This is a genomic window from Companilactobacillus versmoldensis DSM 14857 = KCTC 3814, assembly GCF_001434295.1.
Classification (GTDB): Bacteria; Bacillota; Bacilli; order Lactobacillales; family Lactobacillaceae; genus Companilactobacillus; species Companilactobacillus versmoldensis.
The window spans coordinates 1-57,671 of sequence record NZ_AZFA01000008.1 but is presented as its reverse complement, the minus strand read 5'-3'; the positions used below and the strand labels follow the sequence as shown (position 1 = coordinate 57,671).

52 protein-coding genes (1 of these 52 running past the window's edge) are annotated in these 57,671 nt (G+C 40.4%); 39 read left to right on the top strand and 13 right to left on the bottom strand.

The genetic code is table 11. The annotated features are described in order from the left end of the window. Positions 1–17: the 3' portion of a Fur family transcriptional regulator gene (locus tag FC27_RS05645; protein WP_010625164.1), read on the top strand. 430 nt of this gene lie to the left of the window's left edge; the window shows 17 of its 447 coding nt (coding positions 431–447); its start codon lies off the left edge, out of view; its stop codon occupies positions 15–17. Positions 18–50: 33 nt separating this feature from the next. On the opposite strand, the gene FC27_RS05640 is transcribed toward FC27_RS05645, so the two are convergent. Both FC27_RS05640 and FC27_RS11865 read right to left on the bottom strand, forming a co-directional pair. Continuing rightward, the gene (locus FC27_RS05640) at positions 51–923 is read right to left on the bottom strand and encodes a metal ABC transporter solute-binding protein, Zn/Mn family (protein WP_010625163.1); all 873 of its coding nucleotides are present in this window, start codon (positions 921–923) and stop codon (positions 51–53) included. A 23-nt stretch (positions 924–946) separates the two neighbouring features. Further along, on the bottom strand, positions 947–1,075 hold the full coding sequence (locus FC27_RS11865; RefSeq protein WP_010625162.1) for a putative metal homeostasis protein: 129 nt from the start codon (positions 1,073–1,075) through the stop codon (positions 947–949). A gap of 715 nt (positions 1,076–1,790) precedes the next feature. Here FC27_RS11865 and FC27_RS12155 point away from each other — a divergent pair. The 3 genes from FC27_RS12155 to FC27_RS05635 all read left to right on the top strand — a co-directional run bounded on the left by FC27_RS12155 (position 1,791) and on the right by FC27_RS05635 (position 2,914). Next, positions 1,791–1,913, top strand: a complete 123-nt coding sequence (locus tag FC27_RS12155; protein ID WP_268869701.1) for a hypothetical protein — start codon at positions 1,791–1,793, stop codon at positions 1,911–1,913. A 59-nt stretch (positions 1,914–1,972) separates the two neighbouring features. After that, the gene (locus FC27_RS12150; protein ID WP_268869700.1) at positions 1,973–2,095 is read left to right on the top strand and encodes a hypothetical protein; all 123 of its coding nucleotides are present in this window, start codon (positions 1,973–1,975) and stop codon (positions 2,093–2,095) included. Between the two features lie 603 nt (positions 2,096–2,698). Then, positions 2,699–2,914 carry a hypothetical protein gene (locus FC27_RS05635; protein ID WP_010625161.1) on the top strand — a complete coding sequence of 72 codons (216 nt, stop codon included), beginning with the start codon at positions 2,699–2,701 and terminating at the stop codon, positions 2,912–2,914. A 95-nt stretch (positions 2,915–3,009) separates the two neighbouring features. On the opposite strand, the gene FC27_RS05630 is transcribed toward FC27_RS05635, so the two are convergent. The 3 genes from FC27_RS05630 to FC27_RS05620 are packed head-to-tail and all read right to left on the bottom strand — an operon-like array spanning position 3,010 to position 5,702. Then, positions 3,010–4,257, bottom strand: a complete 1,248-nt coding sequence (locus FC27_RS05630) for a glutamate-5-semialdehyde dehydrogenase (RefSeq protein ID WP_010625160.1) — start codon at positions 4,255–4,257, stop codon at positions 3,010–3,012. 12 nt (positions 4,258–4,269) lie between these two features. Next, positions 4,270–5,073 (bottom strand): glutamate 5-kinase, encoded by an 804-nt coding sequence (gene proB, locus FC27_RS05625; RefSeq protein WP_010625159.1) that lies wholly within the window; start codon positions 5,071–5,073, stop codon positions 4,270–4,272. Between the two features lie 11 nt (positions 5,074–5,084). Beyond that, the gene (locus FC27_RS05620) at positions 5,085–5,702 is read right to left on the bottom strand and encodes a histidine phosphatase family protein (protein WP_010625158.1); all 618 of its coding nucleotides are present in this window, start codon (positions 5,700–5,702) and stop codon (positions 5,085–5,087) included. A 312-nt stretch (positions 5,703–6,014) separates the two neighbouring features. Between FC27_RS05620 and serC the strand changes: the two genes are divergently transcribed. Then, entirely contained in the window at positions 6,015–7,100 is a 1,086-nt protein-coding gene (serC, locus tag FC27_RS05615; RefSeq protein WP_010625157.1) for a 3-phosphoserine/phosphohydroxythreonine transaminase, read from the top strand. After that, on the top strand, positions 7,100–8,269 hold the full coding sequence (locus FC27_RS05610) for a 3-phosphoglycerate dehydrogenase family protein (RefSeq protein ID WP_010625156.1): 1,170 nt from the start codon (positions 7,100–7,102) through the stop codon (positions 8,267–8,269). Before serC ends, FC27_RS05610 begins: the two co-directional genes overlap by 1 nt. Before the next feature lie 45 nt (positions 8,270–8,314). Here the strand turns inward: FC27_RS05610 and FC27_RS05605 are convergent, their stop codons facing one another. Then, a complete protein-coding gene (locus FC27_RS05605) occupies positions 8,315–9,247 on the bottom strand; it encodes an ABC transporter substrate-binding protein (protein WP_010625155.1) in 933 nt (310 codons plus the stop codon). 151 nt (positions 9,248–9,398) lie between these two features. Here FC27_RS05605 and FC27_RS05600 point away from each other — a divergent pair, with 151 nt between their 5' ends. From FC27_RS05600 to FC27_RS05570, 7 genes are all read left to right on the top strand, one after another. Continuing rightward, the gene (locus FC27_RS05600; protein WP_010625154.1) at positions 9,399–10,193 is read left to right on the top strand and encodes an ABC transporter ATP-binding protein; all 795 of its coding nucleotides are present in this window, start codon (positions 9,399–9,401) and stop codon (positions 10,191–10,193) included. Further along, positions 10,190–11,188 (top strand): FecCD family ABC transporter permease, encoded by a 999-nt coding sequence (locus FC27_RS05595; protein WP_056938080.1) that lies wholly within the window; start codon positions 10,190–10,192, stop codon positions 11,186–11,188. The genes FC27_RS05600 and FC27_RS05595 overlap by 4 nt, the downstream gene beginning before the upstream one ends. A 59-nt stretch (positions 11,189–11,247) precedes the next feature. Continuing rightward, positions 11,248–12,183, top strand: a complete 936-nt coding sequence (locus FC27_RS05590) for a FecCD family ABC transporter permease (protein WP_235699658.1) — start codon at positions 11,248–11,250, stop codon at positions 12,181–12,183. A 69-nt stretch (positions 12,184–12,252) separates the two neighbouring features. Further along, positions 12,253–12,540, top strand: coding sequence for a hypothetical protein (locus FC27_RS05585; protein ID WP_010625152.1), 288 nt, complete (start codon positions 12,253–12,255; stop codon positions 12,538–12,540). Between the two features lie 423 nt (positions 12,541–12,963). Beyond that, positions 12,964–14,061, top strand: a complete 1,098-nt coding sequence (locus FC27_RS05580; protein ID WP_010625151.1) for a carbamoyl phosphate synthase small subunit — start codon at positions 12,964–12,966, stop codon at positions 14,059–14,061. Next, positions 14,045–17,212 (top strand): carbamoyl-phosphate synthase large subunit, encoded by a 3,168-nt coding sequence (carB, locus tag FC27_RS05575; RefSeq protein ID WP_010625150.1) that lies wholly within the window; start codon positions 14,045–14,047, stop codon positions 17,210–17,212. The genes FC27_RS05580 and carB overlap by 17 nt, the downstream gene beginning before the upstream one ends. 674 nt (positions 17,213–17,886) lie before the next feature. Beyond that, positions 17,887–18,678 (top strand): hypothetical protein, encoded by a 792-nt coding sequence (locus tag FC27_RS05570; protein WP_010625149.1) that lies wholly within the window; start codon positions 17,887–17,889, stop codon positions 18,676–18,678. 63 nt (positions 18,679–18,741) lie between these two features. Here the strand turns inward: FC27_RS05570 and FC27_RS05565 are convergent, their stop codons facing one another. Both FC27_RS05565 and FC27_RS05560 read right to left on the bottom strand, forming a co-directional pair. After that, positions 18,742–18,933, bottom strand: coding sequence for a hypothetical protein (locus tag FC27_RS05565; RefSeq protein WP_010625148.1), 192 nt, complete (start codon positions 18,931–18,933; stop codon positions 18,742–18,744). Positions 18,934–19,162: 229 nt separating this feature from the next. Next, complete coding sequence (locus FC27_RS05560; protein WP_010625147.1) at positions 19,163–19,387, bottom strand: hypothetical protein; 225 nt, start codon at positions 19,385–19,387, stop codon at positions 19,163–19,165. Positions 19,388–20,457: 1,070 nt separating this feature from the next. On the opposite strand from FC27_RS05560, the gene FC27_RS05555 reads away from it, so the two are divergent. The 3 genes from FC27_RS05555 to FC27_RS05545 all read left to right on the top strand — a co-directional run bounded on the left by FC27_RS05555 (position 20,458) and on the right by FC27_RS05545 (position 24,282). Beyond that, positions 20,458–22,857: a M13 family metallopeptidase gene (locus FC27_RS05555; RefSeq protein ID WP_010625146.1), complete on the top strand. Its 2,400-nt coding sequence runs from the start codon at positions 20,458–20,460 to the stop codon at positions 22,855–22,857. A gap of 324 nt (positions 22,858–23,181) precedes the next feature. Beyond that, positions 23,182–23,448, top strand: coding sequence for a hypothetical protein (locus tag FC27_RS05550; RefSeq protein WP_010625145.1), 267 nt, complete (start codon positions 23,182–23,184; stop codon positions 23,446–23,448). 81 nt (positions 23,449–23,529) lie between these two features. Then, a complete protein-coding gene (locus FC27_RS05545; RefSeq protein WP_010625144.1) occupies positions 23,530–24,282 on the top strand; it encodes an alpha/beta fold hydrolase in 753 nt (250 codons plus the stop codon). A gap of 327 nt (positions 24,283–24,609) precedes the next feature. Here the strand turns inward: FC27_RS05545 and FC27_RS05540 are convergent, their stop codons facing one another. Then, positions 24,610–26,067 (bottom strand): o-succinylbenzoate--CoA ligase, encoded by a 1,458-nt coding sequence (locus tag FC27_RS05540; protein ID WP_010625143.1) that lies wholly within the window; start codon positions 26,065–26,067, stop codon positions 24,610–24,612. Between the two features lie 17 nt (positions 26,068–26,084). Continuing rightward, the gene (menB, locus tag FC27_RS05535) at positions 26,085–26,900 is read right to left on the bottom strand and encodes a 1,4-dihydroxy-2-naphthoyl-CoA synthase (protein WP_010625142.1); all 816 of its coding nucleotides are present in this window, start codon (positions 26,898–26,900) and stop codon (positions 26,085–26,087) included. 24 nt (positions 26,901–26,924) lie between these two features. On the opposite strand from menB, the gene FC27_RS05530 reads away from it, so the two are divergent. Further along, a complete protein-coding gene (locus FC27_RS05530; RefSeq protein WP_010625141.1) occupies positions 26,925–27,305 on the top strand; it encodes a PaaI family thioesterase in 381 nt (126 codons plus the stop codon). Between the two features lies 1 nt (position 27,306). On the opposite strand, the gene FC27_RS05525 is transcribed toward FC27_RS05530, so the two are convergent. Further along, a complete protein-coding gene (locus FC27_RS05525) occupies positions 27,307–27,834 on the bottom strand; it encodes a DUF308 domain-containing protein (RefSeq protein ID WP_010625140.1) in 528 nt (175 codons plus the stop codon). 197 nt (positions 27,835–28,031) lie between these two features. Between FC27_RS05525 and FC27_RS05520 the strand changes: the two genes are divergently transcribed. The 6 genes from FC27_RS05520 to FC27_RS05495 all read left to right on the top strand — a co-directional run bounded on the left by FC27_RS05520 (position 28,032) and on the right by FC27_RS05495 (position 36,352). Then, positions 28,032–29,756, top strand: a complete 1,725-nt coding sequence (locus tag FC27_RS05520; protein ID WP_010625139.1) for a pyruvate oxidase — start codon at positions 28,032–28,034, stop codon at positions 29,754–29,756. 174 nt (positions 29,757–29,930) lie between these two features. Beyond that, a complete protein-coding gene (locus FC27_RS05515) occupies positions 29,931–31,301 on the top strand; it encodes an aspartate aminotransferase family protein (protein WP_010625138.1) in 1,371 nt (456 codons plus the stop codon). A gap of 21 nt (positions 31,302–31,322) precedes the next feature. Then, the gene (locus FC27_RS05510; RefSeq protein ID WP_010625137.1) at positions 31,323–32,822 is read left to right on the top strand and encodes an APC family permease; all 1,500 of its coding nucleotides are present in this window, start codon (positions 31,323–31,325) and stop codon (positions 32,820–32,822) included. Between the two features lie 435 nt (positions 32,823–33,257). Next, entirely contained in the window at positions 33,258–34,724 is a 1,467-nt protein-coding gene (locus FC27_RS05505; protein WP_010625136.1) for an amidase, read from the top strand. Positions 34,725–34,817: 93 nt separating this feature from the next. After that, positions 34,818–35,666: a transporter substrate-binding domain-containing protein gene (locus FC27_RS05500; protein WP_010625135.1), complete on the top strand. Its 849-nt coding sequence runs from the start codon at positions 34,818–34,820 to the stop codon at positions 35,664–35,666. 14 nt (positions 35,667–35,680) lie between these two features. Then, positions 35,681–36,352 (top strand): amino acid ABC transporter permease, encoded by a 672-nt coding sequence (locus tag FC27_RS05495; RefSeq protein ID WP_010625134.1) that lies wholly within the window; start codon positions 35,681–35,683, stop codon positions 36,350–36,352. A 323-nt stretch (positions 36,353–36,675) separates the two neighbouring features. On the opposite strand, the gene FC27_RS05490 is transcribed toward FC27_RS05495, so the two are convergent. Beyond that, on the bottom strand, positions 36,676–37,575 hold the full coding sequence (locus FC27_RS05490; protein WP_010625133.1) for an outer membrane protein assembly factor BamD: 900 nt from the start codon (positions 37,573–37,575) through the stop codon (positions 36,676–36,678). 303 nt (positions 37,576–37,878) lie between these two features. On the opposite strand from FC27_RS05490, the gene FC27_RS05485 reads away from it, so the two are divergent. The 8 genes from FC27_RS05485 (at position 37,879) to FC27_RS05450 (ending at position 48,258) form a co-directional block, all read left to right on the top strand. Next, a complete protein-coding gene (locus FC27_RS05485; RefSeq protein ID WP_010625132.1) occupies positions 37,879–38,088 on the top strand; it encodes a hypothetical protein in 210 nt (69 codons plus the stop codon). A 27-nt stretch (positions 38,089–38,115) separates the two neighbouring features. Continuing rightward, positions 38,116–38,328, top strand: a complete 213-nt coding sequence (locus FC27_RS05480) for a DUF2922 domain-containing protein (protein WP_010625131.1) — start codon at positions 38,116–38,118, stop codon at positions 38,326–38,328. Between the two features lie 374 nt (positions 38,329–38,702). Then, positions 38,703–40,133: a hypothetical protein gene (locus FC27_RS05475; protein WP_010625130.1), complete on the top strand. Its 1,431-nt coding sequence runs from the start codon at positions 38,703–38,705 to the stop codon at positions 40,131–40,133. Positions 40,134–40,929: 796 nt separating this feature from the next. After that, complete coding sequence (locus tag FC27_RS05470; RefSeq protein ID WP_010625129.1) at positions 40,930–42,537, top strand: hypothetical protein; 1,608 nt, start codon at positions 40,930–40,932, stop codon at positions 42,535–42,537. Positions 42,538–43,150: 613 nt separating this feature from the next. Beyond that, on the top strand, positions 43,151–44,770 hold the full coding sequence (locus tag FC27_RS05465; RefSeq protein WP_056938079.1) for a hypothetical protein: 1,620 nt from the start codon (positions 43,151–43,153) through the stop codon (positions 44,768–44,770). 172 nt (positions 44,771–44,942) lie between these two features. Continuing rightward, positions 44,943–45,179, top strand: a complete 237-nt coding sequence (locus tag FC27_RS05460; RefSeq protein WP_010625126.1) for a DUF3923 family protein — start codon at positions 44,943–44,945, stop codon at positions 45,177–45,179. 174 nt (positions 45,180–45,353) lie between these two features. Next, a complete protein-coding gene (locus FC27_RS05455; protein ID WP_010625125.1) occupies positions 45,354–46,961 on the top strand; it encodes a hypothetical protein in 1,608 nt (535 codons plus the stop codon). 121 nt (positions 46,962–47,082) lie between these two features. Continuing rightward, on the top strand, positions 47,083–48,258 hold the full coding sequence (locus FC27_RS05450; RefSeq protein ID WP_010625124.1) for a M20 metallopeptidase family protein: 1,176 nt from the start codon (positions 47,083–47,085) through the stop codon (positions 48,256–48,258). A 19-nt stretch (positions 48,259–48,277) separates the two neighbouring features. On the opposite strand, the gene FC27_RS05445 is transcribed toward FC27_RS05450, so the two are convergent. Further along, positions 48,278–48,496, bottom strand: coding sequence for a hypothetical protein (locus FC27_RS05445; protein WP_010625123.1), 219 nt, complete (start codon positions 48,494–48,496; stop codon positions 48,278–48,280). A 182-nt stretch (positions 48,497–48,678) separates the two neighbouring features. Between FC27_RS05445 and FC27_RS05440 the strand changes: the two genes are divergently transcribed. From FC27_RS05440 to FC27_RS05410, 8 genes are all read left to right on the top strand, one after another. Beyond that, entirely contained in the window at positions 48,679–48,915 is a 237-nt protein-coding gene (locus FC27_RS05440) for a hypothetical protein (protein ID WP_010625122.1), read from the top strand. A 779-nt stretch (positions 48,916–49,694) separates the two neighbouring features. Beyond that, positions 49,695–52,007 carry a glycoside hydrolase family 73 protein gene (locus FC27_RS05435; RefSeq protein WP_010625121.1) on the top strand — a complete coding sequence of 771 codons (2,313 nt, stop codon included), beginning with the start codon at positions 49,695–49,697 and terminating at the stop codon, positions 52,005–52,007. 70 nt (positions 52,008–52,077) lie between these two features. Further along, the gene (locus tag FC27_RS05430; protein ID WP_010625120.1) at positions 52,078–52,869 is read left to right on the top strand and encodes a hypothetical protein; all 792 of its coding nucleotides are present in this window, start codon (positions 52,078–52,080) and stop codon (positions 52,867–52,869) included. A 170-nt stretch (positions 52,870–53,039) separates the two neighbouring features. Then, positions 53,040–53,528: a sigma-70 RNA polymerase sigma factor region 4 domain-containing protein gene (locus FC27_RS05425; RefSeq protein WP_010625119.1), complete on the top strand. Its 489-nt coding sequence runs from the start codon at positions 53,040–53,042 to the stop codon at positions 53,526–53,528. 114 nt (positions 53,529–53,642) lie between these two features. Further along, complete coding sequence (locus FC27_RS12010; RefSeq protein ID WP_010625118.1) at positions 53,643–53,957, top strand: hypothetical protein; 315 nt, start codon at positions 53,643–53,645, stop codon at positions 53,955–53,957. Further along, complete coding sequence (locus tag FC27_RS05420) at positions 53,954–54,628, top strand: peptidoglycan recognition protein family protein (protein ID WP_010625117.1); 675 nt, start codon at positions 53,954–53,956, stop codon at positions 54,626–54,628. Before FC27_RS12010 ends, FC27_RS05420 begins: the two co-directional genes overlap by 4 nt. A 209-nt stretch (positions 54,629–54,837) precedes the next feature. Continuing rightward, a complete protein-coding gene (locus FC27_RS05415; RefSeq protein WP_029508223.1) occupies positions 54,838–56,346 on the top strand; it encodes a DUF6056 family protein in 1,509 nt (502 codons plus the stop codon). A gap of 308 nt (positions 56,347–56,654) precedes the next feature. Continuing rightward, entirely contained in the window at positions 56,655–57,617 is a 963-nt protein-coding gene (locus FC27_RS05410; protein ID WP_010625116.1) for a peptidoglycan recognition protein family protein, read from the top strand. Positions 57,618–57,671 lie beyond the last annotated feature (54 nt).

The following is a 57,671-nucleotide window of genomic DNA, read 5'->3' as shown; positions in this document are numbered from 1 at the left end:
AACAACAAAATAAATAGCAAAAAAGCCAACTCAGATGAGTTGGCTTTTTGCTATTCTAGAGCTTTTTGAATTTGATCAAGATTTTGGTCCATCCACTCGTAGTAACCAAGGTCTTTGGGCAGTGTTTCCGTTAAATAAACGATGGGAACATCGTTTTCTTTAGCAGTCTTTTTGATCTTATTAACGATGCCGCTGCTAACTTGTTTATTAACAACTAAAACATCGACCTTGTGCGACTTCAAGCCATTTTGGATCTCTTGGATATCTTTAACTGAAGGGTCAGTTTCATCTTCGATTGCCTTGGCAAAATGATTGTCAGCTACCGAAATACCTAGATCTTTCAATAAATAATCTGGTAAAGGTTCAGTCACATAGGCTTTTTTGCCTTGAGCCGACTGCTTGATTGCTTTTTCTCTAGCGATTAATTTGTCGAGCTTTTGATCATACTTTTGATAATTTTTGTGGTAAGTTTTTTTATTCAAGTTATCCATATCGGATACCCGCTGATAAACGATTTTTGACAATTTTTTCATGCCGTCGACATCGAACCAGAGATGTTCGTTGCTACCATTTTTGAGGTGCAAAACATCAGCTCCGTAGTTCAAAACGTCGTCTTGCTTATTGTTAGCCTCTGCAAGCTTGTTTACCCAGTCGTCATAACCAAGTCCATCGGAAACAACTAAAGCGGCCTTAGAGACCTTTTTAGAGATATCTGTCGTGGGTTTGTAACTATGAGGGTCAACGTTGACCGATTTGACGATTGGTTCGACTTTGTATTTGTCCCCGACAATACTTTTGACTGGTTCATAGTAGCTATTGGTTGAAGTCAAGATCGTCTTCTCGTTCGTAGATTTGCTACATCCCGTTAAAAATAAAAACAAGATCATCGCTGATCCAAATAAATATATCCACTTCCGTCTCATGAAACCATCCTCTTGAAAAATTTTTACTGAGCTTTCTTAGTAATAGTAACTCGCTTGGCTTGCTTGATAATCTTCAAAGCACGCCGGCGGGTTTTAATATTTTTACTGCGTAGACGTCTGCTAGCACTTGCAAAATCAATTTTCTCTGACATAGTAGGCTCCTTTTTTTAATAGTAATAATTACGATTAAGAGTATACAGATAAAATCAAAAAAAGACAAATATTATTTTCCGTAGCTATTTTGTAATATTACAAAATCTCAAATCGTTTTTATTTTAAGAGTTTTTTAAGGTCATCAAGCGATGATATAACTCGTAAAGGAGGTAGCTAATATGATTATTCTTAACTCAATCAGATCAGCAATCAGCACAGGTATCGGTACATTAGGTAACGATGTAAATGCTGTTGGCCAATTCTTTGACCAAGTAACAAGCTTTAGATAAAGCTTTTGGAAAATTTCAATATAAAGCATTCTAAAAATGATCTTTTCAGAATATTTATATTTAAATTTTCTTTGAATGAATACCAAGTCAAGGAGGTGCCAAGAATATGATTATTCTTAACTCATTACGTGCAGGTGTAAGTACAGGTATCCACACTGCAGCAAACGACGTTAACGCTGTTGGTCAATTTTTCGACCAAGTAACACGCTTCTAATTTTAAAACTAAAACTAATTAATTAACAATTTTTGGAGGATCTCACTATGATTATTTTGAACTCACTTAAAGCAGGAATTTCTACAGGAATCCATACATTTGGTAACGACGTAAGTGCCGTTGGCCAATTGTTCGACAACGTTACAAACTTTTAGTCAGTACAAACTAACGATAAGAATCGATAAATATTTTTGAAAGAAGATAAAAATTATGAATAATTTCCCAAATGATTTTCATGATGCAGTCCAAAAGGCCGCAGAACCAAAACCCGTTCCAGCTCCAGAACCATTGAAGCCATTTATTGACAAAGCATTGAAACCAATGCCTCGTTAATTCTCCCTAAAACAAACAATCCCAAATATATAACCCAGATAAGAAAGAAGAAATTTATTATGAATAATTTTCCAAATGATTTTCACGACGCAGTCCAAAAAGCAGCAGAACCAAAGCCAATCCCAGCTCCAGAACCATTGAAGCCATTTCTCGACAAGGCATTAAAGCCAATGCCTCGTTAGAGTTTAGTTAGGGTGGACTTGTGTAGTTCTACTCAAAAAACCACTGATCAGAACAGATCAGTGGTTTTTTTGTGCTCAGATATGATTGATACTTCTGATTGTCTAACTCTAAATTTACGGTATATTTTATTTATTAATTGACATTTGTTCATCCGTTATATAACGTATGACATGTGTTATACCAACCAACCTAATGTTCTTTAATCAATTGATAAATAAAATTTGATTTATATTTTTAATTAAATATTAAATTGCAAAGGCGAGTAAGGATTGCATAAAGTACCTAACGATTTATTTTTTCTTTTGGAATAATTATAATAGTACTTGAAACGATTTTGAAGAACCCAAACATCAAAGTTAGGTAGATTTTGCGGGCAGATATTGGATCAGTTTCTTGTTTAAAAACAATCTTTTTCACAACCCCACAAACTGAAAAAACGAATTGTTTTTCTTGAATAGGTCATATATACGGCTGTTACATCTTATCTGATGTATTTATCGTTGAACTATTGAGCTAGGGCAATCGGGATAATACAATTTAAAAGTAAGTTTATAATTGGGAAATAATGTTCGCAAAAAATTAATAAAAGCGGAGTGATAAGATTGCTGACGAATTCAGGATTGGTTTCATACCTTGTTGTTCATAAGATCAGACAAAAAACCATTGCGGATGCTTTAGACGTTTCAATCTCTACTGTCTACCGCAAGATTAAAGGCTTAGGATTTACTCAACAAGAGGTTTACATGTTGAACCAAAAATTAGATATTCCTATCCATACTTTCTACGACGAGATTATCGAATTGACCGAAGAACAATGAACTTATTGAACTGGGAAATTTGAGTTTCGGCTGATATTTCCTGTGCACTAAAAAAACCACAAATCTGCATCTGCAGGTTTGTGGTTTTTTTACGTTTAATTTCTTATTTGACCATCACCGTTAACTAAGTACTTGGTGGTCGTTAATTCGTTAGCTCCCATTGGACCACGAGCATGCAATTTTTGTGTGCTGATGCCGATTTCGGCTCCGAATCCAAATTTGCCACCATCGGTGAATCGAGTCGAAGCGTTGACATACAAGACTGCCGCATCGATCTGTTTCTGGAATTGACGGGCATTTTGATAATTTTCTGTCAAGATTGCTTCACTATGTTGAGTGTTGTAATGGTTGATATGTTCGATGGCGCTGTTCAAGTCTGGAACGACCTTGATAGCAATAATGTAGTCGTTATATTCGGTGTACCAATCATCTTCTGTTGCTGGGATGACGTCAGGCAAGATCTTTTGAACACCGGCATCGCCTCGAATCTCAACTTGTTCTTGCTTGAGCTTTTCAGCCAATTTAGGTAAGAACTCATCGGCAATATTTTGGTTGACAAGGATCTTCTCAACCGCATTGCAAACTGAAGGGCGCTGAACCTTAGCATTTTCGATGATTTTGATAGCCTGAGCTTGGTCAGCTGATTCGTCAACGTATATATGACAGTTGCCGGCACCTGTTTCGATGATCGGTACCTTAGCTTTATTGACGACCATTTTGATGAAACGGCCACTACCACGAGGTATCAAGACGTCCAAATAGTCACTCAACTCCATCATTTCTTGAGCAACTTCATGACTAGTATCGTGAATCAATTGAACGGAGTTATCGTCCAAACCAAAGTCTTTCAAGGCTGTCCGTAAAGTGTCTGAAAGAGCGATGTTTGAATTGATAGCTTCTTTTCCGCCACGCAAGAAGGCTGCGTTACCGGATTTGAAACAGAGCCCCGCAGCATCAACAGTCACGTTAGGACGGGCTTCAAAAATTATGCCGATAACGCCTAATGGGACGCGCTCTTGAATGATATCAAGTCCGTCTTCAGTCGTCCAGCCGCGGTCGACTTTACCGATTGGATCAGATTGTTCGGCGATTTGCCGCAAACCATCGGCCATCTTCTTGATCCGGTCGTCATCAAGCAACAAGCGGTCTTGCATTGCCTCTGACATTGAGTTATTTTTGGCATTTTCTAAATCTTTTTGGTTGGCAGCCAATATTTTTGCGGAATTTGTTTCTAGAGCCACAGCCATCTGTTCGAGAGCTTTGTTTTTCTGAACGGTGCCTAATTGGCTCAATTGAAATTCAGCCGTTTTTGCCTTTTTTCCCATTTCACTTAAATCAGTCATCAGAATTACCTCCTAATTTTCCGTAAATAGTGTGCCAATATTTTCGCCAGCAAGCAGATTAAAGACGATTTCAGGGTCTTTTCCGTTAGCTAGGATCATTTGTTGATGATGCTTCAAAATCATCTTAGCAGCCTTTAATTTGGTTGCCATGCCACCGGTACCAAAGATGCTGCCTTGGCCGCCAGCTGCTGAAATAATCTTCTCATCGATTGCTGTGACCGTGTCATATTTGTGAGTCGAATCCAGTTGAGGATTGCCATTATAGAAACCATCAATATCCGACAACATGATCAAGATGTCCGCATCGATCAAATTTGCCACGATGGCAGACAACTGGTCATTGTCACCAAATTTAGTGTGATGATCCATTTCAGAAACTGTCATCGAATCATTTTCGTTAATGATGGGAATAGCTGTTGGCACGTTCAATAATTCTTGAAAAGTATTCATAACATTAGTATGGCTCTCAGGAAAATGGATTACATCACGGGTCAGCAACATTTGAGCTGCGACCATAGCATTTTTTTGTAAGGCTTGATTGTATAGTTGAATCAATTCAGTTTGTCCTACAGAAGCAACTGCTTGCTGTTGGGAAACCTTATAGGGACGTTCGTTTAAACCTAAGATTCCCATACCAACACCAATGGCTCCGGATGATACTAGAACTACTTCTTTACCGGATTTCTTTAAATTACTCAAGACATAAGCTAAACCATTGATAACTTTGAAGTTAGGCTTGCTGTTGTCTTTGATCAAAGTACTAGTTCCAATTTTTAATACTATTCGATTTGCGTGGATTTCTCTTTTGTTCTGCATATTTAATGTCCTTATGAAAATATTTGATTGTAGTATTCCAAATAAGTCTCATCAGTGGATAAAGCGATGAGCTTAGTAACACTAGTGTTTCTAGGTTCGGGAAGGCTCATCAGATCACTGGGTCGAAGGACATCAAGTGCGAATGCTTTAACGGTAAAACCATGCGTCACGACGATGATTTTCTCGTCAGGATATTTTTCAACGGTTTCTTTGAGAAACCCGTCGACACGATCGACAACGGTCTCAAATTTTTCACCTTTGCTGGCGTATTTGACGTAGTCTGGCAAGACGTCGTTCCAATATGTGTTGAAGACGTCAGGATACTTTTCACGTAATTCAGTATTCTTTTTGCCGTCCCATTGACCGTAAGAGATTTCTAATAATCGTTGGTCGTAAGTGATCGGGAGGTCATGACCAGCGTTTAAGATTTTAGCTGTGTGGGCGGTACGTTCTAACGGGCTACAGATGATCCGGTCAGCAAAGCTGATATCAAAATTATCGGCTAGCTTCTGGGCTTGCTGTTGTCCGACTTCATTTAGATGGGTGATGTCAGTGTTGATGACACCTTGTTTAAGACCCATGGCGTTGGCAGAAGTCTGTCCATGTCTAATAAGATATAGTTCAGTCATATTTACTCCTTTACACTCATTAATTAACTTAATTATGCACCGTTTAACAGATGTATGCTAGTTGACAATCGATTAATTGATTGTTACAGTATTTTTAAGTTAATTGGAGGTATTTTAATTATGTTCAATAAAGTTAATCTTAGCCTAACAGTCTCCTCCTTGTCTACACGTTTTAACATGTAGGCTTATTTAACTCATCAATAAACCTCATGTGAGTATAGACAACTATATCTGTGAGGCTTCAATATTAAATTCGCTTATCCTCACAGAATGTCTTCTGTGAGGATTTTTTAATATAAGGAGTGTTTTCGTATGACGATTTACAATTTTTCAGCTGGTCCCGCAACTATGCCAGATCCAGTTATAGCTCAGATCAAACAAGATCTGCCATCATATAATGATTCAGGAATGAGCGTAATGGAGATCTCCCATCGTTCCGAGCTGTTCGAAGATATCATCGATCAAGCCGAAAAAGATCTCAGAGAATTGCTGGCGATCCCCGATAACTATCACGTTTTGTTCTTTCAAGGGGGAGGCACCTTGCAGTTCACCACTATCCCGTTGAACCTTGCCAATAAATATCATCGGATCGGTTTGCTGGACAGTGGTCATTGGGCGGAACGAGCAGGAGACGAAGCCAAACGTGTCAACGTCAAAGTTGATGTCTTGAATTCAACCAAAGCAGACCATTACACGAAATTGCCGATTTTAAAAGACTTGACTCAAGATACATACGACTACGTCCATATCACTACTAATAACACTATTGAAGGGACAGCTTACTCGACCGTTCCTGACACTGGTGCAACTGAACTAGTCGGCGATATGTCGTCGAATTTTCTCGGTCAACAATATAATATCAAAGATTTCGGATTGATCATGGCTGGAGCTCAGAAAAACCTTGGTATCGCCGGTTTGACTCTAGTAATCGTCCGAGATGATTTGATTGGCAAAGTCAAAAACCTACCAAGTATGCTCGATTACCAATTGTTCGCCCAGAAAAATTCCATGTTCAACACCCCACCAGTCTTCGCCATTTATGCCGCTGGCTTAGTCTTGAAATGGCTCAAACAACAAGGTGGAGTCCCCGAAATGGAAAGACGCAATCGGAAAAAATCTTCTTTGCTATATGATTTTTTGGATGCGTCAAAATTATTTACTGCACCAGTCCAAAAGCCTGATCGCTCATTGACGAATGTTCCTTTTGTTACCAAGGATGCTGATCTGGACGCTAAATTGATTGCTGAGGCTGCTGATGTTGGCTTGCTTAATATCAAGGGTCATCGTTCAGTCGGAGGGATGCGCGCTAGTTTATACAATGCGATGCCATATGAAGGCGTTGAAAAATTGGTCAACTTTTTGGATAAATTTGAAAAGAATTATTGGAGGACTAAATAATGTATCAAGTAAAAACGTTTAATGCGATAGCTAAAAGTGGTTTAGAAACATTCAGTGATGATTTTAAGATCAATCAAAGTGATGATCCTGATGCTTATTTGATCCGGTCGGTCAACTTGTTGCAAGAAAAATTCCCAGAAAGCTTGAAGACTATCGTTCGGTGTGGAGTAGGCTACAACAATGTGCCACTCGACAAAGCAACCGAGCAGGGGATTGCTGTTTTCAACACCCCTGGCAGCAATGCCAATGCGGTCAAGGAATTAGTAATTTCGTTGATGATTGCTACGGCCAGAAATTTATTTGCTGCTAATCAATATTCAAATATCCATTCGGAAGCCGATATTTCGCAACGGACTGAAAAGGATAAGACTAAATTTAATGGAACTGAACTAGCTGGCAAAAGACTCGCAGTCATCGGACTCGGAAACGTTGGTTCACGGGTCGCTAATGCTGCACTGGCTCTAGGGATGAAGGTCATTGGTTACGATCCATTTTTGTCGTCAAATGCTGCTTGGCGGATCGACAATCAAGTCAAGCGTGCCAATTCGATTCGTCGAGCTGTCAAAAATGCCGATTTTGTAACAGTCCACGTTCCTAAAAATCAAGACACGATTGGATTGATCAGTACGACGGAATTGACTGCTATGAAGGATCAGGCAGTCTTGTTCAACTATTCGCGGATCGGCATCGTTGACAACAAGGCAGTTTTGAAGGCCATTCAGGAGGGGAAGATCAGTCATTACTGCACAGACTTTGGTGAACCGATCATCGCCGATCAAAAGAACATCACTATTACTCCTCATATTGGCGGTTCGACTCTTGAAGCTGAATCAAATGGTGCGGTCCAGGGTGCCGATACTGTGATGAATTATTTGGAATCGGGTGATACCACCAATTCAGTTAACTTACCAAATATGAAAGTTCCCTTTGAAGCACCATATCGAGTGACTGTCATTCACAAAAATGTCCCTAATATGGTTGGTCAGATTGCCACTAAGATGGCTGACCGAGAGATCAATATCGAGAATATGAGTAATGCTGCCAAAGGAAGCACCGCTTATACAGTCGTTGACGTTAATTCGATCGATGGTGAAAATGGCCAAAACTTGATCCGTTCCCTCAATAAGATACCTGAGGTCCATCGAGTACGGATCATTGAGCATCAATAAAAAAATCGGCAGATCCGAAGACCTGCCGATTTTTGTTCTCAATTATTATTTAGTCATATCTTTTAAAACTTGGTCGATCATTTGGGTATAAGCGATTGGTCCTTTATACTGCCAACTAGAATCGTTGCCGTATTGGAACAAATTACCATCCTTAACAGCCTTGATATTCGTCCAAACAGGATCTTTGAACATGTCAGCATCCTTGTCACTGTTAACTAAGAAAATGTAATCAGCATCCAGTTTAGCAAGCTTTTCTAAGGAAACGGACGACCAATCAGCCGTAGCTTTCTTAGAAACCTCTTTGACCAGACTAGGTTCTTTCAACTTGAGGTCACCGTAGAGCAGTGAGCCACTAGAAGACTTGTCGCTAACGATAAAGGCTGAGTTGTTAGTTACCCATAAAACAGCCACTGACTTGCCATTAGCCTGTTTGTTCAATTTAGTTTTCGCTGAGTCGACCTTCTTGTCGTACTTGTTTAGAACTTGCTTAGCTTTATCAGTCTTGTTGACTGCCTTAGCTACATCGAGAAATTGGTCCCGCCAAGAAACGTCAGTACCATTTTTGACAACGTAGGTTGGAGCAATTTTCTTATATTGGTTATATTTCCCATTTTGAACTTGACTGTCTGTTCCCATGAGGATCAGGTCTGGTTTAGCCTTGGTAACTGCCTCATAGGGTAGCGAGTAGTCGATCGTTGGCACGTTTTTCAGATCTTTTTTCAAATATTCCTGAGTTCCTGAAGCATTTTTAACTGACCATTGAACGACTGGCTTGACGCCAACGGCAACTAAGTAATCCTCTAAGTAACTACCGACAACACGTTTGGGCTGTGTAGGCACTTCGACTTGATGGCCCATGGAATCTTTTAGATCACGCGTACTTGAATCTGAGGCTTGGGAACTGCTACAAGCTGACAGAAACATTGTGAAAAATAAGGCAATAAAAAGTCCAACTCCCCATAGTTTTTTACGATTCATAATTTTCCCCCTCAAATAATTTTTTAAATTATGTAAATTATTAATGAAAGCGTTACAAAAAGTCAAGAGAATACGTTAAAATATATTACAAAAATATATATCAGAATATTCAGTCTGTATGTAAAAATTATAAATTAAGGTCGAATGTGCGATGAATATTATTGAAACTAAGAAAGTTTGCGTGAACTATGATAAAAAATTAACGATCCACGATCTGTCGATCCAGATTCCTAAAGGTCAGATCACAACTTTGATTGGGCCGAATGGATGTGGCAAGTCAACTTTGATCCGAACGATTGCCCGGTTATTGAAACCGTGCGATGGGTCGGTCTTTTTAGACAGCGAAAATATCGAACAGAAGAAAACTAGTGAGATGGCTAAAGAAATGGCTGTCTTGCCACAGTCTAATGAAGTTGCCAATGATCTGACAGTTCAGGAATTAGTGACCTTTGGGCGGATCCCATATCGGCATCGTTTTTCCACGCTATCAAAAGTCGATCATGAAAAAATCGATTGGGCCATGGAAAAAGCTTCAGTCCAAGACTTGGCTAAACGTCGGTTAAGTACGCTATCTGGTGGTCAAAGACAACGTGCCTGGATTGCGATGGCGGTGGCCCAAGATACTGATACGATCATTTTGGATGAGCCGACGACTTATTTAGATCTGACGCATCAATTGGACGTCATGCTATTGATCAAGGAACTAAACGAAAAAGAGCATCGGACGATCGTGATGGCTTTGCATGATTTGAACCACGCTGCCAGATTCTCAGATCAATTGATTGCTATCAAAAATGGGTACCTGCAGACTTGTGGTCCAGTCAACCAAGTCATCACCCGCGATAATCTTCGCAATATTTTCAATATCGATGCTAAGATCATTCAAGACCATAACAGACCAATGATCCTGACTTATAACCGCTGGAGATCGGGGGAGTCAGCTTGAAAGCTAGTGTAAAGTATTCTCTTCAAATGGTTATTGCACTGGTGGTCTTAGGTTTATTATTGATGCTCAGCGTACGCTACGGTTCCAATAGCAATACTGGTTCAACAGTCTTTAACTCACTTTTTCATTTCGATGCGAGCAGTATCGATCAACGGATCATTCGCCATATCAGGATCCCGCGGATCATTGGCGCAATGTTGATCGGTGCTGCTTTAGCAGTCAGCGGTGCTTTGATGCAAAGCGTGACTAAGAATCCTATGGCTGATTCGGGACTTTTAGGTATCAACGCTGGGGCGGCTTTTATGCTGACGCTTTGTTTTACTTTTTTTCCTAAAATGTCTACTTTGAATACCACAGCTTTTTCAGTAGTCGGTGCTGCCATTTCCGCAGGGCTAGTTTTTGCTATCAGTTCCCTGAAGAAATCGCAAATGAGCCCGACTATTTTAGTTTTATCAGGGTTAGCGATCAGTGCTTTTTTCACCGCTATCAGTGAAGGTATCGCTTTGATTGCTAACCTCAAACAAGACTTAGCCTTTTGGCATTTTGGTGGCATTTCAGCTGTCTCTTGGGCTCAACTAGAACGACTTGGACCATGGATAATTGTTGGCTTAGTTGTAGTCTACTTAATGTCTGGTAATTTGAATCTCTTAAGTTTGACCGATGATTCAATTAAAAGTTTAGGTAAAAATATTACGGCCATCAGACTTATTTCCTTGATCTGTGTCGTTATTTTGTCTGGTGTGTCAGTTTCTTTAGTTGGCAATGTTGCCTTCGTTGGTTTGATCATTCCGCATATAGCCAAGTTTTTAGTCGGAACCAATAATCGCAAGGTGATCCCGATGACAATCTTATTAGGAGCTGATCTGACCGTGTTAGCAGATCTGATTGCTCGCACGATCAATCCTCCACAAGAGACTCCTTTTGGAATCATCATTTCGATTGTCGGCGTGCCATTCTTTATTTATCTTGCTAGAAGGGATGGTAATCAACTATGACAAAAAGATTCAAACTTACTCGATGGTTGTTCGTCCTAATTGTTTTTATGGTGATTTTAATGGTCATTAATTTAAATACAGGTCAGATGCGGATCTCGCCGTCGGCCATTTGGAATTTACTAGCTGGTAAAGGGACTTACACTCAGTCGCTGGTTATTTTTGATTTTCGGATGCCTCGGATCGTTGTTACGTTATTAGTCGGCTTTGCTTTAGCGATTGCGGGTAATGTTATCCAGTCGACAACTCAAAATCCGATGGCTGATACTAGTTTTTTGGGGATCAATTCTGGAGCAGGTATTGCCGTCATGCTGTTCATTGCCTTGGTCAAAAACCAAGATGCTAATTTGTTTTTACTACCAACGATGGCATTAGTTGGTGCTTTGATCAGTACGGTGATCGTCTTTGGATTTTCATACAAAAAAGAAACAGGCATTACTTCTAACCGAATGCTGTTGACTGGTGTCGCTTTGTCAGGACTGTATTCATCGATCATGGTCTTACTGACCTTGAAACTATCACCAGAGAATTATCAATTCGTGATGAATTGGCTAGCAGGTAGTATTTGGGGGACAAGCTGGGAATTCATTTTGATGTTTTTACCGTGGTTCATTATCTGTACCATTTTCATCTTTTCCAAAATGCGAGTCCTCGATACTTTCAACTTAGGTGATGATGTTGCTTATTCACTGGGGATAAATTTGAAAAAGGAACGTATCATTTTGATTGCAGCTGCAGTCATCTTAGCAGGTGTCAGCGTTTCAATCAGTGGTGGGATCGGATTTATCGGTCTGATTACGCCTAACCTGTCGCGACGTGTAATCGGATTCAAACACAGCCATCAGCTGGTCTTATCTGGTGTTTTAGGCAGCTTTTTACTATTGGCTGCCGATACAGTCGGCAAAGTTATTAGTTCGACTACCGAGATACCAGTCGGCATCTTAGTTGCCGTTATCGGAGCACCATATTTCGTTTACATTTTAATGAAAACCAAATAGTCCGAGGAAAAAAACTTGCCAACCTTTATGAAAAGTCTCAAACTTAAATCAAAGAAGGTGGACCAGAAAATGTACAAAGTATTAATAGTTTTACACGATGGCGACGAATACATCCGCATGAACAAAGTTTATTTGGAAAGTATGCCAGTTGCAGGGGAATACATCGTTCATTCCGATGGATTGCCATATTTAGTAGAAGAGGTCACTACCTTTGTTGGTTATGTGAGCAGCAAGGGAGCCACAACGATCCTAGTTGTCCATACCGCTGATAAGGACTCTGCCGTCAATGATTTGTATGGGATCGATATCGAACGAGATATGGATGATCCCGAATATAACGAACATGACGATAAATAAGTAAAAAATTTAGTTAAAAATTAGAAAACAAAACAAATATTTTTGTGAGAGCCGATATAATAATAATCTGCTCTCTTTTTTTATTAATAAATATTAAAATATTTTTTAATCTAATTTCAGAAAACTGTTTCATTGTCGCCCCAGTAGTTGTACAATTTAATACAATCACGAAACAAAAATGGGATTGTTATGCCGATTGTTCGTATATCAATCCAAATTGTGTGGTTCGCGACAAATGATATTGCAGATGTTTCCACTACTAAGATTAGATAGGCGCTACCTATGTATCTATTACTTGGGACCTTATTTTTTCCAGAATTGGTCATCAAATATCAGATTTTATCTAAGACAGTTGAAGAGGTATATTTTTTTTGCCTTCTTTAGCTTCTTACAGGTCAGTTTATAGACGAAAGGGGCGGAATAATGAAGCGTTACTTGGTATTAGAAGATGGCAATATTTATCCAGGACAAGCCTTTGGTGCCGAAACTGCCGCAGTGGGCGAGCTAGTTTTCAGTACCGGGATGTCCGGCTATCAAGAATCAATCACAGATCAGTCATATAATGGCGAGATCTTAATGTTTACTTTCCCACTAATAGGTAATTACGGAATCAACCGTGATGACTATGAATCAATTACTCCAACTTGCAAAGGTGTAGTAGTACATGAACTGGCCCGACGAGCTAACAACTGGAGAATGGACTTATCTCTCGATGACTATTTGAAGGAAACTGGCGTACCAGGTATCACTGGTGTTGACACACGTACTGTCACTCGCCACATTCGAGCAAAAGGTGCTTTAAAAGCTACTATTGTAGATGAAGTCACTGAAAATACAGTCAAGGATCTCCAGAACACTAAATTAGCAACAGATCAAATTGCACAAAGCACTACTGCTAGTGCTTATCCAGTGCCAACTCACGGCAGAAAAGTAGTTCTAGTCGACTATGGATTGAAACACTCTATTTTAAGAGAGTTGTCTGATAGACATTGTAATTTGATGGTATTGCCTGCTGATGCGACAGCAGAACAAGTTTTAGCTCAAGATCCTGACGGAGTAATGTTAACTAATGGTCCAGGTAACCCGAAGAGTGTTCCTGAAACATTGAAAATGATCCGTGAGGTGGAAAAACATGTTCCACTTTTTGGAATTTGTATGGGTCATCAACTTTTCGCTCTCGCTAACGGCGCCGATACTTTCAAGATGAAATTCGGGCATCGTGGCTTTAATCATCCAGTAAGAGATCTAACTACCGGTCGAATTGATTTTACATCTCAAAATCACGGTTATGCTGTTGATCGCAATTCACTTGCGGACACTGAATTAGAAATAACTCATGAGGAAATCAACGATAAAACTGTCGAGGGATTGAGACATAAGATCTATCCGGCCTTTTCTGTGCAATATCACCCGGATGCTGCTCCTGGTCCACATGACGCAGCCTATTTATTTGATAGATTCATGAAGTTGATTGATGAAAATAAAGCGAAGGGGACAATCACATATGGCCAAAAGAACTGATATTTCAAAAATTATGGTGATTGGCTCTGGTCCAATCATCATTGGTCAAGCTGCTGAATTTGATTACTCCGGAACACAGGCATGTTTAGCTTTAAAAGAGTTAGGCTATCAAGTTGTTTTAGTTAATTCCAATCCAGCAACTATTATGACCGATAAAGAAATAGCCGATAAGGTTTATATCGAACCGATCACTTATCAATTTGTTTCGCAGATCTTGCGTCAAGAAAGACCTGACGCTATCTTGCCAACACTAGGTGGTCAACAAGGACTCAATATGGCCAAGGAATTGGACGATTCTGGTATCTTGAAAGAACTAGATATCGAATTGTTAGGTACGAAGATGAGTGCCATCGACCAAGCCGAAGATCGGGAGAAATTCCGGGCTTTAATGAGAGAACTTGGCGAACCAGTTCCTGAATCAGCTATTGTTCATGAAGAAGAAGAAGGCGTGACAGCCGCCAATCAGATCGGTTATCCGATCATCGTTAGACCAGCATTCACCATGGGTGGTACCGGAGGCGGTATCGCTGATAATGAACGTGAATTACGCGAGATCTTGCAAAATGGTCTCAGCCTGTCACCTGTGACACAATGTATGCTTGAACAAAGCATCGCCGGCTTTAAAGAGATCGAATTTGAAGTAATGTGTGACGCCGATGATAACGCAATGGTCGTCTGCAATATGGAAAACTTTGATCCAGTTGGTATCCATACTGGTGACTCAATCGTCTATGCTCCAGTTCAGACTTTGTCTGATCGAGAAGTTCAAATGCTGCGGGATGTCTCATTGAAGATCATCCGCGCACTGAAGATCGAAGGTGGCTGCAATGTGCAGTTAGCCTTAGATCCTAATAGTTTCAAATATTTCGTTATCGAGGTAAATCCTCGGGTCAGCCGGTCAAGTGCTTTAGCTTCTAAAGCTACTGGCTATCCGATTGCAAAAGTTGCTGCTAAGATCGCGGTTGGTCAAACTTTGGATGAGATCATCAATCCTGTTACTGGTACGACTTATGCTGAATTTGAACCAGCATTGGACTACGTTGTCTGCAAAATCCCTCGCTGGCCATTCGACAAATTTACTCATGCTGACCGGACTCTAGGAACTCAGATGAAGGCTACTGGTGAAGTTATGGCTATCGGCCGGAATATTGAAGAAGCCACCTTAAAAGCGGTTCGTTCATTGGAGATCGGTTTGATTTCATTGGACAAACCAGAGCTACACGAATTGTCTGATAAAGATCTCGATCACGGTTTAGTTCAAGCTCAAGATGACCGCCTGTTTTATTTGGCTGAGGCCATCCGTCGTGGTTACAAGATCGAAAAAATTGCTGATATGACCAAGATCAATTTGTTCTATTTGGACAAGTTGTTGCACATCGTCGAAATCGAACGTGAGTTGCGCGATAATCCGCAAGACTTAGATGTTTTATTGGACGCAAAGAAAAATGGCTTTGCTGACAAGTCGATTGCTAAGATTTGGGGCGTCGATGTTGATTCCGTTCAAAAATTACGGGAAGACAATCAGATCACACCTGTTTATAAGATGGTCGATACTTGTGCTGGTGAGTTCGAATCGCAAACTCCGTATTTTTACAGCACCTACGAATTCGAAAATGAGAGCATAGTCGACAAGAAACCTTCAATTCTAGTTATTGGCTCTGGACCAATCAGAATTGGCCAAGGTGTCGAGTTTGATTACGCTACGGTTCATTCTGTCAAAACTATCCAAAAAGCTGGCTACGAAGCAATTGTTATGAATAGTAATCCGGAAACAGTTTCGACCGATTTCTCGATTTCTGACAAATTGTACTTTGAACCATTAACTTTGGAAGATGTTTTGAATGTCATCGAATTGGAAAAACCTGAAGGGGTTATCTTGCAATTCGGTGGTCAGACCGCTATTAATTTGGCCGAACCTTTATTAGCTCATGGTGTGAAAGTCTTGGGAACTAGTGTTGAAGACATTAATCGGGCTGAAGACCGGGATGAATTTGAAAAAGTTATCGTGGCTAATAATATTGCTCATCCAACTGGTGATACTGCCAGTGATGAGGCAACTGCGGTCAAAATTGCTGAAAAAGTTGGTTATCCAGTTTTGGTTCGTCCAAGTTACGTTTTAGGTGGTCGGGCAATGGAGATCATCACTAAAAAAGATGAATTGAATTACTATATGCACAATGCGGTCAAAGTCTCGCACGACCATCCAGTTTTGATCGATCATTACTTGATGGGCAAGGAATGTGAAGTTGACGCTATCTGTGATGGTAAGGACGTTTTGATCCCTGGTATCATGGAACATATTGAAAGAGCTGGAGTTCACTCTGGTGATTCAATGTCAGTCTATCCAGTCCAGACTTTGTCGAAACACGTTCAAGAGCAGATCGTCGACTATACTGAAAAGTTGGCTCATGATTTGAACTGTTTAGGGATGATGAATATTCAGTTCGTCGTTCAAAACGACCAAGCTTACGTGATCGAAGTTAATCCCCGTGCTTCAAGAACCGTACCGTTCTTGAGTAAGGTAACGGATATCCCAATGGCACAAATTGCTACGAAGGTCATTTTGGGCAAGAGTTTAAAGGAGCAAGGATATCACAATGGTGTCGCCCCAGTTGGAGACCTCATTCACGTCAAAGCACCAGTTTTCTCTTTCTCGAAGCTAGCTAATGTAGACAGTTTGCTGGGACCAGAGATGAAATCCACTGGCGAAGTAATGGGCACGGATAAAACTTTTGCCAAAGCTTTGTACAAAGCCTTTGAAGGTACTAAAACTCATGTGCCAGCTGCTGGAAAGATTATTTTCAGTGTCAGACCTGGCGACTTGGAAGAGACTCTCGGATTAGCCAAACGTTTCGTTGACTTAGGCTATGAGTTGATGGCAGTTGGCCAGACGGCTGATTATTTGAAAGAGCATGATTTGGAAGTCGAAGGGTTCGACGATTCCTTTGAAGGAATGATGGACTTGATCGGCGACAAACATGTTCAGGTCGTTGTTAATACGATTGATGAAGAAGAAGCCGGAGATACTGATGGTAAAGTCATGCGTGGCGTTACTACTGAGCACTCGGTTCCGCTGTTCACTGCTTTGGATACCGTTGATGCTGTGTTGAAGGTATTGGAAGATCAGAGTTATTATGTACGTAGTATTTAGATGATTTTATGCATTTAGGACCTCCTTTTGGAGGTCCTTTTTTTGAATGGAGATTTATTTTTTTTTTGGGTGTCTTTAATGTTTAGTGTTCACCTTTTATTTACCAAACTTTTTTTGTTTTGTACCAAATATTCACTTTTTTGAACCAAACTTTTACTGCTTTATAGTGGAAACGCGCAAAATGGGGCAGCGGCCTCCGCTTAGCTACGCCTGGCAGGACGGCCGAACCCGCCGTCTTGTCTGCCAGCCTAGGCTATGCTCAGCAGCTGACCGCCCCATTTTGCGCTCTGATTTGAAACGCGCTAAATCAAATTCCCCCCTACGACATAAGTCCGTGAAACACTCCGCGGCCTGGCGGGCCGGCTCCGTATTTCCCGGTCTTATGCTCCGGGGGGAAGTGCATTTGATTTTGCGCTCTTTTTTTTCTTTTTAAGTTCTCTTTAAGTATCAAATGCAATAATACGTTTTGTAAGGAAGTAAAGGTATCTTCCTTACGTGATTTTCCTCTTCGTAATACAAATTCTCGATTCTCAAATTCTCAGAAATTTTGAAACCTGGCAAAGTGATAGTTGCTGGTGTTTCTCTTAATTTTCTAAATTTAATCTTGGAAAACGGGGCTTGCTCCGTTTTTCTATTCTTACTTACAAATATTTTTAAAATAGAGGTGTTACTTTATGATTGAAACTAAAATTTCATATAAGAAAGTTGTTCTTGATAAAATGAATGTTCCTTTTGTGATCACTTTGGCGGTGATGGATGATGGGGCTGTTGTTGACCGTATCTTGCATACTTCCGCTGAGTTGATTGGACGGGATTTAGATGAGATCGATGATAAGTTTTCACCCTTAAAGTTAAACTCTTTGATCTCAAAATTTCATCGCGGTGACGCCGAGGTTTTCTTTCAGGACTCAATGTTCTCGATCGTATATAACCAGTGCGCCATTGCCAAATTAGCTACCGATGGAGGCTTCAATGCCTTCAAGAATAACCGTTATGACCCCCGTGGTATCTTGCTCGGTTGGGCCATTGAAACCGAATTTCAGCTACATTTGAAACCATTACTTGTTGATCCTGCCATTGTCGGCGTTTCTTTGAGTGCTGGTTCAAACTTTCAAGTAGCTAGTCGGTCTTCGGCTAATTTTTCCTGGACGATTGAGATTGCTGATCCTCTTGATCCAGAAAACTTATTAGCCAATTACCAAATTGAAAATGGTGCTATCAGTACTGCGAGCGTAAAACCTGCACAGCTCAAAGCTGATCGAACACCACTGCAAGCCACAGTCTTATCACATGGTTTGACTGAAGCTAGCGTTTTAGCAACTGCTTCGTTGTCGAAGTCAGCATCTGATACAGCCCAATGGTTTGAAGATTCAAGATCTACTGGGTTGTTGGTCGATGATCAACATAACCATTCCGCTTATGTTGCTGGTCAGACTAACGGGCAAAGCAGTCAGGCACAAATTTAAAATTTTCATAGTATAAAAAAAACGAGTTACTAATGTTCATTAGTAACTCGTTTTATTTTGTCTTTAAAATATTTTTAACTTAGATTGGTTTTCATCATTGACTGACTCCACATATTGTTTGGCTAACAGCAAAAGCAAGGTGTAAGCGGAGAGTTTCAAAGAAGTTGTTGAGTTGATAAAAAATAATAATACGGCGCTGATCGCCAAACTGCCAACGACTAGCCAATAAAGAATTTCAAAAATTCTTGTTCTCATCGTCTGACCTCCGTACTAGTGGGATGGGTGATGATGGAGAAAATGACTTTGATCGATCCTGGAGCTGAAGAATGTTATCAGAATAAAAACAGCTATGGAGTCACTTAAAAGTGCTGCCCCAGAATCGATCCCATATCTAAGATTGAGATATATTACTGCTAGAACTATTAAAACGGCTGTTGTATTAATAACGATATTCAGCGACTTTGACATCATTTCCGCCTTCAAACTATTTTTTTAAATGAAGTTCTTTTAAAAATTTTTTATTGACGTGCTTAATGTTTGAAGATAGATCACTTCGTTCTTTCGTGAGCAGATACAAAGTAGTGCCTATCAGGAGGATGATTCCTAGCAAAACTAGAAGTGAATTGTCAGAATACAACATGAAGAACCAGATAATTGCTAAAGTGACCAAGACTAATCTGATCAGATAGTCGATCCATTTGTTTAGCATAGTAATCACTTCCTTTAATTCTTCAAAATGATAATACAACGATTTGGATAATTTTACTTCACATTATTTTGAAAAATTACTTTTCAAAAATGAAAATCGCTTATAACTAGATTAATAGAGTGTGTAAATGACGTTAAATGTTCAAAGATGATGTAAAAGTATGTGAAAATATAAACTTAAATTTACATTAGATTTTAGACACAAAAAAAGAGTAGAGGCCTACCACAAACCTCTACTCCTCGGGATATGTAAGTTGAGGGACTACCACGAACCTCTATTACAAAAGTTGAGAAGGAATACTTCTGAAAATTATGAATTGAAAGGTGTACATTGAGGATGTACTTTCTAACTTCATAAGACATAACGACTTAGTCATTATATTCATCAGGATCACTCCCAATGAACAAAACATATTATATCTACTCTTCGTTGATATTACTAGTAAAAAGCTAATCTTTTTTTCATTTTAACATAACTGTAACATGATAATAGACATAATTATTTTCTTATATTAATGGTGGTATAGACCTTATGTTGAAAACGTCATCAAAGCTTGATATAAGTCGTTTTTGAACGATAAGTTCGTGAATTATTTATTTAGTAAATTATTAACAGTTTATTTTTGAAAAGATATATGTATTGCTTTTATTATTGAGTGGTTATATAATCATTTTGTTGTCAGTTACTAGTCTTTATCAGCGACACCTACCACAATCGTCGCTAATAGGTACACATCAGTTATTGTCGGTCATATCCCTGGATTTACCCAATTTTTTCAGACCGATAGTAGTGATAACTGATCTATTCCTTTTGATAACAGATAGACTAATATTTGCAGCTGAAGCACCTTTCATTTTGAAGGACTACCACAAAACTTTATTACAAAAGTTGAGAAGCTTCAGACTGGCAAAACAGGCGTGAGAATACTTTGTATTCTTGCGTCTGTTTTTTTGTTCTAAAATTATTAATCATTTATTGAAAAAAACATTTTTATTTTTAGATAAGTACGGACGGCCTTTTTGGTGGATTATAAGCATGTTAATACTATTAACATGCTAGGAGGACCCCCGATGAAAATTAATAAGAGTTTAATTGGTGTATTTACATTTTCTGCGGTAATTCTCGGAGCAATCACTACCACTCAAACTGTCAAGGCTGATGCAGTTTCTGATACACAACCCACGCAACAAGCTGTAGCTACTTCTGCTACAACGAGTGATATGACCTCTCAGGGTGCCACGACAACTGTTACTCCAACAGCAGGTACGACTACAGAAAATTTGCAAGCTGGAAATAATCAAGCTACCCAAAATATTTATGATGCCTTAACACCGGCTAGTGACCCATCGACTACGACCCAGACGGGCACGACTCAACCTACCACGACTCAAACTGGTGGAGCACAAACAGGCAACACGCAAACTAGCGGAACCCAAACCGGTACTATTCAAACAGGCGATAGCCAAACGACTACTCAAACTAATAGCGATCAAACACAAGTCGCTGACTCACCACAAACATCAACCAATACTAATGGCGGTGATTGGGGCGAAAACGTAACTTATTCACGACCACAAGATAATTTTTATATGTATGAAAACGGTCAATGGGTCAATGAAACAGAAGTTAATGATGCAGCACCTGAAGCGGGGATCTTCAACACTGTTACGGGTAACATCAACAACGAAGTTGCCAATGACTTTATCACTTATTCCAATGGAATGGACGACTCAGCCGGCAATGCGATGAATGAAGCAACTTGGTTTTATCAATTAACCAGCAATGACGATCTTAGCAGCGTTAGCGTCATCACACCTGATTTGTCACGCGAAGTTAATGCCATCATGAATATGAAAAATATCAATGATGTTAACCAAGCATTTACTAACATGATCGGAAAAGATGAGCCGACACCTTTCTCGATCATCATCAATCGTGATCAAAACGATCCAACCAAAAAAGCCTTGTATTTGTTCGGTGCTCAACCATTGATGTTGACTGACCAAGGCATCGAATCAGATCAAGAAAATGCCGTTGTCGACTTTTTGTTGTCAGCTGGTTATAGCAAAGACGAGATCCAAGACATCATCACTGGGACTGTCAACTACGATCAATTGCTGATGAATGTCGAGAGCGCCAATGACTTAGCTGCAGATCCCAACGCAAATGCCAATTACGCTCAAGTCGGCTTCCAGGACTTAGCTAATTTGTCCAAATATATTAATTTCAATGGTATCACTCAGACTTTGACCGGCGAGACGCCAGACTATGTTTATGAGATGACACCTAGTTATTTCAATCATCTTTCAGAATTAGTAAGTCCTAGCACGGTCAATGATTTGAAAGGTTGGCTCGTATCCGACCTGATCCTTGACCGGGCCAGCGAGCTGCAGAATCTGACTGACGGATTCGAAAGCTTCTTGCAGACAAGCGACCCTGAATTGAGCCAGAAATATTTGGAGAACCCCAATGATCTCACGCCTGAATTGCAAGGCGCAGCCGCTTATTATTTGACCTCGCAAGCCTTTACTGACGCCTTTAGCCAGTATTATGGCCCACAGATCATCACACCAGCAGTCAAAACTGCTGTGACTAAAATGACTAAAAAAATTATTTATGCCTATTCAGAACAAATCATCAATAGTACTTGGTTAGACAATGCTACTAAGAAAAACGCTCTCGCAAAATTGAGTCGAATCCAAATCAATATTGGATATCCATCAAGCACGAATTTCGATTATTACAATCGGGTTGATATTGAGGGGAATAATTCCGCTTACGTTAACTACCGTAACTTAGTTGGTGCGCAAGCTCTGCAAAATTTTGCAGACTTCAAAGATCCAGTCAACCGCAGTGCTTGGCAACAAGGCGATTCTGCTTTGAATCCTGATGCATCATATGACCGTTTGACTAATGCCATCACCATTAATGCCGGGATCATTCAAAGCCCGTTCTTCAGTCTATCGAATACTGATTCACAAAATCTTGGTGGCCTTGGAGTGATCATAGGTCACGAATTGACCCACGGTTTCGATGCTACTGGTTCACTGTACGATGGCAATGGCGAGTTGAACGATTGGTGGTCAACTGACGACCGTACAAGATTTGATCAAATGGTCGACGATATGGCTGCTGAATTTAACGGTATTCCATATGCTGGTAGTACAATCAATGGTGTTCAGACCGAAGATGAGAATATCGCCGATAATGGTGGTCTGAACGTTGCCTTGGCTACTTTGGAGCAAGACAAAGATTATAACTTACAGCAATTCTTCGAAAATTATGCTTTAGGCTGGAGATCGAAATACACTTCAGAACTACAAGCAGATCAATTAAGCGACGTTCACACGCCAGACAGTATCCGTGTCAACACTAGCTTGCAAAACATCCAAGCCTTCTATGATGCCTTTGACGTCAAACCTGGCGATGGAATGTATCTAGCTAGCGACAAACGGGTCAACATCTGGTGATCTCAATCATAGAAGGAATATCTTAATGTAAATTACGAAAAAACTTTATTATTATTCCTCCTCAAACAAAAAGTTTTTTGGGAAGTCTGTACAACCTACCGCAGACTTCCTTTTTTGGTTAATATTTATAAACTGATAAACTGAATATTGCCGTTTTCTTGATTTTCATGCCACTATTGAATATTTTTAATATATAAAATTGATATCAATAAATACTGAAAATGGGTCACAATAAGTGTTGCCAAGATAATATTCTTGGTTTTTAGGGTTTAGTTTATATAGTCAGTTGTTTTTCTAAACTGGAAGTGGGGTATGTTATGAATAATGACAAACGATAGAACCTTGATTAAAAATCTCGACGAGTCAGTAGCGCAGCTGAATATTTTAAGCGATTGTGACCTAATCAAATTAGCAATGAATTATATCGACGAGATACCGACTCAAGAGACCGTACCAACTTTGATCAGTTTCCGTGCCTGTTTGCGAAATTATAATCTGAAGACTAATCACCTTCATGAACAAGGTGTCAATGAGCTAGTTTTCAAGATCGATAACTACTTATGCGAAGATATCAAAAGATGTGCCCAGTAAAATGAGCACATTTTTTGTATTACCAGAAAAATACTTCTAATATTAATAGAATGATATTATTGATTTAAGAGAGGTGAGAGGATGATAAAAATATATCGACGTCAATTACAAGACGTCCCGGTCCTCGAAGTAGTCGAAGAAAAGTATCGTTACAGCAAAACACCGCTGGTCGTCTTTTATCACGGCTGGAGATCCGATAAAGAACTCGTCTTAACCCAAGCCCGTAAGTTAGCCGCCAAAAACATCCGCGTTATCTTGCCCGATGCCATGAATCATGGTCAACGGATCCACGAGATCTCATCGATCCCTTCATTCACCTTTTGGAACACCATTCAAGGCAACTTAGCTGAGTTCTCACTGATCAGAGATTTTTATGAAAAAAGGGAACTCATCAAGGATGGAAAGATTGGCGTGGGAGGATATTCAATGGGTGGTATGACCACGGGTGCTCTATTAACGCAACATCCCGAGATCACAGCTGCGACCATTATCATGGGTAGCCCCAAGTTGAATGAATATGCCAAACTCGTCCGTAAATCTGCCCAGGAACATAACTTATATATCCCTGAAGACATGAGTAAACTCACAAGCTGGATCGACGATTACGATCTTGACAATTATCCCGAGACCATCGCTAATCGACCACTTCTATTTTGGCATGGGACTGCTGACCCGAGGATCCCATATGAACAATCGAAATCGTTTTTCGACAGCATTCAAGGACAGCCATATGCGGAACAGGTAGCCTTCATTACTGGATATAAAGCTGGACACTTGGTCGAGCCACCTTTGATGGATAAAATTGCTAACTTTTTTGAATATTATTTAGAGTAACCAGTCATAAATGACAATTTTTTGATAACTATTTTTGAAAACAATTTGTGTAAATTCCTGAAAATAGCCCTTTTTTTCTAATTTTAATTGTGAAAAAAAGCCCTTATAATTTAAGTCGTCAAATATTGACAATATTTTTTATATAAATAAAAAGTTACTAAATATCGACGGTTGTATACTTCAGTTGTACCAAATAAAAAATAATAAGCGCAGGCTTCATCACAGCCTTGGACTGGGAACAGTCAAAAATATTTGGTATCTAATTATATAAACTTGAACCGTCCCAAACGTAAAAAAGCCGATGATCATCGATCATCGGCTTTTCTATTATAATTTTTCATAATCAACTTGGTCCAGTTTGCGACGGAGGATCTTACCGCTCGAAGTCAAAGGCATTTGCGAGATCAAGCGAAACTCACGCGGGACCTTGTAATGAGCTAGGCGGCTCCGGCCATATTCGATCAAGTCGGGCCCGTTCAAAAAAGTTTTATCGGCTGTCGTGATATAGGCGACAGGGACTTGTCCCCAATCATCGTTTGACTCACCAATGATGGCGATACTTTCCAGACCTTCGATCTTAGCGTAAATATTTTCCACTTCTTCAGGATAAATATTCTCGCCACCAGAGATGATCATATCGTCCTTGCGACCATTGACGTAGAGAAAATTCTCATCGTCAAGGTGGCCTAGATCACCAGTCTGATAAAAACCATCGTCGGTCATTTTAGCAGCAAATAAATCAGGGCGATTCAAGTAACCTTTAGCAACGTTAGGTGCTTTGATCTCAATATTGCCAACACCTTTTTCATCTTGTTCAGTGATACGTAACTGCACGGGGAATAGGGGCTGACCGGAAGAGCCAACTTTTCGTTGCGCATCTTGGAAATTCAATGCCACCACATTTGAGGCCGTTTCAGTCATACCATAGGACTGGATCACTGGGATCTCGAGCAACTGACAACGCAACAAAGTCCAATTGTCGATCGGACCACCGCCCAAAAAGACACAACGGAAATTGTCGTTATAGGTTTGGCCAACTTGTAAGTCGTTCAAAGCACGCTTGAGCATAGTCGGAACCAGAGAAATGATCGAAGCTCGTTCATTGATCAAAATGTTATTGATGTATTTGACATCGAATTTTTCAATCAAATAAACCGGTATGCCATAGACCAATGAACGCATCATGATCGAAAATCCCGAAATATGATAGATCGGCACCGTCATGACCCAAGAGTCATGGTCGTTGATTCCCAGGTTTAGCGACATGCCAATCGCTGAATAAAAATGATTGCCAAAAGTTTGCAGCACTCCCTTGGGGCGACCTGATGTCCCAGAAGTATACATAATAGAAGTAACCTCATCATTGTTGAACTCCGCGACTGGCGAATAAGCAGGTGACCGTTCCATGGAAAGTATCTTCGACATGACAGTCACCGGCTCGTCAATTTTTCTCAATTGGTCGAGCTTGATCGAGTCGTCGGCTAAGACTAATTTGGCTTCGGAATCTTTGATCTGAAACGACAATTCGGCTGCAGACAGTCGGGTGTTCAAAAAGACGATTTGGGCACCGACTTGCTGTAAGGCGAGGGTTGCGACGTAGCCGTTGAATGAGTTGCCACTGAAGACCGCGATGCGGTCATTTTTTTTGATGCCGAAATTAAATAATTTGCTGGCGTATAATTGAACTGTTGAGTTCAATTCAGCAAAGGTGAAATCAGTATATTGGTAGATCAAGGCAACCTTGTTTGGACTCAGGGCTGCGCGCTTTGTGAGCCAATTTTCCAAAAAGTTTTACCTTCTCTCTATGGGAATTTAGGATATTTGTCGAAGTCAGGATCGCGCTTCTCTAAGAATGCGTCACGTCCTTCTTTACCTTCATCGGAAGTATAGAAGAGCATTGTGGAGTCTCCGGCAATCTGTTGCAATCCGGCGATACCGTCGGTATCAGCGTTCATGGCTGCTTTGATGAAACGAATGGCAGTTGGTGACTTCTTCAAGATCTCGTCACACCAAGCTAAAGTTTCTTTCTCAACATCAGCTAAAGGAACGACTTTGTTGATCCAACCCATTTGGAAAGCTTCATCGGCTGAATAAGGCTTGCATAAGAACCAAACTTCTTTAGCACGCTTGTGGCCGATAACTCTTGCCAAGTAGGCTGAACCGTAGCCAGCATCAAATGATCCAACTTTAGGACCAGTTTGCATGAATTTGGCGTTGTCAGCAGCGATAGTCAGGTCACAAACTAGTTGCAAAATATTACCACCGCCGACAGACCAGCCACGGACCATGGCAATGACTGGCTTAGGGATGATTCTGATCAAATGTTGTAAGTCCAAAACATTCAAGCGGGCAATGTGATCGGGTCCGACGTAACCACCATTACCACGGACACTTTGGTCACCACCGGAACAAAAGGCGAGGTCGCCTTGTCCAGTCAAAATAATTGCTCCAATCGACGCATCATCACGACAGTAATTGAAAGCGTCAATCATTTCTTGTACAGTAACAGGTGTAAAGGCATTTCTTTTTTCAGGACGATTGATAGTGATTTTTGCCACTTTACCCATGCGTTCGAAAAGAATGTCTTGATAATCTTTAATATTTTCCCATTTACTCATAAAAATAACCTCCGAGGTGTAAGAATGAATTTATTAGAAAATCTAGGGATCAAGGTCTCAGATCAAAGCAAGACCCGAGTGATCCTTAAAATGGAAATAGCTGCTAAACACATGCAACCATATAAGCTCATGCATGGCGGGATCAGCGCCGTTTTGGCCGAGACCGCCGCAAGCATTGGCGCCAATCTTAATATCGAAGATGATGAACACGTAGCGGTTGGAGTTGATATCACGACCCACCACTTGAACCCTGTCAAAGATGGCGTCTTAGTAACTGAAGCAACGCCAGTCAAAGTCGGCAATGTCATTCAAACTTGGACGATCACGACCCACTTAGAAGGGCATGCCATCAATACAAGCTTGAGTACGGTTACATTGAAAAAAGTAGCGCTAAAAACAGTATAGACTATTTTTTACGCGAGTAGAGCCGTGAATTGATAATTTCAAAGAACGCCAACACGATCAAAGCTACACCGAACAATTGATATAGGAAGATGATCGTTTTGCTAGGGTTCAAAATGAAGACTACACCAGCGATTATTAGTAGGGCTGAGTAGAAATAATCCAACCACGGGGTGATACTGATGCCCTTGTGGGTCTCGTGTGAATCTCGGAATTGGTTGATTCCATTGGCTAACAGCAGTATGCCGATAACTGGTGGCACCAAAGAGATTAGAAACCGCGCCAAGAACAAAATGGCAATAGCCGTGATCAAGGCGGCGATACCAAAGCCGATGGTGATATTATTTTCACCAGTCTTTTTCTTGATACTGTACCCGTCAAGCAAAGACAAGACGCCATAAAAAGCTACATAGGCGGAAACAATGTAAATAATAAAATCAAGACTTCGGGTCGGCTCCAAGACAATCAAAATACCGGCCGTTGCCAGAAAAATAAAACGTAACCAACGGTAGAGTTGGAATTGTTTGACCATTTTTTCACTTCCTAAAAGTATTCATAGCTTAATGATATCAGAAAACGCTCCGAAAAAAATTCTGATTATTAGCTATTAATTTCACAAGATAATTTATATTTTCAAATAATCCCTGAAAATAAAAGCATTGAAAGAATACTTTTATTGTGAAAAAATAGTGGTAAAGTATATATTGATATCGTTATAGGAGGCAAATTATGAAAGTACGCGCATCAGATAAGATGGTCGACATCATGTCCAAGTGGGGAATCGATAATGTCTTCGGGATCCCTGGTGATTCTGTAGATACTACGATCGAAGCTATGTATCGAGCTCAATCAAAAATCAAATTTACACACGTTTTACACGAAGAGGTCGCAGCTTTGTCAGCGGCAGCTCATGCAAAATTAACTGGTCAAATCAGTGCATGTTTATCAATCGGGGGCCCAGGTGCCATTCATCTGTTAAACGGATTGTATGACGCCAAAATGGATCATGCACCAGTCTTGGCAATTTTAGGTTCTGTTCAATCTAAATTGATCAATACTGACTTTTTCCAAGAAGTTGATACACATGTTTTGTTCGAGGACGTGGCTGTCTACAATAAGATCGTCATGGATCCACAATCATTACCAAGGATCGTTGATGAAGCTATCCGAACTGCCATTTCTAAACGTGGTGTAGCCGTACTATCAATTCCTGATGATGTGCCTGATCATATGATCAATGATAATTATCAACCAAACGTTGATACCTTTAAGCTTGAGAAATTACACATTGATGATTCAGAGATCAGACATGCTTTGGACTTGATTGAAACACACTCAAATCCAATTGTTTTGGCTGGACGTGGTATCGAAGGTGCTAAGGACGAAGCCAAAGAATTCGTTGAAAAGTACAAGATTCCCTTCATCCAAACGATGCCTGCTAAAGGTTTGATCGATGATGATCATCCATATAACTTAGGTCAATTAGGTAAGCTAGGTACTAAGCCTGCCTTTGAAATGATGCGAAAAGCTGATCTGGTCATTATGCTCGGAACGGATTATCCATACGCACCATATTTAAATAAGAAAGTCGATGCCATCCAAGTCGATAACGATGGTGACAAACTAGGTAAACGTCGGAATGTGACAGTCGCTATTCAAGGTGACACTAAACAAGTCTTGAAACGTTTGAACCAGGAAGGTAAAAGTGTCGCTAGCCGTCCATTCGTTGAAACTGCTGAAGCTAAGATGAAACAATGGCGCAGTTGGCTCAAAGATGTTTATAGCAAGAAGCATGATGGTGTTTTGCCATCACTCTTGTTCCACAATATCTCTGAAAATGCTCCTGCTGATACTATCTGGTCGATCGATGTTGGTACATCGACTGCTTTCGGTGCTAGATTTATCGACGCAAAGCATACTCAGAAATACACTATCTCAGCTTGGTTAGGGACGATGGGCTGTGCACTTCCTGGTGCAATTGCAAGTAAGATTGCTTACCCACAACGCCCTGTCTATGCCATTGCTGGTGATGGTGCCTTCTCAATGGTCATGCAAGACTTTGCTACAGCCGTAAGATACGACTTGCCAATGTTGTTCATCGTCTTGAACAACAAACTATTGGCCTTTATCGAATACGAGCAACAATCAGCTGGTGAGCAAAACTATGGTATCAGTTTGCCTGATATCGACTTTGCTAAGTATGCTGAAGCTGCTGGTGGTATCGGTGAACGGATCACAACTGATAAACAATTCAGTGAAGCTATCGAAAAATATCGTAACCCAACTAAACCAGTTCTTTTGGATGTTGCCGTTACTGATGAAGCTCCACTTCCTGGTAAGATCATGATGGATGAAGCCAAAGGTTACGCTAAGTTTGGTTTCGTACACTTGAAGGACCAAGGCTCAATGCCTAAGTTGCCTCCATTCAGAGAAATCATGAGATCATTCTTGTAAGATTAATTAAATTAAATTTAAGAATAAGGGATAACCGTAATTCGTTGCGGTTATCCCTTTTTTATTGCATTTTTGTAAAAACACCATGACAAATTCTATCTTTTTATTGAGATTAAATTAGAAAAAGATTAGAATATCCTTATTTACCAAAAAAATAAATGAGGAGGTGTAATTATGGAAGCTGCAAGAGTTGACCATAATCACGCAAAAGACAGACGTCTGATCGAACGTGAAAATAACTATTTTGCTTCAGCTGCTCGGATCAATTACTACGACCTAGTGATCGATTCAGCTCACGGAGCGATCCTAAAAGATGTCGATGGAAATGAATATATTGACTTGTTGGCAAGCGCATCTGCTACTAACATTGGACATACAAATGATTTGGTGGTCAAGGCCATTAGTGACCAAGCTCAGAAGCTGATCCATTATACGCCTTCATATTTCCATCATTTGCCAGAACAAGAGCTGGCCGAAAAGCTAGCTTCGATTGCCCCAGGGGATAGCGAAAAAGAAGTCGTCTTCGGAAATTCAGGCTCTGACGCCAATGATGCAATTATCAAATTTGCCCGCGCTTATACAGGTAGATCTTATATTGTTTCATACATGAATGCTTATCACGGCTCGACCTATGGCTCGATCGCCGTTTCTGGTGTCAGTTTGAATATGACTCGAAAAATTGGACCTTTGATGCCGGATGTGGTCCACGTACCTTATCCAGATTCTTATCGGACTGAGAAAAACGAGACTGAGCATGAGCTTTCGCAAAGATATTTCGCAGATTTCAAGCGTCCCTTTGAATCATTCTTGCCCGCAGATGAAGTTGCCTGTGTCATGGTCGAAGCGATTCAAGGTGACGGCGGCTTGGTCAAGGCTCCAGATGAATATTTACATTTAGTCTATAATTTTTGTCGCCAGCATGGTATTTTGTTCGCAGTCGATGAAGTCAATCAAGGTTTAGGCAGGACAGGTCACATGTGGAGTATCGACAATTTCCCTGGGATCGAACCTGATATGATCTCGGTTGGGAAGTCGATTGCTTCAGGGATGCCGCTATCCGCGGTCATTGGTAAAAAAGAGATCATGGAAAGTCTAGGTGCACCAGCACATACCTTTACCACAGCTGGTAATCCAGTTTGTTGTGCGGCCGCTTTAGCCACCTTGAAAGTTATCGAGCAAGATGATTTAGTCGAAAAATCTCGAGTTGATGGGCAATATGCCAAGAAAAAATTTCTTGAAATGCAGTTACGCCATCCAAATATCGGCGATGTCAGGATGTTTGGTTTGAACGGCGGGATCGAGATCGTCAAAGACAAGCAATCGAAAGTTGCTGATTCCGATTTTGCAACTAAAGTCATTTATTACGCTTTTGAACACGGGGTCGTCATTATCACATTGAGGGGTAATATCTTGCGTTTTCAACCGCCCTTGGTAATTACACGTTCCGAGCTAAATAAGGCCTTAGAAGTGCTAGATCAGGCATTTACTGCCGTTAAAACAGGGAAAGTAAGTTTACCACAGACTGATACGAAAATCGGCTGGTAGTTATAATTGGAGGAGTTTTTTATGAGTAGTTTATGGAGTAGGATGACTCGACGAGAGGATCCAAATATATATCAAGATAAAGATTCACATTTATCCAGAGTTTTAACCGTCAAAGATTTCCTAGCTTTAGGTGTCGGGACCATCGTTTCGACTTCAATCTTCACCTTGCCAGGAGTCGTTGCCGCTGAACATGCCGGGGCCGCCGTTTCACTATCGTTCTTGGCCGCCGCCATTGTTGCTGGGATGGTCTCGTTTGCTTATGCAGAAATGTCATCGACCATGCCCTTTGCCGGTTCAGCTTATTCATGGATCAACGTCGTTTTTGGTGAATTCTGGGGCTGGATCTCAGGCTGGGCCTTACTAGCTGAGTATTTTATCGCCGTAGCCTTTGTTGGCTCCGGACTGTCCGCAAATTTCCGAGGGCTGATCGGGCCGCTGGGGTTGAAATTCCCGAATTCATTGTCGAATACTCTCGGGTCTAACGGAGGAATCCTTGATATCACCGCCGTAGTCGTTATCGCCTTAGTAGCGTTCTTGCTGTCGTACGGAGTTTCTAACGCCGCCAGGGTTGAGAACGTGCTAGTTGTTTTAAAAGTTTTAGCCGTTTTACTATTTATCGTTGTGGGACTCACTGCTATTCATCCGCAAAACTATGTTCCATTCATTCCTGAATATCACGTTAATCCGGATGGGTCAGCCTTTGGTGGTTGGCAAGGAATCTATGCTGGTGTTTCCGAGATTTTCTTAGCATATATCGGATTTGATTCGATCGCTGCTAATGCTGCTGAAGCCAAAGATCCAGCTAAGACTATGCCACGTGGTATCATCGGTTCATTATTGATTGCCGTAGCATTATTCGTTGCTGTTGCCTTAGTTCTAGTAGGTATGTTCCATTACTCAGATTACGCAAACAATGCAGAACCCGTTGGTTGGGCACTCCGTAACGCAGGTCACGGAACAATTGCCACAATAGTTCAAGCAGTTGCCGTTATTGGGATGTTCACTGCCTTGATCGGGATGATGATGGCCGGCTCACGTCTACTTTATTCCTTCGGACGTGACGGCATGTTATCCAGCTGGCTCGGCAAGTTAAGCAAACACAATTTGCCTAATAATGCTTTGTTAATATTAACAATCGTTGGTATCATCATCGGTGCCGTTTGTCCATTTGCTTTCTTAGCCCAACTGATCTCAGCCGGGACACTGATTGCCTTCATGTTCGTTTCCCTAGGCATCTACGCAATCCGCCCAAGAGAAGGTAAAGACTTACCACAACCAGGTTTCAAGATGCCACTATACCCAGTACTACCAGCCATCGCCTTCATCGGCGCCCTGACAGTCTTCTGGGGCTTAGATATCCAAGCAAAAATGTACGCCGGCGTATGGTTCGCCATCGGACTAGTAATTTACTTCGGATACGGCATCCGTCATCCATATCTAAACAAAAAACAAGATAAAAAATTAACCGACCTCGAACGCGCAGAAGCAGCCGAGGAAAGTGAAGATAATTATCAAAAGTAGAGTGGTACCAAAGGCGCCCAGTTCGCGAGCATTAAAAGGAAATCGGAACTTATTCCTGGGATTGGAATAAGAGCCGATTTCAGGTTAAGCGGAACGAACTGCCTTTGGTAGCACGTTTCAAAAAAAGAGTGCAAAAATAGGCGGTTAGTTTGCGAGCATTAAAAGGAAATCGGAACTTATTCCTGGGATTGGAATAAGAGCCGATTTCAGGTTAAGCGGAACAAACTGCCTGTTTCTTGCACGTTTCCGCTATAAAAATAGAAGCGAGCACTTTTAGTAAATCAAAACTAGAACGCGTGTACTCTAAGCAAATTAAAAGTGAACTAAACCAACAAAAAAGTGATTATTCCAAAAAACCGGAATAATCACTTTTTGTGTATTAAATCATTTGAATACGGTATCATGATGAAGAAAAAAATAGTGAGGTGAAAAAGAATGAGTTACGATGCAACATCTTTAGCAAAATTAGTCAAAACCAAGCAAATCTCCAGCACTGAATTGATCGAGCAATCACTAAAAAAAATCGACCAAGATAACCCGGAATTGAACGCAGTCATTCATCGACGCGACCAAAAAGCAAAAGCTGAAAGTTATTCAGACGGGCCTTTCGCCGGTGTACCAATCCTACTAAAAGGCTTAGGCCAATCCTTAGCAGGGGAACCAGCAACTTTTGGTTCAAAATTGATGGTTGGTAACATTGCTCCAAAGACCGATAATTTTGTCCAAGCACTGTTAGACGCTGGTTTTTTGATTCTTGGTGAAACTAACGCACCTGAATTTGGCTTTAAAAATATCACCGATCCCGACCTTTATGGACCGACCCGCAATCCTTGGAATCTTGAATTTTCCCCCGGTGGTTCGTCAGGTGGATCTGCCAGTGCTTTGGCTTCAGATATGGTCTCTTTAGCAGCAGGAAATGACGGCGGTGGTTCGATTCGGATCCCAGCCTCATTTTCTGGCTTGATGGGATTAAAGCCAACTCGTGGCCGAGTCCCAGTGGGTCCCGATACTTGGCGGGGTTGGCAAGGGGCTTCGATCAATTTTGGCTTGACCCGTTCGATCCGTGATACGGCTACTTTGCTGGATTGCCTGCAAACAGTACAACCAGCCGCACCATTTCAAACGCCAATGTATCCGTCAGGATTTCTCAATGCAACGAAAGAAGAATTGCCAAAAGATCTCAAAGTAGCCTACAGTTATCAATCGCCAGTTGGTACACCAGTTTCCGATGATGCCGTTGAAGCAGTCAAAAAAGCAGTTGATTTCTTGGATCAGCAAGGCATCGCAACTTATCAAGCCGAGCCTAAGACCGATGGAATCGCCCTAATGAAAGGCTACTATGTCATCAACGGTGGCGAAACAGCCGCCATGTTCGCTAATCTTGAGCAAGCACTCCAACGCGAGTTGACCATCGACGACATGGAATTGACAACTTGGAACATTTATCAAGCAGGCAAACTGATCAGCGCCGTCGATTACAGCCATACCCTCGATCTCTGGGACAATCAAAGTTACGTCGCCGACCAGTTTTATCAAGACTATGACCTGTTCTTAACGCCAACGACTGCCTACACCGCACCCAAGATCGACCAAGAATTAATGACCCCAGAAACTTTGGAGAAAATGCGTCACGTGGATGATTTAGATAAGACGGGACGTTTGGATTTGATCTGGGAATTCTTTGAACGTAGTTTGACGCTCTCACCATTTACACAGCAGGCAAACATGACTGGTCAACCAGCTTTGAGCTTGCCAACTTATGTCAGTGACAATGATTTGCCACTCGGGATCCAATTCACAGCCCGCAAAGGTGATGAAGCGTTACTGCTCCAAATGGGTAAATTGTTCGAAGATCAAGAGCAATTGAAATTCCTCCATTCGACCGAACAGATCGATAAATAAATCAATATTCATATATTAAGTATTGTTACTTGCTAAAACTATTAAAGCTAATTTACAATCTAAAAGATTTCAATCTTAAGGAGGATTAATTTGATGTTTAGTAAGAAACATGCTTGGATGAAGCTCTTAGGGGTTTTGTTTTTCTTTGGACTGATCTTGACCGGTTGTTCCAATCAAAAAACTTCGGCTGACAAGGACAATAAACCTTTGGTCGTGGCAACATCGGGAACACTTTATCCAACGTCTTTTCATGATCCAAAGTCACAAAAACTGACTGGCTATGACGTGGAAGTGGTCAAGGCTGTCGCCAAGAAACTGCATCGCAAGGTAGAGTTCAAGGAATATAACGTCGACGGACAACTAACAGCTGTCAAGACTGGTAAAGCAGATATCGCTGCTAACGACTTTAGTATTTCACCTGCTCGGATGAAAGAATTTGCTCTTTCAACACCTTATAAGCACTCGTTCAGTAGTATGGTCGTTCGTAAATCAGATAACTCCGGTATCAATTCTTGGAGTGATCTAAAAGGCAAGAAGGCTGCTGGCGAGGCTGGGACTAATTATCAACTCTTGGCTAAGAAACTTGGTGCTACTCCTGTCAACTATGACAATGTTTCAAATGATGTTTATTTGAAAGATGTTAAGAGTGGCAAGACTGACGTGATCTTAAATGATTACTACTTACAAAAATTGGCTTTAGCCGCTGTTCCTAACAGTGGTTTGAAACTATTGAGCAATATGTACTATATGACACCAGAAAACAAAGCTGGTGCCGGGATGCTCATGAAGAAGGGTAATACGAAGTTACAAAAAGAAGTTAATAAAGCCTTGGCTGAATTGAAGAAAGACGGTACTTTAGCCAAGATCTCGAAGAAGTTCTATCATGCTGACGTAACTAAGAAACCAAAAGCTAAGATTTCACGGACTTTTACTAGCGATTAATTGGAGGAGCATTCTTGATTGATTATTTTTCGATCCCAAATTTTTTCAATGCTCCATTAGCTTTTTCCGCAGTGCCAAAGATCTTATTAGGTTTCCCGATGTCGTTATTTTTGACGGCCATCAGCTTTTTCCTGGCGACCGTCATCGGCTTTTTTCTGACAGTGGCTCAGCTCAGTTCCCGTAAGTGGTTGAAATTGCCAGCCCGAATCTACATCTCGTTTATTCGCGGTGTTCCCATGCTAGTAGTTTTGTTCATCATTTATTTCGGTTTCGGAGCTGAAGCTCTGCCGGCAGCGATAATTTCTTTTACGATCATTTGTAGTGCCTTCGTATCTGAAGTCTTTCGGTCATCATTTGCGGCCGTCGATAAAGGACAGTGGGAAGGTGGCTACTCAGTTGGGATGAATTACCGGCAAGTCGTGCGCCACATTGTCTTTCCTCAGGCTTTTCGTATCTCGATTTCAGCCTTAGGCAGCATCTTGTTGGACTTGTTTAAGGGAACATCACTAGCAGCGATGATCACTGTCAGCGAAATGTTCATGCAAGCCAAGATCATTGCCGGTGCCAACCAAGATTACATGACGATTTATATCACCATCGCCATCTTGTATTGGTTCTTCTGTTGGTTGATGACGATTGGACAAACGAAACTAGAAACTGCTCTGTCATTAGTTAAAGCTGAGTAAAACATTATTATGGTAGAAACAGGATTATGTAATCCTTAAAAATACAAAAACTCCGTTGGTCTTATTGAGATCAGCGGAGTTTTTGGGTCGTCATTTTTTAGACAAGTAAAAATGACTAAAAATGTGTTACCATATCCATGTTGAGTTAGCAAATAACTCTATATATCAAACAAATAAATATTGAGGAGGAACTTATATGTTACAACTAGTATTCGGTCAAATCAGTAATTTTTCAAGTTATTTAAAAGATGGCATTTTGAACGTCATCAGTGGTGCATTTAACCATCAATAAAATATAGGCTCATATTTATGTAAGTCTCACATTAGTTTTTGATATCAGAGGCCTTGATGGTTGTCCGACCATCCTTACTGGCATTCTTGATAGCTTTGACAATATCGTTGTCACTCCAGGCGGCAACATTCTTAACACCTTGCGATGTTAGATCTTGTCTAGCTTTAGAGATGTCACTGTCAGTGATCTTTTTACCATCGACTTTTCTACTTTCAACATCAAAGTCACCTTTAGAGGCAGGATTACTACTATCAGAAGAAGATGAATTTGTATCAGCTGAATTTGAGCTGGAATCTGAATTATTTGAGCTAGTGTTATTCGAATCACTAGTTGTATCGTTTGAATCATTTGATTTGGTAGTTGTTGAGCTTGAACTAGTTGAGGCGTTGTCAGCTAATAGATTAACAGCTTTCTTATAAATATCTGAATAATATTTACCATTGATACCGTCAAAGTCTAAAACAGTTTTGAGCAAACTCATCGCTTGTGAACTCTCACCATTGTCGATCATATCAGAAGCGTTTTTAACACTCTTGTTGAGGTCGCTACGGTTTGATTTGATCTTTTTGACCTGGGATAGCATCGTTTTAGCGCGATCCTTCATGGCTGAACTGCCGTTTGATTGGCTGCGCACGTCACTCAATTGATCTTTTGCAGTATTGAAGTCGTGGTTGCTCATAGATTTTTGAGCTCCGACTAAGTTTTTAGCTTGTTCCTTATTAGCTTTAGCTGATTTATCACTCTTAGCATCATTAGCTGAGGTGAAGTAGGCTAGGGCTTGGGAATAGTCTTTCTTACTAACAGCACTATTACCATTATCCATTGCGGTATTGTATAAGTCATTATTGCCACCATTAGAACTTGAGCTACATCCGGCAAGTAACAGTAATGATGCACTGATCGTTACTAATAAAGTTATTGTTCTTTTCATATGTATCCTCCAAAGATGTATTAACGAGATTATACCATGAGATAACAAAAAGAGCAGGCGCGTTGGACGCCTGCTCTTCTTACTAAATTGTAATTCGTTAGGAATTGACAAATTAGAACAAACTTCGATGAGAGATTTGTTAGGAACGAATACCAGTACTTAATATAACGCTATTTGATATATTTTTAAATAGTATTAATAAAGAAATATTTCCGTTTGAGGTCTCTGACTCGTTATTACTAGTGTAAGTTAACTTGACCAGCTGGCGAGTGAGCTTACCAATATAGGAAAAGAGGCCAACTTATGGATTGGGAAAAAACTTCAGTAAAAATCACTTTACAAAACAAGGAAAAATACGGTGACAAGAAAATTCATGTTGCTTTCAATGACATTGGATCAAACCCAGAAGTTACACAAATTAATTTATTTATCGCCGGGATTACGGATTTACTTGAAGAAGGAACAACTATTACTAACGTTGAAGTTTTGAAAATAGAAAAATTGGCTAAGTAATCAAAATAAAATCGGTAGGGGATAAATATGACAAAATTACAAATGAGATTCAAAACAAGCGAAGGCAAGAATCGTGATCTATATTTTAGTTATGCTAAAGATCATCTCGATGAGATCACCACAAATGAGGCAATGAAAAAAATTGCCAAAAGCCAACTTTTTTCGAAAGACAATCAGCCATTATTTGCGGACACAGTTAGTGCCCAATATATTGAACGTGTTGAACATCACATTTTTTAGACGATTTGCAAAAATTCATCAAATTGTAATATTTCTTTATAGGATGATAATTCAAATCGTTAAATAGGCGAAAGGTGCTGACCTGTGGGCGTTTCCACAGTCAGCATCTTTTTTTTGTTTTAGGAAATGATTCAAAAAATAAAAAAGTATCAATTTAGCACTTTCCAAACCGCTGATTTTGTTGTATATTTCCTCGTTGGTATTTAGGTATATCACATCTACAAATTAATCTACCCAAAGATGGTTTTCAACGTATTAAAATGATGTTACTTCCTATCACGGTAATATTTTTAATGCCATTTATCATTGAAAATTATTCAATAGAATGTTAATTTATAAATGTACTACAATTTTAAATCCTGGGGAGGATACAAATGAAGAATAATATTAAATATGCTGGAATTGCTGCAGCTGCTCTTTTGACAGTTGCACCTATTGCAGCCCCAATTGTGAACTCAAATGTTCAAACAGCACAAGCTGCTACAAGTGATGCTGACTTAACTACTGCACAACAAGCTTCATTGGATAAGGTTTTTTCAAATATCAGCTCAACAAGCTTTACTAATAGTTCTGATGATGCATTCCCATCATTTGACGACATCGAACAAAATCTTGAAAATACAAGTCTTAGATACAACACACTTGTTCGTTTTGCAGCCATCAAAGATGCTTTGACTAATAACATCTTGAGACAAGATAAAACTAATCTAAAAGATGCTAATGTTACATTTGGCGTAGAAGGAATTGGTTCAAATGGAACTGCATTGAATGCACAAGATTTCAGCAGAACTGTTGAAAGTGCTACAAACAATGGTGGTAGCGTTGACTTGAAGATCACTGCTTATGACGCAAAGGGTGATGCTCTCCAAGATAAGACAATCACTTTGACAAACAGCAACGAAGACACAACAGTTAGTTCATTGAAAGTTAATTATACTGATCCTTTGGACGTTGATTTAGATTCATCTACAACAACTCCAAAATTAAGTACAAGCGTTGACGCAACTGTTACTGATCAAAACGGTAATGATGTTAAGATCACAAATGTAAATCCTTCACAATATATTTACACAGACGCTGACGATGCTATGAAGGTTAGTGCCAACAACCAATATACTGGTGCTACATTCAACCAAGCTAACCAAACATACTATCAAGCTGTAAACATTACTTTGGATGATTCAGTTGATGTACAATCAATCTACGATAACTTCCAAAATGGTAAAAATGGTGTAACATTCACTATCAACGGACAAAACGTTCGTGCAACCAACCTTTATGCACAAGATGGCACAAAAGTTCTTAGATTCGTTCGTGAAATCAACGTTACTGACGAAGATTCATGGACAGAAACTGATGCACCTGGTGTTGTTACAGTTAACTCAGCTATCGGTCACTTATACGATGATGACAACAACTTGACATCACGTTCATTAGCTACTGATACTGCATGGCAAACAGACAAGTATCGTACAAACGATAAGACTGGCCAAGTTCAATATCACGTATCAACTCACGAATGGGTTAACGCTGAAGATGTAACATTTGCTGACAGTTCATCAACTGACAGCAATGCTCTTGGTAACATCGAAGACTTAACAGGTTCACACGTTGTTAACCTTGCTGGTCCAGAAGGATTTGTATACACATTGTTCAACGGTAACGGTAATACTGCTAACCGTGGTTTAGCTGGTAATTCTGCTTGGGTAACTGACAAGAAGGCTACTGACGCTAACGGCAATACATACTACCGTGTATCAACTGACGAATGGGTACGTCTAGGTACAGGTGTTACATTTAACTAATCACGTTCAACTCAAAATTCTTAAATAGGTTATTCACTTAATAGATTTATAAAATAAGCGTCTCAATTCACATCAGTGATTGAGGCGCTTTTATAATGCAACAAAAGAGGTCGCATGTAATTAATTTATTCAGATTAAGGTAAAAATGAAAAATTAAGATTTATACGCTGTGTTGAGATCTTTCAATCTCAACAGGAACAATTTAACACGTTTTATTTTCAAAGGCAAAATAAAAGACTCCCAATTTTTTCGGGAGTCAAGGGGGACATCGTGGGCCAAGTCGATAATGGAAAATGTGTAAAGTTTAAAATTGATTCCGAAACGAATTACAATTAATAATTAACGACTTGAATGTGCTTGTGAGTTAAACCGTATTTTGCTTTTAAATTTTAATCAGGAATGTTTGTCAGCTCGAGATGGTCCAACGAAGTTCTGTAAATTCCGGAATACTATCTGTCGACAAAGTCAGTATAACACGCTGTGAAATAATTAACAATATTAATAATCAATCGATTAATATATTTATTAAAATTATGATTCACGAGAGGATTACAAATGTGCATTTTAATTGATGATAGTTGGAGTCGTTGACACTAAGTTAGTTGATTATTAGGATAATAATTTCTCAATATTAAGTTTGTTCGATTGTGTAAATTTTGTGTAAACTTAAAGTTAAGTTTAACGTAAGAAATTAAGCTTTTTATTGTTGAAAATTTTGCTCGGACTTATTCTCAAATTGCGTGTATAGCGCAACGACACTACCACAAAACAACGTGTCGTCACAGGGGAGGATAATATGAGAAAAATTAAGTACGCCGGTATCGCCGCAGCTACGCTATTGACCATAGCGCCAGTCGTCGTGACACCAGCCACAGTCAAGGCTGCCACACAACAGACAACCACCAACGTCCAGGGACAAAACCAAGCTGGCCAACCAGCTAACGTTCAAGGACAAAGCAACAATGATCAACCCGCTAACGTCCAAGGTCAAAATAGCGGAGATCAACAACGTAATGTGCAGGGAATACAGCAGGTTACGCCAACACCTTATGGTTGGCACTTAAATCTAGGAAATGGATGGTACCCAGGGAAGTATGCTATACAAACTACTTCAAAGGCAATTAACAAAGTTGAACAATCCATTGCACATAAACCAGTACAAAAAACTCATGCTGCACCTGGTACAGATCAAGGCGGAAAAAAGACTCCAGCCAATGTCAATAAGCACAAGGCTCCTTTAATTATCAGATTGATTAGCGATGCTGGAGATACGCTTATTAAGTTTGCTGATGAGGGTCAACGTCTTTTGGGTAAGAAGGTTGTTAATAAAGACACTGGTGAAGAAGAAGACGTAGTAACGATTTCACAACTTTTTGATTCATTGAGCAATTCAAACTATGGATCTGGTACGAATTCAGCAGTTATGCCATCGTTCAGTAGTATTAATGGTATTTATGGTAAATCGCTTGATGCTTCAGGATTCAGCAGCATACATCTTCAGGACCTCGGAGTCGATGATAAAGATGGCACTTTCACAAAAGATATTAATCAATTGCTCAAATTAGGCTATAAGATTAAATTTGGCGATACGGATAAATATTCAGCAGCTGATTTTGCAAAACTAGTTAATACTACTAGAGAAAACGGTCACGGTGCTCATTTTGATCTTCCAGTAACTTTGTATGATCCTAAGGGTACTTCTGTTTACAGTAAGGATCTGGTCTTTACTAATAACGCAGCACCTCAAAGTGTGGTCACTCAAATGAATATCAAATATGACACACCAATCAATGTCGAAGTTGGTTCTTCAACAGTTAAGTATCAACTGTCAGGCGAAGGCCATGCTGTTGTAACTGATCAAAATGGTGACCCTATTGACTATACAGCCGACCCTGGATATTTTTATTCCAGTGAGACTGAAGCTCGTAAAGGTGATAATAGTACATCTTTGAAGTCTCCAACTTTTTCTAAGAAGGGTGCAACTTATTATCAACCAGTCACATTAACTTTTGCTAAGGGCAAGAATCTTAATGTTGGAACATTGCTTCAAAATATGGATAAAGATAAATCAAATTCCATTAAATTGAATGGTACAGAAGCTTCACAAGCTGATGTTAATAATGACAAAAACTCTGTGACTTTCATTCGTGAGATCACAGTTGGTGCTGAAAAGACACAAATCTCTGATAACAACGAACAAAAACAGCCTGCTAAGACTAACAACGACGATGGTGTCATCAAAGGTGACTGGAAGATCAACAAGAAGTCAGGCGTTGTTACCGTCAACAACAAGCTTGCTAGATTGTACAACGACGATAATAATCTAACTAGCCGCTCACTTGCTCCTGATACTGATTGGAAGACTGATCAATACCGGACAAACGTTAAGACTGGTGAAATCTAATATCGTGTTTCGACTCACGAATGGGTCAACGCTTTAGCCGTTACTGAATCTGAAGCTCAAGGCAACGAAATTTCTGGCGGTCTCCTAACAAATATCTCCAACTTAAACGGTCACAACACAGTCAACTTGGCTGGACCAAAAGGTTTCGTTTACGCTTTGTTCAGCAAGGATGGCAAACGTTCAAGCCGTGGATTAGCAGGTGAATCAGGCTAGTACACTGATAAGACAGCTACCGATGATCAAGGCAACACCTATTACCGTGTTTCGACCGATGAATGGGTCAAAGCAGGTACAGGTGTTAGATTAAATTAATTTTGAATATACCGACTGATAATATGTCAATATTGTTTGTTGATATAATAGTTAAAAAGTAGTGGTATTTTCCCTTTAAATTAGCTATATTTATTTATGGAAAATACGCAAATCCTTAAAAGGTCCCAATGAGATTTTCATCACTCACTGGGGCCTTTTTTTTTGTCTAAAAATTGTTAAAGTTTTATTTATGTATAAAAATAGTTATTGCAAGTAACATCCAACTCTAATAAACTTTTATATGCGTGGTTCATCCTTTTTTGAGGGGGAATACGTAACTATAAATCCTCGGGAGGATATTATGAAGAAAATTAAATATGCTGGAATCGCTGCCGCTACATTGTTAGCAGTTGCACCAGTAACTACTACCGATTTAAACGCTACAACCGTTGAAGCTGCAACAACAGTAACTACTGCAAATACTCAAGCAAGTAGCTCAAACGATATTGTTAATATACTCAAGCAAGTGTTTAGTTATTTGCAAAAGCTTTTTGATAACACAGATGTTGACAAGGGCGCTGTTAACAAAGCAGATACTAAAGTACAAACTTTAACAAAAACTATTGAAGGTTTAAAAGATGTTAGTTATGACAATAATGACGTTGATGCTAATCATGTAACTGACGATAGTTTTGGTGGTTTAAATACAGCTAACCAAGCTGACAGTATTGGCGTTGCAGATCTATACAACGATTTACTTGAAGCCAATGCTGTAAGTTCAGATGCCAAGAATATCTTTACTAACGGTAAAGTTTCAAAACTGAACGTTAAAGTTACTGCTTCAAAAAATGCTTCAGATTTCCCTATCATTTATCAAAGCATGGTTAAAAATGGTAACGGTGAATCATTCAAGGTCAATATTGTTGTAACAGATCCTGCCAATGATGATGCTGTCTTAGTTAATAAACAAATCACATTTACTAACAACACTAAAGTAACCGTTCCTTCAAGTGCAGTTAACGTTGCTTTCACTACACCCGTTGATGTTAAAAAAGGTTCAGATATCGTTAACACAAGACTTTCAGATAGTATCGATGCTAAGATAACTAACGAAGCTGGCACTGACGTTAAATATAAAACAGCTGTTGCCGGTCAATTGTACGCTTCACAAAATGATGCCATCCACCAAACATCTCCATTGAATTTAGGTGGAACATTCGTTAACGACGATGCCACATACTATCAACCAGTTACTTTGACATTTGACAAAGATGCTGTAAATGTTGACCAAATCTGGCAAGATTGGCAAAACCAAACTGGTAATGATTCAGTTATCACATTGAATGACAAAGATGCTCAAAAAGCTAACCTTGACAAAGATGCCAACTCAATCACATATGTTCGTGCTATCCATGTTGGTGACTCAGAAACTTCTGATGACACTAACACAGACGACAACACAAATACTGATGATAACAACACCAACGACAACTCAAATACAGATGACAATACATCAACAGATTCAACATGGACAACAGTTGATCAAAAGGGTGTCGTAACTGTCGGTAATCATGTTGCTAGTTTGACAAACGATCAATCAGACTCATCTCGTTCACTTGCTGCTAACTCAGCATGGCAAACAGACAAGATGCGTGTCAACACTGAAACTGGTCGTGAACAATACCGTGTATCAACACACGAATGGGTAAACGCTGAAGATGTCAACTTTGCTGAACCAAACACAACAGCTGGTTTGCAAAGCATCACAAACTTGTCAGGTAGTCACAGTGTTAGTTTAGCTGGACCTACAGGTTTCGTTTACGCTTTATTCAACGCTAATGGTGGTCGTTCAAACCGTGGTTTGTCAGGTAACAGTGCTTGGTACACAGACAAATCAGCTACAGATGCACAAGGCAACACTTACTACCGTGTATCAACTGACGAATGGGTTCAATTAAGTACAGGTGTCACATTTAACTAATTTGAATCACGCGCGATAAATTTTTGCATATAAGAGTAAGTTATTGAGCAAATTTTATTCTTGATAACTTTAAACGTGCCGTCAATTTCCTTTTGGGATTGACGGTATTTTTTTTGACTAATGGGAGTATAATAGCCTAATGAACCTTCGTAATTAGGGGGTAAAAAGGGATATGAAAATTAAGCTTTGGTGGATCGTGAATATCTTCTGGATCGTCTTGATCCTAGGTAACGCAGTCAACATTATGCTCAGAAAATATGACGGTGCGGGGATCTATCAGACTAATCAATTGAAGTTCGCTACGCTGGCGATTCTCGGGGTCTTTCTGATTTTTATTGGATTGTTCCAGTGGCTGGCTTTATACTTCATCAAACGGTCTGATAAAAAGCAAGGTAAAAACGATCAATAAAGACTTCAATTCATTGCTGAATTGAAGTCTTTTTTTATGGTTATGATAAATAAAAGTCTGAACTTGAAGTTAATTACAAATAATCGTCTAATTTGATTGAATAAAACCTAATTATTATATATTATTTAAGTTATAAAGGGATATTAATGATATATACGAAGGGGGATTTATATAATGAAGAAGACGAGTCTGGCTGGTATGATAGCGGTTACTTTGGTTGCCGTCACTCCAGTTGCTACAACGACGAGTTTCGCTGCTACCACTGAACCCACGGTCCAGACCGCAGGGGCTATCGACCTTTCTGGCATTTTTGATACTGTCAAGGGTATCTTCGATAAAATAGTCGGTGCATTTTCGAATAAAGGCGATACAGATACTGGAACGGATACTGATACGCCAGCGGAGAAAACCAGTGAACAATTGGCTAACGATACAGTCAATCAGCTCAAAGATGTCACTTATGACGAGAATAATCCAGTCATCCTGACGAAGGATTTACTTTTGAATAATTTCCAAAAGCCCTTGAATTCAGGGACCTTTGCTAAATTGTTGAGTGACTTGAAGTTGGTCGACCAGGATCAACGTGCAGTTATTTCTCAGGGAACTGGCAATACTTTCACGATCACTTCTGGTGATTATTCGGCCAACGATATGGGGAAACTGTTCGATTCTTTGATGAATGGTAATGGCAATCAGATCAAGTTGACGATCACTTCGACCAATGCCGCTAAGAAAGTCGTTAATACCAAAGAAATAACTTTTACTAATAATACTAAGACAGTCGCTCAAGCCAACAATTTGAAGATCGACTACAAGTCACCAATCAATGTGGATCTTGGTAGCAAGACGACTGATGTAACGCTGTCGACTAGTGCAACTGCTAATACGACGATCACTAATAATCAAGGCGACAACGTTGCCGTGAAGAGCATCGACCCAAGTTCAAGTCTTTACTCGAGTGCTAAAGATGCTCGCAATGCTACAGATCCAGTTTCTCTTGGCAATACTTTCACGGAAAAGGATGCTAAATATTATCAACCTGTCGTTATTCAATTCAATGACGACCTCAAAGTTTCTGATTTAGCATCGCAAGCAATGAACAGTTCTGATGTTGTCTTTACTGTTAATGGCAACGATGTTAAATGGAACATGATCAATTCGGATGATAATACTTTGACTTATATCCGTGAAGTCGATGTTGTGGATGAACCAGCTACTGAAAATCCTGATACCGATAAACCAGGCACAGAAAATCCTGATACTGAAAATCCCGACACGGAAAAGCCTGATACTGACGGTGATACCGATCCGGCTGATGAAGTTGGTGTTTGGAAGACGACTGATCAAACTGGTACCTTGACTGTCAATGATGACGTGGCTCTGTTAGTTGATGGTGACAATGCTCAAACTACTAGAGCGCTTGCTCCATCGACTAGTTGGGCAACTGACCAATATCGGGTCAACTCGAAGACTGGTGCTAAACAGTATCGTGTTTCGACTAACGAGTGGGTCAATGCGGAAGACGTTAAATTCTCTGAAACTAAGCCACAAATGTTCAAGGATATCATGCAGTTATCCGGATATAAAACAGTCTCATTAGATGGACCATCCGGATTCATCTATATGCTGTTCAATAAAGCAGGTTCACGGACCAACCGCGCACTTCCAGGTGCTTCAGGCTGGGCAACTGATCAAGTCGGCATTGCTAATGATGGTTCAAAATACTATCGTGTTTCAACTGACGAATGGGTCAAAGAAGGAACCGGCGTTAACATTAATTAATCAGAAGATGTTGCCACACGGCAGCATCTTTTTTATTTGAAAAACAAATTATTCATAAATGGAAATTTTTTCCTTCATATCGATGCTATCCTGAAACAGATTCAGAAATGGAGGAAATTATATGTCTGAACAAGCACTGACTAATTTGATCTCACCAACACTTGAAGAACATGTCGTCGACTTCTTCAAGGAAGTCCACCAACACCCAGAATTAGCGGGAAAAGAGACTTGGACGACCAAGCGTATTGAGCAAGAATTGAATCTACTAAATATCCCTATTAAGGATTTCAACTTGGAAACAGGGGTCGTAGCTGACATAGTTGGCGACGCTAATGGACCAATGGTCGCTTTACGGGCAGATATTGACGCTTTGCCGATGGATGAAGCCACAGACCTTGAATACAAATCAAAAATTCCCGGCGTTGCCCATTCATGTGGCCATGATTTCCATTTTTCAGCTTTGTTAGGTGCAGCTGCTTTATTGATGCAAGAAAAAGACCAATTGCATGGGACGGTTCGTTTGTTGTTCCAACCCGGTGAAGAAAAGCATCTCGGTGCTAAAGAAATGGTCGAGGCTGGTGTCTTGAAAAATGTCGATGCTGCATTTGCGTTTCATGATGTTTCAATAGCACCTGTTGGGACTGTCGGGATCAGAGCAGGTCGGATCATGGCCTCAAACGATAACTTTCAAGTAACGGTCCATGGAGTAGGGTCACATGCATCAGCTCCTCAAATCGGGAAAGATCCGATCGTGACAGCGGCTGAAATGATCAATCTATTACAGACGGTCGTTAGTCGTAATGTTGACCCGGCCGATCGAGTAGTTGTGACGGTTGGTCAGATCGATGGTGGAACGGCTAATAATGTCATCCCTCAAGAATGTTCTTTCAAAGGGACATTGCGGTCATCGTCTGAAGAAAGCCGTCAAAGTGCTAAAAAGCATCTTTATCAAATCATTCAAAACACCGCCATAGCCTTTGACCAGACTGTCGATATTGAGTGGGACCAAGGACCGACGCAAGTTTTCAATAATCAGAAGTTGACGTCGATCGTCAAAGGTTCTGCTAGCAACTTTTTGCAAGAGATACCATTTCCTGATGCTGATGGGGATGACGATTTTGCAACGATGGAACAGGAGGTCCCTGGTTGCTACGTGATTTTGGGTAACAAGGGTCAGTCAATCATGCATAATCCTGATTTTGTTGCTAATCCGGACGCTTTGAAATTTGGTGTTAAGTTAGATGAACAAGTGGCAGTCGATGTTTTGAATTATTTGGCTGCTGGTGGAAAATTGTAAAAAAACGCGGTGACAAAAGTCATCGCGTTTTCTTGTGTTGTTGATATCGATACCAGGATACTTCTGAGAAGGTGACCATGAAGACGACGATAAAGAGCCAGCAGAAGAAAATCAGCCATTCGTTGTAGATGCCGAGGTCGTTCATCCAGTTGATAAAGGGCGTTCTGCCGAAAATGGTGATCAATAAGATGACGATTCCACTGAACCATGCATAGTATCTGCGTGTATTGCTTTTCAAACAAGCCCTCCTTTGAAAATATGTTATTATCTATATCATACTATGCGCTATATCGGTGAATTGGTTATTACTGCAAAATTACAATAGTTTTAAAAGTTTTCTAAGAGTCCATCTTCTCAACCAATTTTCCCAAGCTTAATGTATAATGAAATCATCAGAAGTTTTTAAAGGGTGGTATAACAATGCTTGAAAATGTAAATGGTATCGTGAAAGTAAATCAAGACGAGCGTTATGTTGTGTTCTTGTTCGATACTTATGAAGCAAACCGCAAGATGCTACAGGATAAATTCGTTAAGGGCCAATCTTCTTGGTATACTGACGCAAAGGGGACTGGCGACGACGGCAAAGTATTTTATCGGATCGCTCAAGATGGCGAGTGGATCGAAGCCGAGTATGTTGATTTTATTGAAACAGATTAGATTTTTTGGGGAGCCGATTTGATGGGCTTCTTTTTTTTTCGGTGGAATTTTTGATGTTGATGATATATTTGATTGGTTCACTTTGGGTTGTTGAATGTTGCTTGGTAGTTGGGATTGGTTCACTTTGAGTTGCCAAACTTTTCCTGGTTTGTAGTAATGGTTCACTCTAGGTTGCCAAATCTCTACTGTTTTATAGCGGAAACGCGCACTTTCCCACTGACTCCGGTGCACAAGTCAAAAAGGCTCTGGGCCTGACGGGCCCTTACCGCCTTTCTGCCTTATGCCCCGGAATCACCCGTGGGAAATAGCGCTCTATCTGAAACGCGCAAAATGGGACAGCGGCCTCCGCTTAGCTACGGCTGGCAGGACGGCTGAAACCGCCGTCTGGTCTGCCAGCCGCGGCTATGCTCAGCAGCTGACCGTCCCGCCTAACGCTCTGATCTGAAACGCGCAAAATCAAATTCCCCCCTACGACATAAGCNGGCTATGCTCAGCAGCTGACCGTCCCGCCTAACGCTCTGATCTGAAACGCGCAAAATCAAATTCCCCCCTACGACATAAGCCCGTGAAACACTCCGCGGCCGGGCGGGCCGGCTCCGTATTTCCCGGTCTTATGCTCCGGGGGGAGGTGCATTTGATTTTACGCTCTGTTTTTTTCCAATTCTTAAATTTCCCTTATCTAAATGTTTAGACTTTTTTATGTTTGGGGCTGTCTTATTGATGTTGGTTTTGTCTGATTGTAAAATTGTTTTAAGAATAAAAAATTGGGGGTAACGTCAATGAATAAGAAATGGGTTGTTTCTACAGCTTTTGCTAGTTTTTTGGCTGCTGTGGGTATTTCCTCTACTACGTCTCATGTACAGGCTTCTGTTTCTGCTAATGACAAGGACGCTAATGATGCTGACGCTGACCAACAAGACTCTGCTACTACTGGTGCGGTGAAAGATCCTACTGTTGCTAGTGTTATGGATGCACAGGGTGCTCCTGTTACTGAATCTGTTCCTGAGACTGCTTCTGATGAGGCTGTTGATGGTGATTCTCGTGACGCTGATTCTGCGGTTCCAGACAAATCTGTTGCATCAGTCCAAGCTTCGTCTTCAGTTGCTGACCCGACTGAAAATGCAAGCTCAGCTACTAACGAAGATACTGCAACTACTGAAAAATCAGCTAATGATACTGAAACTGCTACCGAAGTAAATACTGGTACTGAAGTAAATACTGGTACTGAAGTAAATACTGGTACTGAAGTAAATACTGGTACTGAAGTAAATACTGGTACTGAAGTAAATACTGATATTGAAACAAATAATGTTGCTGAAGAAAACGATGATTCTGAAACATCAGATTCTGCTTCAACTTCTGAATCTACTGAGAATCAGAGTTCGTCTGAGGCTACTGCTTCACAAGCTTCTGAAGAATCGGAAACTGGTGACACTGCTACTGCAGTTAAGACTGCGCCTGGTTTTTCCCGGGCGGTCCAAGAAGCTATTTCTGCTTCTCCTGAAACCAATTCGCAAGTTTTACCGACTAACGATGGGACTGTTTTGGAGCGGAGCGCTACTTCTGATGGTGCGGTCACTCAGGCTGCAACGACTTCACAGCAAGATGAGTTCATTGCTGAATCTGCACCGATGGCTCAACAGGCTGCTGGCGAATACAATTTGTATGCTTCAGTAATGTTGGCTCAGGCTATTTTAGAAAGTGGCTGGGGTCAGTCTGATCTAGCAGTCGATGCGAATAATTTGTTTGGTATCAAGGGTGACTATAACGGTGCCTATGTTTCGATGCCTACTAGTGAGTGGAGTGCTGATCAGGGTTGGTACAAGATCTATGCTAACTTTAGAAAGTATCCTAGTTTTTATCAATCATTTTTGGACAATGGTGATAAATTGCGGAATGGTCTAGCTTGGGATTCTTCTTATTACAGTGGTACTTGGAAGGAAAATACGACTTCTTATAAGGATGCCACTGCTTGGTTGCAAGGTCGCTGTGCTACTGCACCTAACTACGCATCTACTTTGAACAATATTATTGAGTCTTATGATCTAACTAAATATGATACTGATTCAGAATCTAATCCAAACTTGAGTGACAACAATAATTCCTCTGGTGAGGGGACAGGTACTGATACTGATACTGGTACGACAACAGTGCCTGACAATGGCGTCAAAGGTACCCAAACTGCTATCAATGATGTGGCGGTCGTAACGAATATGGACAATGCTCAAATTTATGACAACGCTGATATCAACCAACCATCTGCCCGTGCTTTGGGATACGGTGCCCCTTGGAAGGTCGTCTCAAAAGTCGTTGATGACAGTGGCAATGTCTTCTATCAAGTTTCAACGAGTGAATATGTTTTGGCTACTGATATCCAGCTTCAATCTGAGGGTGGCACGGAAACTGAGCCACCTGTAAAAATCGATGACACTGTGATCGTAACTGGTGATACTGGTGCGATTGTTTATAGCGCCGCTAATACTAATTCGCCGACTGCAATGATCTTGCCTTACTCTTCTGAATGGAAGACGACTGCTTATGTCACAGATAACGACAACAATACTTTCTTCTATGTTGGTACAGGTGCTTATGTTTTAGCTTCTGACGTTGTGCAAAAGTCTAAGTTATCATCTAATGATGATTACCTGAACGATGTTACAGTCGACTATCCTGATGTCTTACGGATCGTAACGACTCCTAGTGCTAAGTTATACAACACTAAGCATGACTTGCTTTCAACTAGTTTAGTCAATGGGACTAACTGGCGGACTGACAAGAATTCGACTCACTCTGATGGATCAGTTTGGTATCGTGTTTCGACTGACCAATGGGTCAGCGCTAACGATGTCCAAGTCTTAGGTTCCAACTATATCAAGACCGTTGAAGGAACAGTTAAGATCAACTATATCCCTGGATATGGAGTCAATGTGTACAATTCTCCAGCTGCTAACAACAGGTTCACTGGAACTCGTTTGGCAGATGGGACAACTTGGAAAGTAACTTCTAAGCAGATCGTTGATGGCCAAACTTGGTACGAAGTACCAGCTGGCTGGGTCAGCGGTAAGTACTGCTTGTTTACTCCTGCAAATTAATAGTTTTTTTGAGCCGGACTCATATTTATGAGTCCGGCTTTTTTAATACCAAAAAATTGATTTTGAAGGAGTGTTTATCATTATTGAAGCAAAATTGAATCTCAGTCTGTTTTTAGGAACTCCGATTACTCGTGAATCACTGTCGCACCAAGCAAACATCGACCGCTTGTACGTCCATGAGGATTTTGTTGTCGATAATCTTATGATCGCGGTGCTCGGCTTGGATGATTGCCCCTATGGTAAGTCGATCGTTATCCATGCCAAACTCGGTGTCTTTTACACTGACCGTACATCACGACAATTGTTCAATGAATACCATGATCTAAATGGAGTAGGCTTTATACCTGCTCGACAAATTGCTCAACACTTGAACTTGCCAGATCATCTGCCTTTAGTCTATGGCCACGTGGTCTACATGCCGATGGCAGGTAAACGCCATAAAAATCCCGACTGGATCGGGCTCCATATGGTCGAAAAGTTCCGCAGCCAAGACGACCTAGCCTGTTTTACGGCCACTAATGGGATTGAGATACATCTACCAAAAAAGCAATTTGACTTGCGGACCAAGGTCCATAACGCTTGCTTGTTTGCTGAAACACATCTGCAAATGTGGGCTTTAGAAGTTAGTAGTTTTGGAAAATTTTCGCCATTGCACCAGAATGTTGGTCTGACCGATCAGTTCACGGCTTGTCTCTGCGACGTCCACCAATTGGTGCCGAAGACTTTGGCGCAGGTGAGTTCGATCCGTGACCGCCACATGGATAAACTGACTCGAGATTTCTCTCGTAACGACATTGGCATCGACTCTGCTGAAGCATCCAAAGAGAAGATCCGTATCTATCACAAAATGAAACATTATTAGTCATTTGCGCATACAAACGTTGGTCTGAAAGGTTTTGCTGAGCCGGTCATTTTATAAAAGTTGATTATTCTGGACTTCATTAACCAAAACGGCCGTTATTATTACCGAAATTAATTAGTTATATTAGTGCTACCACAAGCGCTTGTGAGTTAACGATTAGGAGACTCGCAATGGAACTAACGACCGGATTTCAAGCAGCCATCGCCAACGAAAAACTGATCCACGGAGTATTGAAACGACTTCACATATACCATCACGGAAACGACTACCAGGACTATTTCCAGGAGGGCGTCATCATCTATGCCCAGGTCTACTGTGATTATTTTGAACAAGAGCGCGACCCTGACAAGTTCAACGTCTATATTTTTCAAAAATTAGTCTGGCGTCTGACTGATATCTTAAGACGCCAACAGAGATATTTTGATGTTCATTCCTTAGAAGTCTTCGACTTTGAACGGGTAAAACGATCCGATATCGTCTCTGATCTCGGTGAATTAGATTTGGATGACTTGTCAGATATAGAAAAGGAAATCTTTTTTGACCATTTTATTAACGAAGTACCACTGAATCAATTAGCTGAAAAGTATCAATGCAGTACCCGCAATCTGCGCTACCATCGCAATGCTCTCAAAGAAAAGCTCTGTAAACGGCTTTCATAAGAAACTATTTTTAATAATTATAGTTTACTTTAAGGTTACAATACGGTAACTTTCCATTATGGTACAGACCGTTTTGATAAGATTTAAACATTAATAGATTTGGGGGAAACAACCATGTTTTCAAAGGGAAAATTTGTTGCTAGTGCAGTCACTGCTCTTGCTCTTTCTGGAGTAGGATTCGTCACCACACAGGTAACGCCTCTGGCGATGACTCAAGAAGTCAAAGCCGGTGCTTGGGTGAATGACTATATTTCAGCCCACAACATCAAACCAGTATCAATCGAAAACCGCGAAGGGACTTTCAGCCAGTGGTTTGGATACGCTGATGGGGCAGGTAAGCCGCAAGGTATCTTGATCCATGAGACAGCTACGCCAAACGCAACGGCTGAAAACGACTATCTTACTTCAACCGCAACTGGCGCAACATGAACGTTTATGTGCATGCCTTCGTTGACAACAACAAGATCATCAACATCCATAACACCGATTACGGTGTGTGGGGTGCTGGTCCAGCAGCCAACAATCGTTACGTCCAAGTTGAATTATGTCAAGTTAATAGCGAAGACCAATTTGCTCGTTCGATCTCAAATGACGCTTATTACGTCGCATCAAAATTGATCCAATACAACTTGCCATATATTGCTAACAAAACTGTCGTCTCACATCATCAGGCCGCACAATGGTGGGGACAAACTACTCATACTGATCCCGATGGTTATTTTGCCAAATGGGGTTATGATATGAATCAATTCAATCAATTGATCGAAAAATACTATAACAATTTAAAAGCAACTGGTAGTGTCGATGGAACACCAGCACAGCCAGTCCAACCAGCTCAACCTGAGGTCAAGCCTCAACCAGACCAACCAAGCATCAGTTTGCACAACGGTGTCGTAAAAGCTAATAACCCAGCTAGTTTCGCCGTGCCATTATTATCTTTCAATGCTGACGGTTCAGCTGAAGAAGGAACTCGTGGTTTAGCTAACAACACTGGCTGGTTCACTGATCAAAGCAGGATGTATCAAGGTCACAAGTACTATCGCGTCTCGACTAACGAATGGGTCGAAGATACTTATTGCCAATTCACACCATCTGCTTAATCATCTGGCAGGATTTCACCTCCCTAGAAATTTTGACGGAAATTAAATAGATAAATCGCCGAACTTTGGCAAAATCAAAGCCACCTCAATTGCGAGGTGGCTTTTTTCATTCACTTAAGGATAAATTATATTTCACAAACTCGGTCAAATGTGAACTGAATCAATCCTATAATAATTTTAATAAATGAATTCATAGGTAGGATTGGAAAATGTTCAATAACACTTGGGCAAATGTTAAAACCCACAAAACAGCCTTGTGGTTGACCTTATATGGATTATATTTTGCAATTTTAAAAATCGTCATCGTGCCATTTGGTGACGATCAATTTTGGTGGGGTCCTGCGGGTAGATTTTTGCTGAGACATCATTTTTATACTTTGAGCGACCAGCAGTATATCGGCGGTTCCAGCAATGGCCGTTATCTGTCGAATCTGACCATGATCTTCAGCAGCCACCATCCGATCGTTAGTTACTTGATCTTCGGAGCTTTCAGCGTGTTATTGGTTTACTTGCTCGCCCGACTGGTCGGAAAAAGTAAACTGATCTTGTTTTTGAGCCTGTTATTGCCATTCACGCTAAGTCGACCATTTCTAACCACGACTTGGCTCTGGTATGCTGCTTTCGTCAATTACGTCTGTGGGATGGTCTTCATCTTCGCTTATTTACTGATCCTGAAAAACGATTACTTCGACCAATCAAAATTCAATAAATATCTGCCAATCATCAGTATCTTTTTGAGTCTCTGCGGAGGTTTGATTGTCGAACATTTAACCATCTATCAACTAATAGTCAGCTTGTTTGCCATTGGTTTCTTCCGACTGAAAAAGCACCGCTATCGACTTCATCAACTGACATATTTGTTGGGAGCAGTCATTAGTGCCAGGATAATGTTCTCAAATGGCTCATATTGGGTCCATACAAGCTACCGGAATATATCGCTTTCAACTACCGCTAGTTGGCAAATATTTGCTCAGACCAGCCATTTTTGGCTGATTAGCTTGAACCTGATCTTGATCCTTTTGCTGACGGGCAGCATCTTTTTTTGTAATTACCAACGAACAAGACAAACATTCAAAACAACCTTAGTTATGAGCCTCTCAGTCGTATTTGCCATTTATTACTGTCTAAGTAATTTATATCTGAGAAATCATTTTTCCTTAAACACGTTTGCCCCAGATATTTCAAAATTTCTGCAAGGATACGATAGCCTAATTGGCATTTTCTTCGTAATTTATCTTATCGTCAGCACAGTCTGGTTGGAGGTCGATGCCACGACTAAGTTCTCTTTATGGTTTTGCTTAGTTTCCTGTGTGATTTTAACAGGACCTTTCTTGATCATCACTAGTCCAAATTCGGCACGGGAATTTTTCGGTGGTGTTTTGTTCATGTACCTGTTCGCCTTCTTGTTGATCAGACAACTGCACTTCACTCGACCTAACTTACGTAGATTTAGAACCGTGATGGCTAGCTTATTAAGCTTAGGTTGTTTAGCTTTGCTGGTCGCCAATGTCCAAAATTATCATTGTTTTTTGGAACATAGCTCAAGGGATGTGGTCCCAGGTGCTATTGCCGAAGTCAACCAAGTACCTCATCCGAGTCTGATGCCTAACGGTGATCTTTACACTACGTCAGATGGGGTCAGGTACTGGCAAGCTTATCATCGGTCGGATTTTAGCCAACGGTTATTTAAACTCGATTATCCGAAAAATAATGATTGATTTAGTCTAAACTTATCTTAATCATCAATCATAAATAAAGCTTAAGGATGATTTTGTAAGCGCTATACACAAAAAATTTGATTAAAATATTGCTAATAAGTTTCAAGTTTAAATTAAGGTTACGACAGCTGTTATAACGGGATTCTCATTACTTGGTTAGAGAGCTAACTTTAAAAATAATTCCAAAATTGGCGTTTTAATACTTAAAAATTACCTTATTATTACATTTTTATTACTATTAACATAAAACATTAAAAACTTGTTAAACTGAACTGGTTGAGAAATTTAACTGTGGGAAGGGTTTATTTATGTTTTCAAATAAGAAGATGATTGCAAGTTTCGCTACTGCTGTTGCCTTGACAGGTGTTGGATTTGTTGCAACTACACAGGTTGCTCCTCAAACATTTGCTCAACAAGAAGTAAAAGCTGATTCTTGGATCAATAATTATATACAAGAACAAGGTATTCAACCAGTTTCGATCCAATATCGTGAAGGTACATTCAACAAGTGGATCCCTTACGAAAATGGTGTTGGTAAGCCAGAAGGGGTTGTTGTTCACGAAACTGCTACACCTGGCGCTACTGCTGAAGATGAAGTTTCATACTTCAACAACAATTGGCCAACTATTCAAACATACGTCCACGCTTTTGTTGATTCATCAGAGATCATCAACATCCACAGTGCCGACTATGCTGTTTGGGGTGCTGGTCCAACAGCTAACTCAAAGTACATCCAAGTTGAACTTTGTGAAGCAAGTACAGTTGATGGATTCGCACGTTCAGTTGCCAATGATGCTTATTATGTTGCTTCAAAATTGAAGCAATACGGTCTACCCGTTGAATACGGAAAGACTGTACTATCACATGATCAAACATCACAAATGTACGGTGAAACAACACATACCGATCCAACTGGCTACTTTGCTAAGTGGAATTACGGCATGGACCAATTCGTGGCTTTAGTAAATACTTACTATAACCAATTGAATGGTACAGGTTCAAATACTAACTCAGGTTCAAACACAACTAACAATGGTGGCGTTTCAGCTAACAGTTCCGAAGGTACTGTTACAGTAAACAACTCATCAAGTTTCATGGCTCCATTAGTTGGTTTCAATAGTGACGGCTCAACAACTAAGTCAAACCGTGGCCTAGCCAATAATACTGGCTGGTATACAGACCAATCTAAGACTTATAATGGTCATACTTACTATCGTGTATCAACTAACGAATGGGTAATCGATACTTATGCTACATTTACAGCTAAATAGAAATTGCTTAATTAAAGGATTTGATTAATAATTACGGCTCTAAGTCAAATCGTA

Bases quoted from the DNA above. Each gene is read 5' to 3' on its own strand.
- FC27_RS05640 (WP_010625163.1), bottom strand. From the start codon at position 923: ATGAGACGGAAGTGGATATATTTATTTGGATCAGCGATGATCTTGTTT.
- FC27_RS11865 (WP_010625162.1), bottom strand. From the start codon at position 1,075: ATGTCAGAGAAAATTGATTTTGCAAGTGCTAGCAGACGTCTACGCAGT.
- FC27_RS12155 (WP_268869701.1), top strand. From the start codon at position 1,791: ATGAATAATTTCCCAAATGATTTTCATGATGCAGTCCAAAAGGCCGCA.
- FC27_RS12150 (WP_268869700.1), top strand. From the start codon at position 1,973: ATGAATAATTTTCCAAATGATTTTCACGACGCAGTCCAAAAAGCAGCA.
- FC27_RS05630 (WP_010625160.1), bottom strand. From the start codon at position 4,257: ATGACTGATTTAAGTGAAATGGGAAAAAAGGCAAAAACGGCTGAATTT.
- proB (WP_010625159.1), bottom strand. From the start codon at position 5,073: ATGCAGAACAAAAGAGAAATCCACGCAAATCGAATAGTATTAAAAATT.
- FC27_RS05620 (WP_010625158.1), bottom strand. From the start codon at position 5,702: ATGACTGAACTATATCTTATTAGACATGGACAGACTTCTGCCAACGCC.
- serC (WP_010625157.1), top strand. From the start codon at position 6,015: ATGACGATTTACAATTTTTCAGCTGGTCCCGCAACTATGCCAGATCCA.
- FC27_RS05610 (WP_010625156.1), top strand. From the start codon at position 7,100: ATGTATCAAGTAAAAACGTTTAATGCGATAGCTAAAAGTGGTTTAGAA.
- FC27_RS05605 (WP_010625155.1), bottom strand. From the start codon at position 9,247: ATGAATCGTAAAAAACTATGGGGAGTTGGACTTTTTATTGCCTTATTT.
- FC27_RS05600 (WP_010625154.1), top strand. From the start codon at position 9,399: ATGAATATTATTGAAACTAAGAAAGTTTGCGTGAACTATGATAAAAAA.
- FC27_RS05590 (WP_235699658.1), top strand. From the start codon at position 11,248: ATGGTCATTAATTTAAATACAGGTCAGATGCGGATCTCGCCGTCGGCC.
- FC27_RS05585 (WP_010625152.1), top strand. From the start codon at position 12,253: ATGTACAAAGTATTAATAGTTTTACACGATGGCGACGAATACATCCGC.
- FC27_RS05580 (WP_010625151.1), top strand. From the start codon at position 12,964: ATGAAGCGTTACTTGGTATTAGAAGATGGCAATATTTATCCAGGACAA.
- carB (WP_010625150.1), top strand. From the start codon at position 14,045: ATGGCCAAAAGAACTGATATTTCAAAAATTATGGTGATTGGCTCTGGT.
- FC27_RS05570 (WP_010625149.1), top strand. From the start codon at position 17,887: ATGATTGAAACTAAAATTTCATATAAGAAAGTTGTTCTTGATAAAATG.
- FC27_RS05565 (WP_010625148.1), bottom strand. From the start codon at position 18,933: ATGAGAACAAGAATTTTTGAAATTCTTTATTGGCTAGTCGTTGGCAGT.
- FC27_RS05560 (WP_010625147.1), bottom strand. From the start codon at position 19,387: ATGCTAAACAAATGGATCGACTATCTGATCAGATTAGTCTTGGTCACT.
- FC27_RS05555 (WP_010625146.1), top strand. From the start codon at position 20,458: ATGAAAATTAATAAGAGTTTAATTGGTGTATTTACATTTTCTGCGGTA.
- FC27_RS05550 (WP_010625145.1), top strand. From the start codon at position 23,182: ATGACAAACGATAGAACCTTGATTAAAAATCTCGACGAGTCAGTAGCG.
- FC27_RS05545 (WP_010625144.1), top strand. From the start codon at position 23,530: ATGATAAAAATATATCGACGTCAATTACAAGACGTCCCGGTCCTCGAA.
- menB (WP_010625142.1), bottom strand. From the start codon at position 26,900: ATGAGTAAATGGGAAAATATTAAAGATTATCAAGACATTCTTTTCGAA.
- FC27_RS05530 (WP_010625141.1), top strand. From the start codon at position 26,925: ATGAATTTATTAGAAAATCTAGGGATCAAGGTCTCAGATCAAAGCAAG.
- FC27_RS05525 (WP_010625140.1), bottom strand. From the start codon at position 27,834: ATGGTCAAACAATTCCAACTCTACCGTTGGTTACGTTTTATTTTTCTG.
- FC27_RS05520 (WP_010625139.1), top strand. From the start codon at position 28,032: ATGAAAGTACGCGCATCAGATAAGATGGTCGACATCATGTCCAAGTGG.
- FC27_RS05515 (WP_010625138.1), top strand. From the start codon at position 29,931: ATGGAAGCTGCAAGAGTTGACCATAATCACGCAAAAGACAGACGTCTG.
- FC27_RS05510 (WP_010625137.1), top strand. From the start codon at position 31,323: ATGAGTAGTTTATGGAGTAGGATGACTCGACGAGAGGATCCAAATATA.
- FC27_RS05505 (WP_010625136.1), top strand. From the start codon at position 33,258: ATGAGTTACGATGCAACATCTTTAGCAAAATTAGTCAAAACCAAGCAA.
- FC27_RS05500 (WP_010625135.1), top strand. From the start codon at position 34,818: ATGTTTAGTAAGAAACATGCTTGGATGAAGCTCTTAGGGGTTTTGTTT.
- FC27_RS05490 (WP_010625133.1), bottom strand. From the start codon at position 37,575: ATGAAAAGAACAATAACTTTATTAGTAACGATCAGTGCATCATTACTG.
- FC27_RS05485 (WP_010625132.1), top strand. From the start codon at position 37,879: ATGGATTGGGAAAAAACTTCAGTAAAAATCACTTTACAAAACAAGGAA.
- FC27_RS05480 (WP_010625131.1), top strand. From the start codon at position 38,116: ATGACAAAATTACAAATGAGATTCAAAACAAGCGAAGGCAAGAATCGT.
- FC27_RS05475 (WP_010625130.1), top strand. From the start codon at position 38,703: ATGAAGAATAATATTAAATATGCTGGAATTGCTGCAGCTGCTCTTTTG.
- FC27_RS05470 (WP_010625129.1), top strand. From the start codon at position 40,930: ATGAGAAAAATTAAGTACGCCGGTATCGCCGCAGCTACGCTATTGACC.
- FC27_RS05465 (WP_056938079.1), top strand. From the start codon at position 43,151: ATGAAGAAAATTAAATATGCTGGAATCGCTGCCGCTACATTGTTAGCA.
- FC27_RS05460 (WP_010625126.1), top strand. From the start codon at position 44,943: ATGAAAATTAAGCTTTGGTGGATCGTGAATATCTTCTGGATCGTCTTG.
- FC27_RS05455 (WP_010625125.1), top strand. From the start codon at position 45,354: ATGAAGAAGACGAGTCTGGCTGGTATGATAGCGGTTACTTTGGTTGCC.
- FC27_RS05450 (WP_010625124.1), top strand. From the start codon at position 47,083: ATGTCTGAACAAGCACTGACTAATTTGATCTCACCAACACTTGAAGAA.
- FC27_RS05440 (WP_010625122.1), top strand. From the start codon at position 48,679: ATGCTTGAAAATGTAAATGGTATCGTGAAAGTAAATCAAGACGAGCGT.
- FC27_RS05435 (WP_010625121.1), top strand. From the start codon at position 49,695: ATGAATAAGAAATGGGTTGTTTCTACAGCTTTTGCTAGTTTTTTGGCT.
- FC27_RS05425 (WP_010625119.1), top strand. From the start codon at position 53,040: ATGGAACTAACGACCGGATTTCAAGCAGCCATCGCCAACGAAAAACTG.
- FC27_RS12010 (WP_010625118.1), top strand. From the start codon at position 53,643: ATGTTTTCAAAGGGAAAATTTGTTGCTAGTGCAGTCACTGCTCTTGCT.
- FC27_RS05420 (WP_010625117.1), top strand. From the start codon at position 53,954: ATGAACGTTTATGTGCATGCCTTCGTTGACAACAACAAGATCATCAAC.
- FC27_RS05415 (WP_029508223.1), top strand. From the start codon at position 54,838: ATGTTCAATAACACTTGGGCAAATGTTAAAACCCACAAAACAGCCTTG.
- FC27_RS05410 (WP_010625116.1), top strand. From the start codon at position 56,655: ATGTTTTCAAATAAGAAGATGATTGCAAGTTTCGCTACTGCTGTTGCC.